This is a genomic window from Thiospirochaeta perfilievii (assembly GCF_008329945.1).
Classification (GTDB): domain Bacteria; phylum Spirochaetota; class Spirochaetia; order DSM-2461; family DSM-2461; genus Thiospirochaeta; species Thiospirochaeta perfilievii.
Window position 1 is genome coordinate 1,903,156 of record NZ_CP035807.1, and the last position, 57,671, is coordinate 1,960,826.

The window sequence follows — 57,671 nt, forward strand, 5'->3', positions numbered from 1 at the left end:
CAACTGTATTTAGAAATGTTGCTTCTGAACCCCACGTTCAAGATCTATGTAATATGATAAATCTTATGGGTGGAGAAATTACAGGAATTGGATCAAATACTCTAACAATTGTTGGTAAAAAGAAGTTAAAAGGGTGTGAATTTGAAATTTGTGCCGATTTTATGGAAGTAGGATCATTTATTGGTTTAGCAGCTGTTACCCATGGAGAGTTAGAAATAACTCATGCAGATCCTCAAAATATGAGGAATGCTAAAATAGCCTTTAATAAGCTAGGTGTTCATTGGGAACAAGATGAAAATAATATATATGTACCTGCCAATCAACCACTTAAAATAATTAGAGATATGGGTAATAAAATTCCAATTATTTCTAATGGTCCATGGCCAAACTTTCCACCGGATTTAATGAGCATAATGGTGGTAGTTGCAACCCAGGCAGAAGGAACTGTGTTGATACACGATAAAATGTTTGATTCTAGAATGTTTTTTGTGGATAAACTAAACTCCATGGGGGCAGGAATAATTCTATGTGATCCTCATAGAGCTGTTGTAAACGGTCCTGGAAAATTAAATGGGGCTGATTTAGTCTCCCCAGATGTAAGAGCTGGTATGACAATGGTTATAGCTGCCCTATGTGCCCAAGGTAAGAGTACTATTCAAAACGTTTATCAAATTGAGAGAGGTTATGAAAACATAGCTGAAAGACTAACAAATCTTGGAGCTAAGATAGAACGTGTTTTGGATTAAATTTTTTAATTAAAACTGCTAGTATTAATATATAAAATATACTTATTATAATTAAAGATAGGCCTAATCCTGAATCAATAAGGATTAGGCCTATCCTTTTTATAAACCATCTAATACTTAATATAGAGATTGAATACGCAAAAAAATAGTCTACAAATCCCCTATTATCTATAAAAACAAAAGACATAAAAAACAGTATCAATATTGATAAGTATGATACAAACCTAGTTAATAATAAGTTATTCAGTTTGCTCTCTTTAAAATATTTAGTAGATTGTAAGGAGAGAACCTTTATATTAAAGTGAAGGGAAGAAGTTGATAGTTCTAGTAGTTCCTTTGAAAAAAGTTTCAAGTCTTCTGGTTTAATTGGTAGGTTAGGTTTATCAAAATTATATACAAATTCATAGTCCTCTTTAAAGCCCGATGAATAAATTTTACTAGATTTATCAATATATAAAAATGGGTAGAACTTACTATTTATTTTTACATTCTGTAAAAAGAACTCACCATCATCTTCTACTAATTTTTCTATTGTAAATAGTTTTACACCATCCTCTATAGAGTAGAACCTAATATCACTATAACCTGAACTATTTAACTTATCTAGAACCCTATCTATGGAGTAATAATCATCAATCAAAATAGTATAACAACTCTGTAATTTTATTTCAAAATCTTGATCAACAATGGAGTTATTCAATTTTTCTAGACAAAAGTAGTATGCCTCCAAAATTTTATTTTGATTAATTAAGTTTTTATATCTTATGGTCTCTATGTATTTCTTATCATCTACGTCGAAACCTAATGTTAACATACCTTTTATTGCTTCTTTTTTTATTAACTCTATATCCCGTTGTAATTCCTTGTTATATGATTCTAAATCTGCATAAATCCAAGCACTGGTATACTCTTTTTTTTCTAAATAATCTCTAGCCTTTTCCAAATTATTTTTAAGTATTTGATCAGAAGTACTTACAACTTTACTAATTTTAAAATTATTATCAAATTCAGTTATATAGTTTGGTAGAGAAATATTTTTTTTTAAAATATTTGGATAAATAACTTCACACATAATAAGTGTGAAAACAAGAGATAAACAAGAGACAATTAGAATAGAAATCCTATTAGAGTCTCTATTAAAATAAAAATAAAAGGTTGAAAAAACAAGGTTAAAATATAAATAAAGAGAGCTAAAATAACTTAATGATTTTGATAAAGACCCTAGTGAAATAGTAAAAAGAAATAGAAAAAAAAGACCAAAAAATAAAAGATAAAATAGAATAATCTTTAGATATTTATTCATCTTATCTCCGATTTTTTTAATAGATACAGACTCATCAATAAAATGGTAGAGTTCAAATAAAAATCCCATATATAGATAAAAAAGAATAAAAAACAAAACATAGTTAAAGTTAATATTATTAAACTCTGTTTAAATACTCTATCAATATATAAGAGAAGGGAGTTATTAAAAAAAAGTATAACAAATGATGTAGGTATAATATATTTTGTTAAATCCCACTTTTGAAAATCTAAAAGGACATCTTTAACAAAGGACAAATTTAAAAAACTAAATTGTTTTATATTAAATTCACCTCTATCTATGAACAATTCAGGTTTTATACTAAGAGTAATTCTAAATGCATCATTATCAACAAAAAATTTTGATAACAAAAGATACAATATCCAATTTACAAGTGTATTTATGATAATATCTGTTGTGGATTTATTCTTAGTTACTAAAATGAAGATAAATTGGCTAAATATAAAAAATAGTCCCTTTGTTTCATATATTAAATATTTAGATATATATAAAAATTGATAACTGGAATATATATTTCCATTAAGAAAGAATATAAAAATTGTTAAGAAGAAAGTAATAAATATTAAGATAATACTTCTAAAAATGATATTATCCATAAATTTATATATTAACCTAAGAAAACCTGACCTGTCTTATCTATAGCTAAAATAGTTTTACATTCACTACATCTAAATCGACCAGATTTACTTGCTTTTAATTTCTTTGAACATATAGGACATTTGAAAATTTTAGGAAATATTGTTTTTTCAGCTGCTGATGATCCAGTATTTGAGAAAAACTCTATAGCCTCATCTAAGTTTCTCTTAATATTAAAGAATTTAGAAAAACCTAATAGTTGAAATACTTCAAATACTTTTGGTTGAACATCAATTAAGACTAAATCTCCATTTTTTCCTTTAACTAGCTTTAAAAAAGCAGTAAATGAACCAATACCAGTACTAGAAACATAATTTAAACCACCGCATTGAAAAATTAATTTATTAAATCCAGCATTTACAGCTTTTACAATACGTTTTTGAAATAAGTTTGAGTTATAAGTATCAATATACCCAGTAAGATATAGAACTAGCGCCTCATCTCTTACATGAAGATTTATTTTTAAACTGTCATCTTTCTCAAGATCGAAACCTTGAACTATGCTATCATTGCTCATAAAACCTCTTATTTAAAACTTTTATATTACTAATTTATTTAATTATATACTAATAATATTGAATTAATCTATATATTCATATTTTATACTAAATGTTAATAAATAATTTACTTAATTTTAACACATACCTTTATAACTTTCAAACAATTCATTTTTTATTTAATCCAATAAAATATGTTTCGAAAGATTCGCTTCTAACTGATTTAGGTTTAAATGTCTTAACATCATTAAATAGCAACTTCATTCTATCTAGTATAAGTTTTGAATCCTCACCCTGGAATATCTTAAATACAGCACTTCCACCAGGTTTTAATATATTATCGGCTAAATTTAAAATTTCTAAAACAAGATCATAACTTCTAGAAGTATCTGTTAATCTATTTCCTGTTGTAGATGGTGCTGCATCACTTAAAACAACATCAAATGGTCCTTTTTCACAAAGAAAATTGACTGTTTCTTCTTTAAAAACATCACCTTGCATAAAAAAAAGATTTGGATATGTTTTTTTTAGATTAAGTGGTTTTAGATCGGCTCCAACAACAAGACCCTTTCCCTGAGTAATTTTTAACGCATACATAGTCCAACTGCCTGGAGCAGCACCAACATCAATTATTTTTTGACCAGGTTTTAATATTTTAAATTTATTCTGTATCTCCTCTAATTTATATACAGATCTTGCAGGATATCCCTCTTTTTGAGCTTTTAAACTATAGTGATCCAATTTATCTCGTCTTCCCATTCTACCAACTCCTAACTATTTATAATACAATAATATTATGAATAAACAATATAACATATTATTAGAAAAAATAGAAAATGAGATGTTATCCGTTTTACCATTGAAATGTGATAAAAACTGGATATATAAGGCAGTAGGAAACTTAAATACTAATATTAGTATAGAGTCATCAGATATTATAAACAAACCCGCTAATGAGCTTATATATCGTGGAGGAAAGAGATGGAGACCTATGGTTCTTTTATTAACATCTTTATGCCTAGATGGAGATAAGACTGTGTCATTAATATTAACACCTATAGTTGAGTTAATTCATAATGGAACACTTCTAATTGACGATATTGAAGATAAAGCTACCCAAAGAAGAGGAAAAAAAGCTGTTCATTTAATTTATGGAGATGATATGGCTATAAATAGTGGAAATCATCTATATTTTATTCCAACAACAATAATCGATGATTTAAATATTTCTGATAGTTTAAAATTAAGAATATATGAAAGTTATACCCAAAATATGAGACGTCTTCATTTTGGTCAGGGTATGGATATTCAATGGCATAATGATCTATACAAGATACCTACTGTTGAAGAGTATATTCAGATGTGCAAGTTTAAAACAGGCTGTCTAGCTTCAATGTCAGGGGAATTAGGAGCAATAGCAGCTGGTGTAGATACTGCTTTAACTGAAAAGATTAGAATAATATGGGAAGAAATAGGTGTAGGTTTTCAAATATTAGACGATATAAAAAACATAACTACTGGTAATCCTGGAAAACTTAGAGGAGATGATATTGTAGAAGGGAAAAAAAGTTTACCAGTAATTCTCTACTGTAATAAACATGATAATACTAAACTTCTAAACAATATTGACAAAGCAAAGAAAAAAGGAATAAAAAGAGGAAGAAAATTTGTAGAAAAATCTATCTCAATTTTAGAAAAAAGTGGAGTAATTGAAGAAGCTAATAATATTGCTTTAAAAATGCTTAATGATAATATTGAAAATCTTAATACCTTATTACCCAATAATAACGAAAAAGAAATTCTAGTGAATATTGTAAAGAGTTTTGTAAATAGTATAATTTCTAAAGAATAAACAAGTTATCCACAATCTATATTAAAATTTTCTGTGAATTTGTTATATTTATTAACAAGTTATCCACATTTCCCTATTTATTAGTAATGAATTTAAATTCATTAAAATATATAGGGGAATTCATTTTAATGCATAAAAATAGCTAAAATACATAATATATGAATATTTATACTGTTTTTTCATATGTAAGTAGTGAATTTCCACATATTAACATATATTTAATTGAAAAATATACATTTCTTATCATTTTTATTAACATGTTATCCACAAGCAAAAAAAACCACCCTAAGGTGGTTTTTATCTATCTAGTTCCTTTATATATAACTCTAATCCGTTTAAAGGTTCCCTCACCTTCACTTTGAGTAATAACATCATCAACTTCATTTAAAGCAGAGTGTACTAACCTTCGTTCAAATGGGTTTAAAGGTTCTAATAGTCTCGAACTTTTAGTACTGCATACAATATCTGCTGTTTTTAAAGCAGATCTTACAATATTGTCTTCTCTTCTAGTTCTATAGTTTTCAACATCTAAAATAATTCTTAAAGAAGATTCATCTTTATTTATAAATTTTCCTGCATATACATTAACTAGTAACTGTATCGCATCTAAATTTTTTCCTCTTTTTCCAATAATAATAGCAGAATCATCTGTTATTATATCCAACATTAGTCTTGTCTCTGAACGTTCAAGAATAACAACATTACTATTGTATCCCATTTTTGAAATAATTTGATTTGTAAAATCAATTATACTTTTTTCAAAATCATTTTCTGCCACTGAATTATTATCATTATTATAATGTATTCTAATTTTAACAGAGGATTTTTTAAATAAAAAACCCTTACTCTCTGTCTCCATTATTTCAACATCAAACTCGTCTCTTTTTAGACCTAATTCATTTACAGCTTTTTCAATAGCTTCTTTTTCAGTTTTTCCTGCGAATTCTCTTATCATAATTTTAACACTCCTGGTTAAAGTAAATTTTATTGAGTAATTACGCTATTTTTTTCTGCCTTTCTTTTTATTTTTCTTCTCTAATTTTTCTTTTAAAATTAAATCATGTTCTTTATCAGATTTCTTTTTACTCTGAATTTGTTGTGCAGAACTAATAACATTTTGTGTAATCCAATATAATAGTAAACCAGAACTTTGATTATACATAATAAAGAAAAACATTATTGGCATACCTAGCGTCATCATTTTAGTCTGCATAGCAGATGCACCACCAGCAGGACTACCTTTTTGATTATTTTGAGTAAACTTCATTGATATTAGTTGAGTTGCAACATAAATTATTGGTAATAATCTTAAGGCATCCCACCCTAGTATTGGAAGTTCAAAACCAAATTGGAATATATATTCAGGTTTAGAAAGGTCAATAATCCATCCTGGAATAAATGTAGAACCACGTAATCCTATGTATTCATTAAATAGAGAGTAAAATGTTATAAAAATTGGCATTTGTAATAACATTGGTAGACACCCACCTAATGGATTTACTCCCTCTTTTTTATATAATTCAGCAGTAGCAGCATTTAATTTTGCCGGATCATCCTTATATTTATCCTGTAAAAGTTTAATTTCTGGTTGAATAGTTTGCATTTTCCCCATAGATTCAAAACTTTTTTTAGTAAATGGGTATAAAATAATCTTAATTAAAATAGTTAATACAATAATAGATATACCAAAGTTATTGATAAGTGCGTTTATTAATTCTAAAACCCACATAAAAAACATACCTAAAAACCAAAAGTTTATAATCTTGTTAATATTAGTATCTTTTAAATTCCAACCATTTTTATCAGATCTATTATATTTTTCTAAAATAGATTTATCTTTAGGTCCTAAATAAATTTTGTATGTATCTTCAATGTAAGAATTATTTAAATTTGATCTATTTAAGTTAAGCTCACTTGAAATTTTACCTTCAATATTAGTAGTTGAATAGTCAATAGTAGGATTATTATTATCAGGAATAATTGCTAATGTAAAAAACTTACCCTCTATAGCAGCCCATTCATACTTTTCATCAAAAGTTAAAAAATCTCTTTTAACCTTTAGTTCATCCCTTTTTCCATCTGTAAAAACTGAAAATTTTCTATAATCTTCTCTTCGATCCAATTTCTCAAAATTTGGGCCAATCTGTTTAGTAACATTTAAAGAGTATAAGGATCCATCACTATTTAATGGAATAATAGTATCTTCACTATTTTTTATTGTAACTTTGAGTTCAAACATATATTCATCTGGTAAAAATTTATATGTCTTAATTAAAGTTATAGGAGATGATTGATTTCCATTGTTTTTATTAAGAGTAAATGTTCTTTTAAATTGAAATGTATAATCGTCTAATTTTTCATAAGAAAAAACCTTATTAAAAACTGTATCACTTAATGTTATATCAAGGAGTGAATTATTATCAATTTCTTGTAAAACTAAATCAACTTCTTCGTCTCTATCAACATCAACTTTATAATTTTTTAATTTTAAGCTACTAATATTAGCACCTTTTGTATTAAAAGTTACATTAAAAACATCAGTATCTAGATTTATTAACTCTTCTTTATAGTTTGATTCATCTTCTATAGAGATAATTGTATTGTTTACAATTTTATCTTCTTCTATAGTTATTTCATTTGTTTCAATTATTGCCGTATTATTTTCGGTTACAGTTTCATTTGGTGGATATAGTTTTGTATTTAAAACCTGAAACCCTAAAAATACAATTGTACTTAACACTATTGCAAGAACTGTTCTTTTTTCCATTATTATTATTTCCCCATCGATTCATCAACTTTCTTGTACAAATGTGCTTTGCTTAACAGATTATAAAATTGAGATTCTCTTTTTTTTGGTTATATAAACCAGGATATAAAATAATAATAATATCCATACCTGTCAAAATTTTATCTTTATTTAATCTGTATAATTCTCTAAAAATACGCTTTGCATGATTTCTTTCGACAGAATTGCCAAATTTTCTCACTATAGTTATTGCAAAACGACTATAGGATAAGTTGTTCTTTAAATAAACTACTTTTGCCCCTGCAGTATTACTTCTACTGCCGGTGGCAAAAACAGTTTTTAGATCAGACTGTTTACTTAGTCTTTCGTTTCTAGTAAGGGTTTTTCTCATTAGCAACTGATAATTTAGCTCTACCCTTTCTTCTTCTTCTAGCTAACACAGCTCTTCCAGCTTTTGTTGCCATTCTCGCCCGGAAACCGTGCTTTCTGTTTCTTTTTACCTTACTTGGTTGATAAGTTCGTTTCATACCTTAGAATAACTCCTTATATCTATAATCACTTCTAAAAATTCAATAAAACAAGTGACTGTAATATACTTTTATAATAAATCAAATGTCAACTATCTAATTATTACACTTCAGATCTTTTGCTCATTTTTTTCAGTAATGACAAAAAATCTTTGTCTATTTCTTCTCTTTTTCCTTGAATATTCTCATTTTCGGTATTGTTTTCCCTAAAATTAAACTTATCTTCACTTTTAGTCTTATTTCTATCCGTAAAATGAAATTTTATTTTTTTAATTTTTAATTCAGGAAAAGCCCTATTAATTTTACTAATAATCTGTTTTTCCTTAGCCAAAATTAATTGCTTCCAACCAGTATGATCAATTTCAATAATTAAATTACCATCGATTACATCTTTAATTTTACTGTTTTTTCCTATCTTTTCACCAATAATATTTTCCCACGACTTATTAAAGTCAATATACTGCTCACCTTGAGATTTTTGCAAGTCATCAAAAAAAACGTTTAGTAAATCACTAGCTTTTTTCATTAAAGATACCTCCTTCACTAACATAATATATCTTTGCTTTATGCTCTTCTAAAGCAGAACTATCAGGTAAAAATGTATAAAATGCCTGATCATACGGGGGTAGTTTTTGCATAAATTTTGTTCTTTTTTCATTATCAAGTTCTAATAATACGTCATCTAACAGAAGTATTGGTTTTCTTCCAGTTTTTGTATAATAAAAATTTCCCTGGGAAGCTCTTAATATTAGCGATGCTAGTCTAAGTTGGCCTGTTGATGCAAAATTATTAAAGTTTTTATCATCAAAAATAAATTTAAAATTGTCTCTATGAGGACCATAACAACTAGTTTTCATTTTTACTTCATAGTCCAGTTTGTTCTTCATATATTCACAAATTTCACCTCGATCATAACTTTTCCAAGATGGAGAATATTCAACACTTAATTTCCCATTTAAATCAGAAATATCCTGAAATAAGCTACTAATTATCCCATTAAAATCATCAACTAGTTCTTCTCTTTTTTAGTTATAATTAAACCATATTCAATAAGCTGTTCAGTATAGATGGAAATTAAATTTTTATCTTTGGATGTTTTCAGAAGTTTATTTCTATTTTTAAGAATATTTTTATATTTTCTAAGTAATGAGACATATTCTGAATCCAGAAGTGAAATAGTCTGATCAAAAAAAAGTCGTTTTTTATCAGGCGAACCTGTAACAAACTCTAAATCTCCATGACAAAAAATAATACATGGCATGTTAAAAATAATATCCCTTCTATCTACAATATTATTTTCATTTAGTTCAATTTTTTTTATACCATTAACAAATTGAATTCTAATTTTATTTAGACTATTGTCATTTTTCGAAAATTTAGCTGCTGCTGCCATCTGTTTTTCATTATGCTTCAAAATGATGTTGTCATTTTTTGTTCTAAAAGATGAACCATAACAGAGATAATAGAGAGATTCTAAAATATTTGTTTTTCCCTGACCATTTTTACCAACAAAAAAAACTTCAGGATACTCTAAATTTATTTTTAAATTATCGTAATTCCTGAAGTTATATAGGTAAAGTTCTTTAAAACCCAATTATATTTAATCGACCTGCATTGGTTGTATCATATGTAAAAAATTACTTTTTGGAGAAGAATAAATCATAACTGGCCTTGCTTCATCAGTAAAACAAAACTCTATGTTTTCATCTTCAATTGATTTTAAAGGTTCCAATAAGTATAAATAATTAAGTGCTATTACAGTTTTAGGACCTTCATATTCACAGTCAAACTCTTCCTTAGCATTTCCAATATCACTCTCTTCGGACAATAAAGTAACTTTATTATCTTCTAAAGTTACAAAAATTCTTCTAGATCTACTTTCAGCTAATAATGAAACACGTTTAATAGCAGTCATAAATTTATTTCTATCAATAATGGCCTTTTTTTCTGGAACTTCAGTAGTAATTCTAGAGTACTGTGGAAATTGTCCTTCAATTAAACTTGAAGATATTTTTTGATTATCAAGTTTAACATGAATAGTTTTATCAACAATAGCTATAGAAATATTTCCTTCACCATTTGACAATTTTTTAATCAAATTTAAAATTTTAATAGGTATTATAACACCTTCAAAATCATTTATTTCATAGGGAATTGCACTATCAATATATGATAATCTTCTACCATCTGTAGCAACCATTAAAGGTTTATCACCACTCTTTTCAAAAAATACTCCATTTAAAAAGTATCTAGTTTCATCGTCAGAAACAGCAAAAATAGTATGATTTATCATTTGGTTATATTCAAAAAGTGGAAGTTCAAAATAGTTATCATTTGAAACATTTACTATTTCAGGAAAATTATCTGATGGAATACATCTTAATTTAAAATCAATATGTTGTCCTATAGGTTTTATAGTAAGTATATTATCATCATTTTTTTCAAATTCAACTTCTGATTCAGGTAAGTTTCTAATAATGTTTAAAAATTTATCACAAAATACTGTTGTTTTACCTGATTCTATTACTTGAACTGGAATTTTAGTTTCAAAGTTTACTTTTAAGTCAGTTGCTTTAATAGTTAATTTATTGTGACCTACTTCTAATAAAACATTGGATAAAATAGACAATGCATTTCTTCCAGAAATAATATCTTGTGCAATCAAAATTTCTTTTAATAATATACTCTTATTACAAGTGAATTTCATTAGTTCTCCTTTTATTATTAATTTATAAAAATTTAGTAGTAATAGTAGTAGGGTCCCTTAATAAGTGTATAACCCTTCTAACTTCTTATATAATATATAATTAAAGCTGTTAATATAGTGTTAACAAAATAACCTCGTTTTACACATATTAACACCTTAAATATTTTGTTAACAATTTAGCTTAGTTTATACACCTAGTTTCCACCACTTTCTTTTACAGTTCTAATTAAATTGTTTATTGTTGGTTCTAACGTTGAGTTAGTTGTTGTCATATCTTCAATCTTCTGACATGCATGCATTACAGTTGTATGATCCCTACCTCCAAACTCTAAACCAATCTCAGTTGTAGAAAAATCAGTGATTTCTCTAATAATATACATAGCAACCTGTCTAGGAAATGTTACAACCTTTGTTCTTTTTTTACTTTTTAGATCTATAGTAGTAACATTAAAATACTCAGCAACTACTTTTTGAACCTTATCTATTGTAATATTTAACTGTAGAGGTTTTTGAAAAACATGTTTTAGTTGTGTCTTTGCTACTTCCATAGTAATTTTTTTTCCAACTAAATCAGCATAAGCAATTAATTTTGTTAAAGCAGCTTCTAAATCCCTAATATTAGTTGTTATATTTTTTGCCATATAGCTTAAAATATCATCTGAAATTTCAATTTTTTTTGAAACAGCCTTATTTCTTAAAATTGCAACTCTGGTTTCAAAATCAGGAGGTAATAAATCAACGTTTAATCCCCTCTCAAATCTACTTCTTAATCTGTCAGAAAAATCTTTTAACTCACTAGGAGGTCTATCGCATGTAAATACAAGTTGTTTATTAGAGTCATAAAGGGCATTAAATGTGTGGAAAAGCTCTTCTTGTGTTGATTTTTTACCAACAAAATCATGGATATCATCAACCAATAAAACATCTACTTTTCTGTATTTATTTTTAAATTGAGATGTTCCTGTTCCTTTACCCTTTGTAGTTCCAATTGCATCAATGAACTCGTTTATAAAAGTTTCTGCAGGGATATAAACAATTTTCATATCTGGATGTTTTTGATGTATACCATTACCAATTGCTTGCATCAAGTGGGTTTTTCCTAAACCAACTCCTCCGTAAATAAGACATGGGTTATAATCTTTTCCTGGGTTATTAACAATTGCTTTACCAGCATTTGTTGGTAGAGAGTTATTATCACCAATAACATAATTTTCAAAAGTATACTCTTTTTTAAGCTGATGATGTTGTCTATCTTCATCTACAACTTTATATTCTTTTTCTTGAACCTCTTCTTCTTCATAATCATCACTTGATTCCGATGATTCTTCTTCAATAACTTTAACTTTAGGTTTAGGACTATTTACTGTTTTAGTAGTTGCAGTATTACTCTTTTGTACAATATCGAACTGTAAATTTATAGGAGTACCAGATAATTCTAAAATCTTTTTTTCTAAAATAGCACTATACCTAATTTTAATTTGATCTTTATAAAAGTTTGATGGAACACTTAATATTATTGAATTTTCACTTGAGGATGAATATTTCATATTATTAAACCACATACTACACTCTTGATCACTTAATATGTTTTCTTCTCTTAGCTGTTTTATAGCTTCATACCAGAATATATCATATTCAATCGAAGACATTATTCCTCCAACTTGTTAATAAATTATCCACATATAAAATTTATTTATATATAAATCTTAATAACTTATTTAACTGTTTACTATACATGCATTTATATATTCTATGAGTATAGTTGTTTATATATGTTTTTCTCTTTGATAAGAATGTATTATACACAATTTATTAACAGGATCAAATAATATGTAAGTTTTCTTTGATTATTTTTTCTAAAAAAGTGTTTCTATTTACTTTTTTGATATCTGGGGCTATAATATTTGAATCCAATCAAATATTAGGTAGAAAACATGCAAAATGATAATTACGACGCTCAAAATATTCAAATTTTGAAGGGTCTAGAAGCTGTACGTAAAAGACCAGGTATGTATATAGGATCTACTGATGCTACAGGACTCCACCATCTAGTTTATGAAATTGTAGATAATAGTATTGACGAAGCATTAGCTGGTTACTGTGATACAATTAAAGTAGAGATCTTAGAAGATAATATTATTAGAGTTACTGATGACGGACGTGGTATACCTGTTGATTACCATGAAGCAGAGGGTATGAGTGCTCTTGAAGTTATTATGACAAAGTTACACGCAGGTGGTAAATTTGATAATAGTACATACAAAGTTTCCGGTGGTTTACATGGGGTTGGTGCCTCAGTTGTAAATGCTCTATCTACTTATTGTACTGTCGATGTTCATAAAGATGGGAAAAAATACACTCAAACTTTTAATAAAGGTATAACAAAGGGACCTATAGAGATTGTTGGTGAAACATCTTTTAGAGGAACTGTAACCACTTTTAAACCAGATGATACTATATTCACAGATTTAGAATATAGTTTTGATATTTTAGCCAATAGATTAAGAGAACAAGCTTTTCTAAATAAAGGTATAAATATTGAATTAGTAGATACAAGGTTAGAAGTACCTAGAGAATCAAAATTTTATTTTGAAGGTGGAGTAAAATCCTTTGTAGAGTATTTAAATAAATCTAAAACAGTTATAAATCCAGAACCGGTTTATGTTGAGTTTGAAAAAGATCAAGTAATCTTACAATTAGCAATGCAGTATAATGATGGTTATTCAGAAAACATTTATACTTTTGTTAACAATATAAATACTAGGGATGGAGGAACCCATTTATCTGGTTTTAAATCAGCATTAACTAGAACTTTAAATGATTTTTTAAAAAAATCAAAATTAAATAAGAAGGTTGATTCTAGTTTATCTGGTGATGATACAAGAGAGGGGTTAACTGCAGTAATTTCTATTAAAATTCCTAATCCTCAATTTGTTGGACAGACTAAGGATAAATTAGGAAATGCTGAAGTGCGTGGAATAGTTGATTCCATAGTTTTTGAAAGATTAACCACTTATTTTGAAGAGTTTCCAGAAGTTGTAGATAGAATAATTGAAAAAAGTATTTTAGCAGCGAAGGCTAGGGCTGCAGCTAAAAGAGCTAGAGAGTTAACTAGAAGAAAAGATGTTTTTGAAACTGGTGGTCTACCAGGAAAATTAGCTGACTGTGCAAATAGAGATCCTTCTAAATGTGAAGTTTATATAGTGGAGGGAGACTCTGCCGGTGGTTCTGCTAAAATGGGTAGAGATCGGGAGTTCCAAGCTATATTACCTCTTTGGGGAAAAATGCTAAATGTTGAAAAAACTAGAATTGATAAAGTTTTAGGTAATGAAAAACTTACACCAATTATACAGGCTTTAGGTGCAAATGTTGGTACTAGTTTTGATGTTGAAAAACTAAGATATCATAAAATTATTATTATGGCCGATGCAGATGTTGATGGATCACATATTAGAACTTTATTATTAACATTCTTTTTTAGATATATGACACCACTTTTAGAAAAAGGGTTTATTTATTTAGCAATGCCACCTCTTTATAAAATTCAACACGGTAAGCATATTGAGTATGTTTATGATGATAAAGAGAAGGATATATATCTTAAAAATTGTGGTATAGATGAAGATAAGCTTAATATTCAACGTTATAAAGGTCTAGGTGAGATGAATCCAGATCAACTTTGGGAAACAACAATGGACCCTTCTAGAAGAAATATTAAAAGAATTAAAATGGAAGATGCTATAGCGGCAGATGAAATTTTTGTAACTTTAATGGGTGAAGAAGTTCCACCAAGAAGAAAATTTATAGAAGATAATGCACTTTCTGTTGCAAATCTAGATATTTAGGTAAAGGAGTTGTAGTGTCAGAAAATACCGGAAGAGTAATTCCAATAGCTATTGAAGATGAGGTCAAAGAGTCATACTTAACTTATGCCATGTCTGTAATAGTAAGTAGAGCTTTACCAGATGCAAGAGATGGATTAAAACCAGTACATAGACGTATTTTATACTCAATGAATGAGATGGGTCTAAGAAATAATACTCCATATAAAAAGTGTGCTCGTATAGTAGGTGATGTACTAGGTAAGTTCCATCCCCATGGAGATGCATCAATATATGATGCTTTAGTTCGTTTAGCTCAAGACTTTTCTTTAAGAATACCAGTAGTTCAAGGACATGGAAACTTTGGATCTGTAGATGGAGATCCACCAGCAGCAATGAGATATACTGAGGCTAGATTAGCTAAAGTGTCTGAAGCAATATTAAGAGATATTAAAAAAGAGACTGTAAATTTTAATAATAACTATGATGATTCAATGGTTGAACCAGAAGTTTTACCTACAGCTTTTCCATTTCTATTAGTAAATGGTTCTAGTGGTATAGCAGTTGGAATGGCTACTAATATGGCTCCCCATAATTTAGGAGAGTGTTGTGATGCTATAAATGCTGCTATTGATAATCCAGAAATAACTGCTTTAGAATTAACAGAGTATGTAAAAGGACCAGACTTTCCTACAGGTGGAATTATATTTGGTAAAAAAGGTTATATAGATGCCGCTACTACAGGAAGAGGTAAAATAACTGTTAGATCAAAAACTGAACTAGAAGAGTTACGTGGTGATAGAGAAGCTATTATAGTAACTGAAATACCATATATGATAAATAAAGCTAACTTAGTAATTAAAATTGCAGAATTAGTAAGGGATAAAAAAATTGATGGTATTTCTGATTTAAGAGATGAATCAGATAGAAATGGAATGAGAATTGTTATAGTTATAAAAAAAGGATTCTCTCCTAAAGTAGTTCTTAATCAGTTATATGCCCATACTTCTCTACAACAAAACTTTAATGTAAATAATTTAGCTATACATAATGGGCTTCCAAAAATGTGTAATCTTAAGGATCTAATACAGATTTTTATAGAGCATAGACAGGATGTAATTACAAGACGAACTATATTTGATCTTAGAAAAGCAAAAGATAGAGCTCATATATTAGAAGGTTTACAAATTGCTTTAGAAAATGTAGATGAAGTTGTAGCAATAATAAAAGCTTCAACTAGTGTTGTTAATGCAAGAGTAGCCTTAATGACTAGATTTGAATTAAGTGAAATTCAAGCACAAGCTATTTTAGATATGAGACTTCAAAAGATAACTAGTTTAGAAACTCAAAAAATTCTAGATGAATTAAAAGAGATAATGGAATTAATAAATTATCTTCAAGGTTTATTGGATTTTCCAGAGAGAATCTTAACAGTTATTAAAGAAGAAACTTTAGAAATAAAAGAGAAGTATAGTAACGATAGAATAACCGAAATTAATCCTCAAGAAGTAAGTGGTATAACTATAGAAGATTTAATTGAACAAGAAGATATGGTTGTTCTTATTTCAAATAAAGGATTTATTAAACGTGTTTCCCTATCTGAATATAAGGAACAAGGGCGTGGAGGTAAAGGTTCAAACTCTACTAAGTTAAAAGATGGTGATTTTGTTGAGCATATTTTTATTGCTAATACACATGATATAATTATGTTTGTTACTTCAGAAGGAAAGGCTTACTGGTTAAAAGTTCACGAAATACCAGAGGCCTCAAGACAAGCAAGAGGAAGTCATTTAAAAACTATTTTCGAATTTGAAGAAGAAGAGGAAATTACTACAATAGTTTCTCTTAATGATTTTAATGAAGATACATTCTTATTTATGGCAACAAATCATGCTACTGTAAAAAGAGTTACTACATATAACTTTAGAAATGCTAAAACCCGTGGTATAAAGGCTATTAAGTTAGATGATGGTGAAAAATTAATATCTGCAAAACTTACAGATGGTAATCAAGATATAGTTCTTATCTCTCAAAAAGGTAAAGGTTTAAGATTCCCTGAAGATGCTGTAAGAGTTATGGGTAGAGATACTCATGGAGTAAGAGGTATTAAACTATCATCGGATGATAAACTTGTTGGTGTTTGTGTAGGGTCAGAACATGAGCAAATGTTACTTTTATCTGAAAAAGGATATGGAAAGAGAACATTAATGGGTAATCTTTCTTATCATAATAGAGCTACACAGGGTCAAATAATATATAAAGTTAATGAAAAAACTGGAAAACTTATTGGATCAATGGCTGTAACTGAAGAAGATCATATAGTTTGTATTACACAACAGGGAAAAACTCTAAAAGTACGAACTAGTTTAGTTAGTCTTCTAGGTAAAAATGCTTTTGGTGTAAAAATTCTTAATATTGATAAATATGATGAGTTAGTTGGTTTAGCAAAAGCGGTTAATACCGATCCTGAACCTGAACAAAAAGATTTATTAGATATAGATGAAGATAATACAGAAAATATGGATAAATCAGAAGAAAATAACAATTATGAAGAGTAGTGTTCCACGTGAAACACTATAAAATATAAAAAAAGGAGAGTTAAAACTCTCCTTTTTTATTGATAATTTGTGGTCAATTATTATCTAACTAATGTTCCACGTGAAACATCTAGATAGATTCTACACTTTTTACTTCTGGAATTTCTTTCTTTAAAAAAGCTTCAACACCTTGTTTTAGAGTAATTTGTGACATTGGACACCCATTACAAGCTCCTTGTAACTCTACCATAACAGTACCATCTTCTTTTACTTCTACTAGTCTAATATCACCACCATCAGCTTGCAGAGAAGGTCTTACCTGCTCAATAGCCTTTGCAACCTTTTCGTTTAACATATAAATCTCCTTATGATTAATATATAATAATCTATTTAATGACAAATGAAAATATATTATATATACTCAAATAAAACATAACAAGGAAATTATATGGGAAAAGTAATAGTTTTTGCTAATCAAAAGGGTGGAGTTGGTAAAACAACCACGGCTGTAAATATAGGAGCTTATTTAGCTGAAGAAGGTAAAAAAACTCTTTTAGTTGACTTTGATCCTCAAGGAAACCTGTCAAGCTCTCTAGGTTCTGATACAAAAAAACCAGGTATATATGAAGTTATCATGGGTAAAATTAATATTAAAGATGCTATTCAGGATACGGTTAATGATAAATTATATATCTTAACTTCCAATATTAATCTTTCAGGAGCATCTGTGGAGCTTGTAAATGTTGATAAGCGAGAGTTTTATTTAAAAAATTGTCTTGATCAAGTTAAAGACTATTATGATTATATACTTATTGATTGCCCACCTTCATTGGGTATAATAACCTTAAATGGTTTTGCAGCAGCAGATAAAGTTATAGTACCTCTACAATGTGAATTCTTTGCTTTGGAAGGATTTTTTAAAATGTTATTTGAAACAATTAAAAGAATACAAAAAACATTAAATCCATCATTAACAATTGCAGGGATTGTTTTTACTATGTATGATTCCCGAACAAGATTAGGTAACGATGTTATTTCTAAAGTTAAAACAGTGTTCGCTAAACACCCTGAACTTCTATTTCATTCAGTAATACCTAGAAACATTAAACTATCGGAAGCTCCTTCCCATGGAAAAACAATAAATATTTATGCTCCAAATTCAAGTGGTGCAATTAGCTATAAAAAATTAGCCCAGGAGGTAATAAAACGTGTCTAAAGTAAATGCACTAGGGTCAGGTCTAGACTCTTTAATTGTTAACATTGAAAGTAAAGATAATGGTGTAATGGATATTGATATATCATTAATACAGGCAAACCCTTTTCAACCACGTAAATTCTTTAATGAAGACGCTATATTAGAACTAAGTGAATCAATTAAAAGTTGTGGTGTTATACAACCTATATTAGTTGAAGAAAATTTAAATGGTGGATATATCATTATTGCTGGAGAGAGACGTTATAGAGCTTCAAAATTAGCAGGTTTAGAAAAGGTTCCAGTAATTATTAAAAACTACACAGAGGAAGAGAAATTAGAAATATCCCTTGTAGAAAATATACAAAGAGAGGATCTTACTCCTATTGAAGAAGCAAAAGCATATAAAAAACTTATGGACTCTATGGGTTTAAATCAAGAAAATGTAGCTCAAAAAGTTGGAAAAAAAAGATCAACTATAAGTAATTCTATTAGATTATTAAACCTACCAGAAGATATACAACAATCAGTTGATGACGGTATAATTTCTGCAGGTCACGCCAGAGCTCTACTACCTTTAGAAAATATTAATAAACAGAGATCAATATTTAACAAAATAAAAGATAGTAATATATCTGTGCGAGCTACTGAAAAATTGGTTAATGATTATAAAAAAAATAACGATGTTAAAGCTTCAAATAGTAAAAATAATATAGACCCAGATATACAAAATATAGAACAACAATTTATAGATGCTTTTGGTACAAAAGTTAAATTAATTGGTGATATGGATAAAGGGAAAATAGAAATTACATATTTTTCCGGTGATGATTTAAATAGAATTATTGAGTTATTGGCTAAGTAAATGTATAAGTCTATTTAATTCTCTTTTTTCAAAATTATCTATTTTTTTATTATTATAAACTATTTCCAGTATAAGCTTTCTATTCCGACTATCAATTTTTAATAAATTGCACCATTTTACCCATCCAATTATATTAGGATGGGTAATAGATTTTTTCATACCTTGCTTTATTAACCTATATAAATATCTTTTAAAGTATAATTTTATGTATAAAACAAATGATATAACTAAAAGTAGTAAAGGAAATATAATATAGAAATAATTAAAAGCTCTTTCCTTCTCTTGTTTTATAGGTTTTACATCAGTTTTATTATTCGTTATAGATGTTAAAGATTTTTTTCTTTGAATACGGATGGTGTAACTTCAAATGTAATCCATCTGTTTTCTAAATATACTTCAGGCCATAAATGGGCATCCTCTCCAGTTACAATAGCTTTATTCCCTCCATAAACTTGATATGAAGTGTTATAATCATTTATTGGTATATCAACAACATATCCTGAAACTTCTCTTGATATAATATTATTTAGAGAGGCTAGAAGTATAAAAGATCTAGTAAAATGTATACAAAACCCCTTCTTTGTCTCTAAAATAAATTTTTCTATATAATTAATACTCTCTTCAGTTTCTAAGCTATAGCTATAATTTTCTAATAGATAATATCTAATATTATTTATAGTTTCTAAGTCATTTTTACCTTTTAAACTATTTGAAAGTTCATTTATTTTATTACTACTATTAAACTCTTTTGCTTCATAAATCTCATTAACTACAGATGGGGTACCCCTTTTTATATAGATAATTTCACCTTTTAAAAGTGGTTTATCAGGTTCTAATGTATTATTAAGGTTATTAACAATTTTACCATTAACAGTAGTAGTATCTAATGTAGTAGGGATAATAGGTAAAAAGTCAGATAAAACTTCTATTTTTATACTACCACTATTTGATTTTGAATGTTTTACATCCATTTTACTATTTTTATTAGAGTCAATTTTAAATCTAAGATAGTATCTGTCCCCAGGATTTCCTACTACAGTAAATAGAGGTTGTTTTCCTAAAATTGGAGGTCTTCCACTATAAGAAGAGAAGTAATTATCTAATCCTGGAATAGTTGTTAATAGGTTTATTGTTGGAAAGTATTTATTTAATACTTTTCTAACCTGATAGGAGGTCTTATTTAGAAATATGGAACCTTCAGTTTTACTGCCTTTATAAGAAATAAAGCTTATAATTAAAATAAGTAAAGTAGATACTATTATAGTTACATATTTTTCTTTATATATAACTATATTTAAATTAAAAATAACTATTAGTAAAATAAATATTAAAAGTATAATCCAGCTATATTTAACTATTAAAGAAGTAAATAACAGTATTAATAGTAAGAGTTGTAATATAAAGTTAATTGTTATTTTTTTTGTAAATACACCTAAATAATAAACCCAGATATATGTTAATAAATACTTTAAAATATCTGTTATGGTACTATTTGGAATTACAAATGTATCACTATTAAACCAAGCAATATAAAAAGAAAATGGAATAATAATTAGTCTAATAATAAAAAATAGGTAAAATAATATGGTTAATATAAATATAACTTTTCTACTTTGAATAAGATTATATAAAGTAAAAACTACAATGGAAAATAGTAATAAAAAACTATCATAATTTTGTTTTAAAATATAAAAATTTAGAATTTGTGGAATAATTATAGATATAAGTAGAAGAATTATTTTTCTATACATATTATATTTGCTTTATCTCCAAAATTATTAATATATTTTGAAAGAAGTCTATATTTTTTTCTGTTAAATTTTGATGTTATAATATAAATTGTTATGTTTATATATTTTTCTAGAAATTCAAAATCAAAGAAAAAAGTAGACTCTAAAGTTGTTATTATAGTTATATTACTAATACAGTCATAATTTTGTTTTCTAAAATCGACTAATGTACTATTTTCTTGCTGATCAAAACTTATATATATTGACTCCTTATATATACTTTTAAAAGATTCTTTTTTTATTTTTAAGTTAGGCCAATAGTTTGTTTTTACAACCTCATTATTTTCAATATTTAATTTTATTAATGAGTAAAATATTTCAATTGATAAATCATCTGCTGGGCCTTTTCTATCTTCTGGTAGAATTGTTCTATCTAAGAAAATATATGAATAAGAACTCTCTTCACTACTAAATTTCTTCACATATGGCTCATTATATGTTGCAAAATGCTTCCAAGAAATTAAATTCACTTTGCTGTTAATAGTATAATCTTCTACTGTTTCTAAGAACTCTGTGGAATTATTTTTTGATCTTAAGTTTTGACTAATATTTTCTCCAAAACCTCTCTTAATTCGTTTTATATCTCTGTTTATTTTTGGGTAAACATAAAATGTTCTAGGCCAAAAACTAATACTATAAGTAAATATATTAAAAAGATCAGTACAGAGAATCTTTTTTATTCCAACTCTGTAAATTCCCCTATATGGTAGTGCAAAACTATTTTTAATTTTTAAACTACTTAGAGCCTTAAGATTTAGATTTACATCATCAAGATTAAGAGCAGAATTAAATTTTATTTGTACTATACTAGGAATTAAAAAAAATCTATTTTCAACTGTTAGCGTATACTCTATATTTTGCCCCTTTATTGGGTGTTCAATTGAGAATTGTTGATAGTAGTATAAATTGTTAATAGTTATAATAAAGTGTAAAAAATTAAAAATTAGTGATAATGTTAAGAAAATATATAAAAAACTATAAAGTCCTCCAATATAGTTCCCAAGTAAAAAAAGTATAAACCATAAAATAAAATAAAACATAATATTAAAAATATTTATTTTTAGTTTCATTTTAACCCTACAGGTATCTTAATATCTCTAACCAACTGTTTTACAACTTTTTCAGCTTCTATATTATCAATTATTGATTCATTATTTAACCTAATCTTGTGTGGTATTACTTTCTTTGAGCTATAAATTACATCTTCAGGTATTAAATAGTCTCTATTATCGTAAAAAGCTACACATTGAGAAAATCTTAATAAGTGTTGCAGTCCTCTAGTACTTAGACCATATTTAATATTATTACTATTTCTTGTTCTATCTGCAATTTCAACTAAGAATTCTAATACTGTTTTGTTTACATTTACCGAACTAACTGTATTTTTTAGATCAATTATAGATTTTTTATTTGTTACAGTTTTAACATTATCCAATGGATTTATTACTCTATAATTATATAGAATATCTTCCTCTACTAATTTACTTGGATAACCTGGTGTTAATTTTACTCCAAATCTATCTAATTGAGATTCGGGCATTTCAAATGTTCCAATATAGTAAGATGGATTTTTAGTAGCTACAACAATAAATGGGTTAGGTAATAATGTTGTTATACCATCTATTGTAACAGAATTCTCCTCCATAGCTTCCAAAAGAGCTGACTGAGTTCTAGGGGATGCTCTATTTATCTCATCACCAAGTATAAATTCATTAAATATTGATCCTTTTTTTAATACAAATTCTCTTTTTATAGGATCCCAAATTGATAGACCTGTAATATCACCAGGTAGAAGATCAGGTGTAAATTGAATTCTTCCTAAACTCAAGCCAGATGCTTTAGCTAGACTTTTTACAAGTGTTGTTTTTCCAACACCAGAAATATCTTCAACTAATACATGTAATCCAGATACAAATGCAAAAACAAAATCTTTAACTAATGTTTCATTACCAAGAAAACCTTGGGAAGTCTCATTTATAAGCTTATCAAGTAACTCTATTTTCATAAAAAAATAGCCCCCATGTAATAATTTTATGGTTGATAATAAAATTTAGATACAATTTTTTTAGATATGTTGACAAAAATCTTCAATTCTTGTACATTAACCGTGCAATTTAATGGAGAGGTGTCCGAGTGGTCGATGGTGACGGTCTTGAAAACCGTTGTGTGTAATAGCACCGAGGGTTCGAATCCCTCCTTCTCCGAATATTTAATTTTTTAATGGAAAGGTGCGAGAGTGGCTGAACCGGGCTCCCTGCTAAGGAGTTGTATCCGTGAGGGTACCGGGGGTTCGAATCCCCCCCTTTCCGTTTTTTTTTATAAACATTATTGTTTGTATTAAAGGGACAGGTGTCCGAGTGGTCGAAGGAGCACGCCTGGAAAGTGTGTGTATCGCAAGGTACCGGGGGTTCGAATCCCCCCCTGTCCGTATAAGCCTCTTTAACTACATCCAGGAGCTTTAATAATGGGTTTCGCCCAACCCCGCCAGGACCGGAAGGTAGCAACGGTAAGTGAAATGTTATTGTTTAAAGTAAGCCTGGGTGTAGCTAAAGAGGTTTTTTTTTAGTAGGATAATAATATGGCATATGAAGTAACAGCTAATAGAAGAAGACCTCAAGTATTTCAAGATCTTGCTGGACAAGAATTTGTAGTTTCAACGCTAACTAGCGCAATCAAATCTAAAAGAATAGCTCATGCATATCTATTTTCAGGGCCTAGAGGTGTAGGTAAAACATCTTCAGCACGAATTTTAGCTAAATCTCTTAATTGTAAAGAGGGTCCTACAGACTTACCGTGTGGTAAATGTAATAACTGTCGAGAAATAACAACCGGTAGCTCTATGGACGTTATAGAGATAGATGGAGCCTCTAATACTAGTGTTAATGATATAAGAGAGATTAAAGATGAAGTACTATTTGCTCCTAACGGTTCTAAATATAAAATATATATAATCGATGAAGTTCATATGTTATCTAATAGTGCATTTAATGCCCTATTAAAAACTATTGAAGAGCCACCAGAGTATATTATATTCATCTTTGCAACAACTGAGATTCATAAGGTTCCTGCTACTATAAGAAGTAGATGTCAACAATTTAACTTTAGATTAATACCTACAGAGACTTTAAAGGAACTGTTAGTAGAAGCATGTACAGATATGAATATCAAATATAATGATGATGCTCTATTCTGGATTGCAAAAGAGGGAAATGGTTCATCAAGGGATGCATATACTCTTTATGATCAAATTGTCTCTTTTAGTGAAAATGATATAACTCTAGAGAAAATTAGAGAAAAATTAGGCCTAGTTGGATTAGATAATATGAATGATCTCGTTGAATCTATGGCAAAAAAAGACCCTACAGAAGTACTAAACAAGTGTGACTATATACTAAAGTCAGGTGTTGCTGTTGAGCAGTTTATCGTTGATTTAGCAGAGTATTTTAGAAATTTACTATTTTTAAATTATGGAATAAATAAAGAGTCTCTATTAGGCTGTTCTAGTGATCGATTTTCAAAAATATCTGTTGATAGCTTCAGTGTAATTCAATTAGAACACGCAGTAGATTTAATTTTAAAACTTTATAAGGATATTCGTTACTCAGTCAATCCCAGGTTTGAATTAGAACTACTTCTAAGTAGATTATCAACTTTGACTGATTATATCTCTAATGATGAAATATTAGATAAAATAAAAATTTTAAAAGAGTCTATTTCTGGAGGATCATTTACAACTGAACAGAAAGTGAAACCAAAAATAGATAATTTAGAAAAAAAAAAAACTATAAATATTGATCCACAACAAATAGAAACTTCAAATCCAGCAGAACAGTTCTTTAATAAGTTCAAAACTGGTCATAAAAAGAGTCAAAGTGGAAAACAAGATAGAGTAGAGAGTCCTAGAGTAGAGAGTCCTAGAGTAGAGAGCCCTAGAGTAGAGAGTGAAGATAGTTTTAATATTTCCAAGGGTGAAAAAGTATCAATAGAAACTATTAAAAAAAGTGTATTCAGAAAGTTAAGAGGAAGTAGTATTACCCTTGCATCTACACTTGAAAAAGCTGAAAGATGGGAATTGGTAGATAGTAATATATATTTAACATATAAAAACCCTTTTGAAGCTGCACTAGTTGAAAAAGAAAAAAGTAAAGTTTTAAGTTATATAAAAGAGATAGATAACACAATTAAGAGTATAAGCATAAATAAATCAGAAATAAAAGATATTAATATTAACATACACGAAAACGATGAACAAATTGATAAAATTCTTACTATGTTTCGTGGTTCAATAGTTTAGGAGGATATAATGGATTTTAACCCAGCAGAATTAATGAAAAACATCAGTAATATGAAGTCTCAGATGAAAGATGTTCAAGAGAAATTAAAAAACATTAAAGCTACAGGTTCATCTGGAGGCGGTTTAGTAAAAATTGAGATGAATGGGGAGATGGTAATTGAAAAAATAACATTGGACCCTATAGCTGTAGATCCTAGGGATATAGATATGCTACAGGACCTAATTATAGCAGCTATAAATAATGCCCAAGCGAATGCTAAGGATAAAATTCAACAGGAGATTGGTTCTGCAGCTAATTTAGATCTACCCTTCGATTTTGGTGGTTTAAAATAATGGAATCCCTTGATAATCTAATTAGTTCATTCTCATCTCTACCTTCTATTGGTAAAAAAAGTGCAACTAGATTAGCTTATTTTATATTAAAAAGTGATAAAAGAATTGCAGAGAAATTAGCCCATGATCTATTAAATATTAAAGTTATGGTCAAAAATTGTTCTCAATGTGGAACATATACAGAGGGAGATATTTGTAACATATGTTCTAGCCTTAACAGGGATAAAATTATCTGTGTTGTAGAGCAGTCTCAGGATGTATATTTTATAGATTCTACAGGGGAATATAGCGGGTATTTTCATGTTTTAAATGGCGTTTTATCTCCACTAAATGGAGTGGGTCCAAAAGAGTTAAAATTAGATAAATTAGTAAATCGTATTAAGGAAGAGGGTTTTAAAGAGGTTATAATAGCTACAAACCCAACTTTGGAAGGAGATACTACAGCACTTTATATTCTTAAGCTACTAGAGGGCATAGATGTAAAAGTCTCAAGGATTGCTTCAGGAATGCCTGTAGGAGGAGATATGGAGTATATAGATAAACAGACCCTAAGTAGATCACTTAAAGGTCGTATAAGCTATTAATTAGAAATCTTATCTAGTATATAACTAACTTTATCTTCAATATCTATTTTACTATTCCAGAACTGGGGGAAAAGAATACCATTTCCACCAGCATCATTAAACTTCTTAATATTGTTGGGACAGTCATCAACTAAATAACTATTTTTATTAGCTAATAACTCTTTATGTGGTGTAAAGATATAATCTTTGAAATTTTTATCAAATCTTTTTTGTAGCCACTTTATTTTACCAGAGTGAGATAGGGGAGAATTTGAGGGTTTGGTTAAGAATATAACTCTTCCTACCTTAGAAAGTTCATTATATAGTTCATAAAACCATGAATAAACTTCCATATCAGACCAAAATTCTTCACCTTGAGACTCAATATTTTTCCAAAATAGACTATTATCAATTCCAAAGACTTCAAAAGCTGAAAATACGCCTTTGAAGTCCTTTTCCCATCTATAAATGGTATCATAATAATCTAAATTATTTGCAACTATACAAGACTTTATAAAGTTTGAACAAACTCCATCTAAATCTAAATAAACTATTTTCATAACTTATCAATTAACATTGAACATTTACCAGATGGAATAGGAAGTGTTTTTTTCTTTTCTCCAATTAAATCAAATGTAAAGTAATAAAGTTTTTCTGATTCTAACCTAATTTCCCATCCTCTGTTGGTTTTATTGGTTAATATTGTAATCATATTTCTTTTTAAGGATAAATCACTAATTCCCATAAGTTCTAATGTTGGTACAATCCAATCTACAGTTTTTCTAGGTAGACTTATGCATAAACCTACAATATTCTCTATCATTAAAGCTATTGTAGAAATCCCTGTTGCAGGAATATAAAGAGGAAGATATGGTTTTTCATCCCAAGTAGCAGGCCCCTCCTTTAATGGTTTATATGCTTCCCATAAGGATCCTTTTTGACCATTTTCAGGGTGAAATGTATCTAATATAAAGTATAAATGTTTTATAGCACTTTCCCTTGCAAGTTCATACTTATTATACTTTTCTAAACCCTTTATTACCATAAAAGTAAAATATGGATAGACTGAACCACAATACCCATTACCATTTTCGTTAAAGTCTTGAGAGCTAACAGCTAGAGTAGGAAATGGATTATCAGTTCCAAATTCATTTGGATCATTTAAGTGATTAATTAGAACTTCTAATTTCTCTTCGTTTGGAAGTTCTGCTAAAAGTGTCCAATAGGCTGCGATAGTTTTTACTTTTATCTGATTTTCATTTTTATCAAGATCATAATAAAAACCATCCTCTTCGTTCCACATTTTTGTAGATATTCTTGTTTTCAGTGAGAAATATCTCTTTTTATATCTAAAACTAATCTCTTTATCATTTAAAACATCTCCAAGAGCAGACATATATAGACATGATAGAGCTATTTGACTATTAAAATCTATTTGATAATAGGAGTCTTTCCTTGGGGAATTATCCATTGTTGTAGCACTTAATGGCACAGAATATAGTCCATTTTCCATTCTAAAGTTATCATCTAACCAGGAGTAGTACTTTTCAAGATAAGGCATTATCTCTTTTATTCTTTTTTTTGCCCCAACCTTATGGTAAAGATTATACTCTATCCATGCAAAAATTGGTGGGTTTAACCCATCGGGATTTTCATCAGTGAAAACTGGCTTTCCATCTTCTAAGCTATAATCTGACCTAATAGCTCCACAACTTTCTTGTTTTTTATAGAAGTTGTCTAAATAGACAGCCATATCATAATTTTTATTTGAATATACCAAAAAAAATGATGACATACATGTTTCAAACATATTTATTGTATTTTTGTCGGGGTGCGTGAAGTATTCACCTATACCATTAGTTGCATTTCCCTTATTTTCAAAATCATTTGACCAAGCCCAAGTTCTATCATAAATATCAACAAAATCTTGATCATAATAGTTTACGCTTGGAAATTCTTCCTTTAAAGCCATAGATATCCTCAGTAATTATTCGTTATTTTATAAGCAATTGTTTTTCAGTATAGCACGAGACTATCACAAAAGTCTAACGATTCTAAGATTTATTTTTGATAGATGGGAAAATTATAGCTTAGCTGTCCATTTTTTATCTCTACATAACCTAAAAAGGATGAATCTAGGTTTTCATTTAATAATCTATATTTAAAACTACTATTATTATTTAAAGTGAATAGACGCTTATATGGAATAATAGGTTGTATAAAATTACCCTTAGAAGTTTTTATCTTTGGAAGTTTTATTTTATCTAAATATATATTTTGATAGTTTTGAAAACCATAATTTAAAAGGGTAATACTATCATAAAAACGTTTCTTTGCTGCTATGTCTTTTTTAGGATCCTTTACACCTGCAATAACACCAACTATTTTTCTATCGTTATTTTCAGCATAAAGAGATATATTCATTCCAGATTTATTAATAAACCCTGTTTTTAAACCCTTTACACCAGGATAAATGGATACTAAAGGGTTATGATTTAACTGTTTTATACTTCCAATAGTTGAATATCCGTTAACTTTTTTAGGATATGTAAAGTTATCAAGCATAAATAATTCATCTGTTATCTCAGGATATCTCTCCAATAGAATTAGACAAAACTCTACAAATTGGGAAACAGTAATAGAGTTGAAGTCATCAAACCCTGATGAATCAACAAATTTCAATTTATCTAAACCTAGTTTCGAAAACTCACTATTTAAATGATATAAATATTTATCTACACTACCAAAAAGGTGCTCTGCTATAGCAATTGCAGCATCATTTCCTGAGGGTATTGCTAAACCCTTCATTAATTCTAAAAGTGTAACCCTCTGACCCTGCTCTATAAACATTAAAGAGGAGTCTCTAGGTAAATTCCTATAGTCAGCATTTGATGAGATAGTTACTAAATCATCTTTTAAAGCATTCCCCTTGGCTATCTCTTCATAAACAATAAATAGAGTAACAAGTTTTGTCATAGATGCCGGTGGTATCTCTAAGTCCTTATTTTTTTGGTATAATATCTGTTTAGTATTATAATCAATTAAAATTGCAGTTTCAGCCCATAATTCTAAATTTTCCCCAAATAACAAGGTGGATAAATAAAGTGATAAAAATAGAAATAAATATAATCGCATAATATATAATATATATTTTGTCTGTTTTTGTATGCAAAATCTAATTATTTGATTATAGTTTTTTTTATGGCACACGAAATAATTTTAGTAATTGATGATGATGATGATTTAAGAGAGTTTACTGTTACTTCCTTAAAAACGGAAGGTTTTAAAACTATTGAAGCTCGAAACGGTAATGAGGCTATTTTCAAAGCAAAGAATCAAGAAATTGATTTAGTTTTATTGGATCTAAATCTTCCTGATATTGATGGTGAAGATGTTTTACAAGATTTAAAGTCGCTTAATAAGTTACTTCCTATAATTGTTTTATCAGGAAAACAATCTGTGTCCTCAAAAGTTTTAACTCTAGGTTTTGGGGCAGATGATTATGTTACGAAACCATTTAGTGAAGATGAGTTAATTGCAAGAATCAAGGCTAATATTAAAAAATATTCAATGTTCAATGAAATTTCTGAAAGTAAAAAATCAGATTTTTTAAACCTAGGGAATATATCCTTAGATCAGAGAAATTTTATAGTTAAAATTGAAGATAGGGAAGAGAAGTTATCACCAAGACTTTTTAGCCTTCTTAGATTTTTTATGGAAAATCCAGATGTAGTTTTTAATAAAAGAGATATATATTCAAAAGTCTGGGATGATAACCTTTTTGATGATAATACTGTTACAGTTTTTATAAGAAAATTACGTAGAATCATAGAGTTAGATCCTGGAAAGCCTAAACATCTTTTAACAATTTGGGGTGAAGGATATAAGTTTATTCCTTCGGAAAAGTAAGGATAAATTCACTACCATTTCCTATTTTTGATTTTAAATCAATCTTTCCATTATTTTTTTTAACCATATCATATATTATATATAAACCTAATCCAGTGGAATTTTCACCCTGGGTTGGTTTATTTTTAAATGGAAAGAATTTAGTAAATAGATTTTCAATCTCTTTTTCAGTAAAACCATCACCACTATCTTTAATTGATATTTTTACACTTACTCCATTATCTTCTAAGTTTATATTTATATGACTATTAGTTGGAGAGTATTTAATTGCATTCGTTAATAAGTTGTCCAACACAGTACATATAGATACTTTATCAACATTTATAAAGATCTCTGGAGAGTAGTAGTAGAAATTAATTTTCTGCTTCTTGTTTTGTGCCATATCTGAATAGAATTTAATAGTACAATTAATTAGATCTACAATATTTAATTTTTCATAGTTTAGAATTTGATTTTCATATTTTGAGTTATTTAAAAGTTTATTTATTATTGATAACATCTTATTAGATGAATTTACTATCTTATCAGCATTGGTTCTTTCTAAACTATCCTCTGGGGTATTTTTAACTATTCTATTAGCGTAACCTGAAATTAGTGTTAGTGGAGACTTTAAATCGTGGGCTGCCATATCTACAATGTCTGATTTTAGCTTGTTAATTTTTTTAAAGAGCTATTATCTTCATAGATATGTTTTAAAGATAAGGAAGAGTTTATTCGTGCAATTAATTCGTAAATATTATAAGGCTTTGTTACAAAGTCATTTGCCCCTACACTAAAACCTTCAACTAAATCCTTGATATAGTTTTTTGATGTAACCATAATTACAGGCTTTTCAAAAATATTAAATTTTTCACGTATACTTTTACAGACATTAAAACCTGAAATATCAGGTAAGATTAAATCTAGTAATACTACATCGATCTTTTTTTCACTAAAGATTAATTTTAAGGCGCTCTCTCCATCCTTTGCTGTTAATACACTATACTTAGCTGATGTTAGTTGAGCCTTTAATATTTTTCTATTTGCCATATCATCTTCAACGATTAACACTGTAAAATGGTGATTATTTTGAGTTATTGAGTTAATAGAAAAAAGTTCTGTTTTAGTTAGATTTTTTTTTAATATTTTACTCTCTAGATAGTTATTGTATCGTTTACTTCTATTTATTAAAAAAAAGAACAAATGTATTAGAAGTGTTAGTATTAATAGGATTATTATTAAATATATTTTCATAAATTAAATAGTATATAAAATATCATAAAAAAAGTAGGCCTAAGCCTACTTTTTTAAGTTAATGATTTTTTAATTTTATTTACAATAACTTCGGGGTTTGTCATATCAAGGGGTAATACAATATTTGTATTATTTTTACTTAATGAAGACAGAGATGTTATATAGTCTTCAGTTAATTGAAGAGTTAAAGCATCTTTTCCTCCTGGATTAGAAATTGCATCAGCAATTTTAGTTATACTTATAGCAGTAGCTTTAGAGAGGGATAAAATTTCAGCTGCTTTACCTTCAGCTTCGTTTATCATTTTCTCTTTTTGCCCTTCACTTATGTTAATAAGTTTCTGTAATTCCCCTTCCGATCGTCTAATTCTAGACATCATATCACCTTCAGAATCTAAAATCCTAGCTCGTTTATCTCTATCTGCTTGTACTTGTTTTTCCATGGTTTTTAGTACAGTTTGAGGAAAATCAATATTTTGGATCTCATATCTGGTTACAGATATACCCCAAGGAGTTGTTGCCTGATCAACATTCTGAATTATTTCAGCATTTATTCGCTCTCTCTCTTCAAATGTTGTATCTAAGTCCATTTTACCAATTACAGACCTCATCATTGTTTGGGCTAGTTGAATAGTCGCATACTCATAATCCTGTAATTTAGGAGTGTAATGTCGTTTTGTAATACCATAACTAGCTTTTACAGGGTCCGTAACCTTAAAATATAAAACACCGTCTATGTCGATTTTAACATTATCTTCAGTAAAACAAGGTTGTGGAGGTACTGGAAGAGCTTTCTCTTTTAAGCTGTGTTTATACTGTATTTTATCAATAAATGGTATAAGAATATGGAAACCTGCTAGGTAAGTAGAGTTATATTTTCCTAGTCTCTCAACTACATAGGCTGACTGGGCAGGAACAACTCTTATTGATTTAAAAAGTATAAGAATTGCTACTATAACTAAAATAATTGGTAAATTATTTATAATTGTTTCTATAAAGAACATTAGTTTTTCCCTCCTTTAATTGCTGGAAGTATTGTTTGTAAAATTGAGTTTAATTCCGCTTCTGGTAAAGGAAGAACAGTAGTTTCTGAATTAGAAATAATTGTTTCTAGTTCACCAATGTACTGTTGTACTATTCGCATTTGCATTGCTGTTTTTCCATTGGTTTTATTTATAGCTTCACCAACTATTTTTAAACCCTCGGATTGAGCCTGAGCTACTATCTCTATAGCCTTAGCCTTCCCTACAGCCCTATTTACCTTGCTTTGTTTCTCTCCAAGAGAGTAATTGATAGCCTCTTGCTTCTCTCCCATTGACTGGTTTATTTGTGCTTTTTTAATTCCATCACTCTCTAAAATATCAGCTCTTTTCTCTCTTTCAGCTGTCATTTGTTGCTCCATAGCATTTTGTATAGTTATAGGAGGATCAATATCTTTTATTTCATATCGAGTAACTTTAATACCCCATGGATCAGAAGCTATATCTACACTTTTAACTACAGCAGCATTAATATCTTCTCTTTCACTAAACGTTTTATCTAAGGAAATTTTTCCAATTTCACTTCTTAGTGTCGTCTGTGCTAGTTGTGCTGTTGCGAACCTATAATTATCTATTCCATAGGATGCTTTATTTGGGTCCATAACTTTTAAATATAAAATACCATCAATTTTTAGTTGAACATTATCCTTTGTTATACAAATTTGGGGAGGTACATCAATAACCTCCTCTTTTAATGTATGTTTATAAGCTACTTTTTGAATTACAGGTATAACAATGTGTAATCCAGGACCTAAAGTTTTCTTATATTTACCTAGATTTTCAATTACCCAAGCATTTTCTTGGGGTACAATAACAAAAGTTTTTATTAAAATATAAATAACAACTATTGCCAATAAAAATGATAAGAACATTTTTTCTCCTTTATTAATTATTTTTGTATAATAAAAACCAATGGATTACCATCTTTTTTACCAAGAATAGTAGCCTTTTGATTTTTTTTAACCGTTTTGTCTAAACTAATAGCACTCCAAGTGGTTCCGTTAAACTTTATTCTACCCTGTTTCTCTTTTGTTACACTCTCAATTACAAGGCACTCTTTTCCAGTATAATCATCTTTTTCCTTAAAGAGTTCTCCTTTTAAGGTTTTTTTAAACTTACGTCTTAAAGTAATGAATAGAGTTATAGATGTTCCTAAGAAAAATATAACCTGTACCCAGAGAAAATTGTCTAAGGGAGAGATAATAACAAGTAAAATAGATGTTAATATAGCACCTAAGCCAAAGAAGAATATTGTAAAACCTGGAATTAAAAACTCAGATAATAACAATAAAATTCCTAGAATAAACCAAAAAGTTATACTATTAATCATATATTCAATCTATATTATTATAAACTTATAAGCAAACAAATAATTAGGAATATTTATGGTTCAAATACCGACAGAAGAGTATATAACTCAAATTGAAATTAAGAAATCTAAATTTATCGGAATAGGGGTACCAATTGAGAGTGTTGATGATGCCCGAAGTAAACTCTCTAATTTAAAAAAAGAGTATATGGATGCTAGACATATCTGTTATGGTTTTGTCTGGGGTGAGAAATCAACCCATATGGGGATGAGTGATGATGGAGAACCCCATGGTACAGCTGGAATGCCAATATTAGAAGTTGTTAAGGGTTCTGGGTATGAGAATTTCCTTGTAGCAGTTGTTAGGTACTTTGGTGGGACTAAATTAGGTACAGGTGGTTTAGTTAAAGCGTATACCGAGATTACTCAAGAAGTAGTTAAAGGAATACCTGTTGAGGTATATATAGAAAAAATCTCACTTTCTATGACAATTCCATACACCTTATACAATCAAGTTAAAATACTTTTTGATGAGTATAAATGCCAAATAATAAATGAGAACTTTGATACAGACATTACAGTAAATTTCTCTATACCCCTTGAAAATATGAGAGTATTTGAAGATAAAATAAAAAATTTATCTAAGGGTTGTGTCACTCTAACTAAGGGATAACTCTTCTGTAATATGTGATATTTTATTTAGTAAAACATTAGATGTCATATTTTTAGGCATAAAGCTTGTAAGATTTTTTATATAACTCATTGTTTCTGTCAAGTCATCTACACTTATATCTTTATCAGGTATAGATGAGTCAATATTTTTTAAACCTAATCTACCATCTAACTTAGAAATTATTGTCCCAAGCTTTAAATTTACATTTTCTTTTATCATATAGTCTGTCTGTTTAACTGGTAGATATTCTGACAAGTTATTAATATATTCCAACATATTTTTAACTTGGTCTAATTCTAAAAGGTTATCATCTTCCTCTTGGGAAGGATGCATATCTCTAAGTTCGCTATTCTCTTGGTTTTCCTCTTGGAAATTTTCATCAACAAGGTCTTCATCTTCCCAATCCTCATCTTCTATCTGATTAAGATTCTCATCTTCTTCTTCGATCTCAACATCAAAATCTTCCTCTTCACTAAGTAGTAAAGAGTCATCTAAGTCATCTAAGTCATCTCCGACTTCTATAATGTCTGTTAAATCTTCATTGACCTTAACTCCTGAGTTTATATTTCCGAAGTTTAATATATTTGTAAAATCCTCTTCTTCTCTCTGGTCATATTTTGCCTTATTCGAGTTTAAACGATCATTTATTAAAACTAAATTTTTAACATTCTCAGCAATTTTATCATTTATTTTGAGACTTTTCATTCTCTTTTCATAGGTTTGTAATGTTTGCAATAAGGTATCTAGGCTCTGTGGGTCATTGCTGTTAGATTGAATTTCCATTATGTCATTTGTTATTATTATAGAGTCCTCTTCTCTACCTGTTCCCATATATATGTCTGAAAGTAGTTCTAAATCTTCTGTACTCTTTGGAGAATCTTTTAAGATATCCTTTACTATTTCTTCTGCTTCCTCAAGCTTATCTAATTTTATTAAACTCTTGGATAGATTTCTCTTTGCGGATATGCTCCCTGGTTCAATATTTACTAATTTGGAATAGAGTTTTTCAGCTTGAATATAGTTTTCTTTTAATAAGTTAATTTTTGCAACTTTTTTTAGTGTAGAGCTATCGTTAGGATTCATTTCTAATGTTTTATCAAGATACTTTCTTGATTCAGAGAAGTTTTCTTGTTGAGCATAAACAATTGCTAAATTTTTAGGAATAGACGGGTTATCTATCTCTTCAATATTTTTTAAAACCTTCTCTGCACTGGAGTAGTCCTCATTTTTTATATAAGCCTCCCCTAACTCAACTACAGATTCATAGTCAGAAGGGAAAAGAGTAGTATGTCTTTTTAACTCTTCAGCTAAAATAATTGACTCTTCATTTTTGTCATATATATTGCATAGGTTTTTTGACGACTTATAATGGCTTGGATCTAAGGAGAGAGTTTTTTTTAAAAACTTTTTAGCTTCGTCTTTCTCTCCAATTTTTGCATATACAAAACCTATATTATTTGTAGCTTGAATATTTTGTGGGTCGAGACTTAGAATCTTCTCAAACATTTGTAGTGCTTCATTGTTTAACCCTTTTTGTTCTTTAATAATTGCAAGATTATTTAAACAGGGAACCCAATTAGGCTGGTATTTTAAGACTTCAGAAAACTCTTTTTCCGCTTCATCTAAAGATCCGTTTTTTTCTAAATATAGACCATAATTAAATCTAAGCTTGTAGTTATTTGGATCTAATTTTAGCCCTTCTGAAAAAATTTCCTCTAGCTCGTTATACCTATGGGCTAACTCTAATGTTGTTGATAGGTTTGTATAGCTTTGGTGAAAGTGAGGATCAATTTCAATAGCTTTTTTATACTCATCTATAGCCTCATCATACTCCTTTTCATGTTTAAGTAAGTTTCCTACATTGAAATGAATATCAGCCCTTTGAGGAGCTAATGATAAGGCTTTATTAAAAGCTCTAGAGGCCTTTCCAAAGTTATTTGCCTTTCTATGAATTATACCAAGGTTATTATATATTTCAGGGGAGTTGGGGTTTAGTTCTATTGCCTTTTCAAAGCACTCTATGGAACTTTCAACCTTATTTAGCTGGAATCTAATGTTTCCAAGTAAAATATATAATTGATCATTTCCACTCTCTTCTAATAAAAACTCATCTATTATTTTTTCAGCTTTGGTAAATTGATTGAGTCTATAATAATCAAATGCTAAGTTGTATACGTCTATCACTTTAATACCTATTTGGGTCTGTTAAATTTTTCAATAGAATAATCACTTTTTGTATTTTTGTAGTATGATCTTAATGAAAAGTAATATATCTTTTTTGAAATTAAGTTTTCTATAGTGTAAGATGTATTTTTCCCTACATCAATAATTTCTGTATAATTATTTTTTTCATTTCCAATATAAATAAAATAACCATCAATATTATAGTGTTTTACAGGGTTCCAAGTTATTGTTAAACTTTTTTCTCCAACTTTAGAAGTAATTAAACTAGGGGCTGGGGGTTTTGGAATATCATCCCAATATAGCTCTATGCTTTCAAAAGATGGTGTTAGTTTATTATCTCCATTACTATACATCTCACCCTTAATTTGTAAATACTTTCCCTCTAGATCTCCATCAAAAGTCTTAATGTCCTGCCACTTTAAAAGTTTATTATCACTTGTAAAGGGATCATTTGATACTCTAAAACTATATACTAACTCGGTTTCTGGACTTTTATTATCATTTATTAATATGTTCTTTAAGATAACTGACTCCTGACTTAATTTGTATATAGGAGAGTAAAATTTTCCACTATTTTTGTACTTTGAGAGTATAGGTTTTTTTATATATGATTCTGATATACGTAACTCATCAATAAAGCCTCTATATCTCTCTCCAATACTTAAATTTGTTTTAGAGAAACTACCTATATATGGAGAGTAGATGACCTTTTCTTCTTTAAAAGTTTTTGTAGAGTATTGTATATCTTCTGGAATTCCATTTATTAGAAACTCAATTAATCCACTTTCATAATTATACCTTATTAAATAGTGATTCCATTGATTAGGTAATATTTTAGATATGCTTTTTAACTTTAACTTATATTTATGAAAGTCTACTGGAACAAATAGATTCTCAAAAATCCAAACAGCTTTTCTATCCTCAAAGTAGAATTTTATTTTTTGCTGAATAAACTCTTCATCTACCTTATTAACACCTTTCCATGAGAAAACTGTTGTATCTTCACTTATTATTGTTGGATATAACCAAAACTCTATTGAAAAATCACTAAGTAATCTTCCTGGGCTAAATAGTGACTCATCCTTAGAGGTAAAAGTTATACCTCTATTTTTTAGAAAAAACGCACTAGCAGAACCTAGTTTTTTTTCAATATTACTAATGTTGTTGTAATGCTCTGTAACAATATAGTTTCCTGCCTGGTCGGTAAAGTCCCTATTATTAAAATGAATTAGTAAGTCTGTATCCAAAGTTGGAGAATACTCATTCTCACTTAGTTTAATGTAGTCCCTGTTCTCTTCACCTAATACAATGGATGTATCTTCAAGTGTAAAATTTTCAAATGAATCATCAGCTCCAATAATTAAATTATTTTGAGAGAATAAATTTTGTATTAAAAAATAGCATAAAAGTAATAAAGTAAGTTTTTTTTTCATAATTTCTAAGTTATTATCGGAGGTAGATGAAAAATAATCAAGAAATCATTAACAAACTAAAGAATTTAGTTAAAGAATTCCCACTAAATCCTGGTATTTACATAATGAGGGACAATGAAAACCAAGTAATTTATGTTGGAAAGGCTAAAAAACTACAAAATAGAGTTTTATCATATTTTAACAGTGGGAAGGATATAAAAACCACTATGTTGATGAAACATGTTTTTTCGTTAGAATACACCGTTACAGATACAGAGTATGAAGCTCTTTTATTGGAAAATAACCTAATTAAAAAATGGAACCCTAAATATAATATTAGTTTAAAAGATGGAAAGTCATATGGCGTTATTGCTATTACTAAAGACGAGTACCCCTTAGTTTATAAAACTAGAAATACATCAAATAAAAATTGTAACTATTATGGACCCTTTCCTGATACTAGAGATATATATAACTACTTAGAGATAATTAATAGGCTTTATCCCCTAAGGACTTGCAAGGGAAAGCTAAAAGCCCGTAAGAAGCCGTGTTTAATGTATCATATTAAAAAATGTGATGGACCATGTATAAATATGGAGAGTAAAGATGAATACAATGAAAAAATTAAGTCAATAAAAAAGATTCTATCTGGAAATATTAACGAAGTTGTTACAAACCTAAATAGAGAGATGGCTGAACTAAGTAGCAATTTAGAGTTTGAAAAGGCCGCAGAACTAAGAGACCTAATAACATCTCTTGTAAAGCTTAAGGATAAGCAGAAAATAGTTGATTTTAATAGTGAATTTAAAGACTTTATAGGTCTCTATAATAGTGGAGATAAGTATACTTTTGTTGTTTTAAAGATGCGAGAAGGTTTTATGGTTGATAAAGCCCATTATTATACAAGTTATATAGGAACAACTGGAGAGGGGCTATTACAGTTTTTAATACAATATTACTCAAAAAATAGCATTTACCCTGGAACTATTTATCTTCCTATGGAGTGTGATATTGATTTCCTAGAGAAGTTTTTTATTGAAAACTCAAATAAAAGGGTTTATATAAAAGTTCCAGAAAAAGGAAAGAATTTAAACTCAGTATTATTGGCTAATGAAAATGCTAAAATGAATTTTGAAAAGAGAATTCGAAGGGATGGTGATTTTGATGGATTATATGCCCTTAAAGAGGCTTTAAATCTTCCTGAATTACCCCAAAGAATTGAGGGTTTTGATATTGCTCAACTCGATGGACACTTTACTGTTTCATCTCTAGTATCATTTTATAATGGTGTTCCAGATAAAAAAAATTATAAAAGGTTCAAAATGAAAAGTCTAAATGGAAAGATTGATGACTTTAAATCAATTAGTGAAGCTGTAGCAAGAAGGTATACCAGGGTCATTAATGAAAATTTAGAAAAACCTGATCTAATTTTAATTGATGGAGGAAAGGGGCAAGTCTCATCTGCAAAAGATATTCTTGATACACTAGGTCTTGAAATTCCATTAGCTGGTCTTGCAAAGAAATATGAGCATGTTTTTCTACCTGGTAGATCTGAACCAATAATATTGAAGGAGGGGAGTCCTGGTCTAAGGATTCTACAAGCTGTTAGGGATGAAACCCATAGATTTGCAACAGATTATAATAAGCTTCTTAGAAAGAAAAAACTAAAACTATCCTCATTGGAGAGTGTTCCAGGAATAGGTCCAAAAAGAGCTAAAAAAATTCTACTCACATTTGGTGATCTAGATAAAATAAAAGAGTCTAATCCCAAGGATATTTCAACTAGGGCAGAAATTAACTTAGAATTAGCCGAAACTATTTATGAGTATTTAAATAAGAAGTAATTAGGAAACTTTAACTAAACACTTATAGATTAGAATCTCAATAATTACCTTTTGCATCTCTGTTTTAGCATTTCTGAGCAGAAAATCATGGTCACTTAATATTAAAATTATTTTTTGAAGCTCATGAAGAGAGTAGTTTCCTAAAGCGGCCTGGTAACTTTGTTGGTTTTTTTTACCTCTTATTCCTTGCTTTAACATCGCCTCTTGCATTGGAACACGTCTACTAATACTTATTTTTAGATTTAGTAGTCTTTTAAACTGCCACAATAGACCACTAACAATAGCTATAGGTGTGTTATCTGAGGATAGGGCGAGTTTATTATTTATTTCAAGGGAAGAGAGCAGGTCTTTAAAACACATTTTTTCAAAAAGTGTAAATACATTCTCTTCTCTACTATGATATAAAAAGGTATCAATATCATCTTCAGTTATTATTTTTCCTTTATCAAAAAAAAATGAAATTTTCTCACATGCTATTTTTAACTCTTGAGTATTATTTTCTACCATCTCTAAGAGGTGATCTACCGCGTTTGGATTAATTTTTTGCTCATAAGAGTTAAAATAACTTGAAATCCAACTTTTCTTTTGATTTTCAAACATCTCCCAGAAAATAATTTTATTAGCCTTTGGTATTACCTTCTCTATCTTCTTATCTATGCTAGAATTAGAAGACTTTAAAATAAGAGTATTTCCTTTTATAGGTTTTTTACAAATTTCAATAATTAGATCAACATCAGATTTTTTCTTAATCTCTTCCGCATTGTTTATGATAATGAATTTATGGGATGAAAAAAGCGATCCGTTTTTCATTAAAGATATTATTTCAGATACCTTTTTCTCAAAAGGGTAAAATTGGTGTTTTTCAGGTTCAGATCCTAACTGTTTTGATACATATTTCTCGATCTTACTGATCTCTGCCTTCTTTTTTCCCTCTTCAGGACCTAGAAATAGGTATACTAAATCAATCATAAGTTCTAACTATTGTTACTAGTTTTCCTAGTATTGATACATTTTGTGTATATATAGGGGAGTAACTTTCGTTTTCTGCTTTTAATTTCACCCTATTACTCTCTTTATAAAATCTTTTTAAAGTAACTGAATCTTCTAACATGGCGGCAACTATTGTTCCGTTATTAGCTGTAGATTGTTGTTTGAAAACAGCTATATCTCCAGGTAGTATACCTGCATTTATCATGCTGTCTCCAACAACATTTAGTGCAAAATGATCCCCTGTTTTTAATAAATCCTTTGATATGGTTACAAAACCTTCAAAATTCTCTTCAATAAGTATAGGTCCTCCAGCTGCAATTTTACCTAGTATTGGTACCTGTGATGAGCTATCTTCATTATTGTTAACAATCCCAATTGATCTTGATGTATTATTATTACAAGTTATAGCATTTTTTTTCTCCAGAGCCTTTATGTGGTCATAAGCCCCTTTAACTGAAATTTTAAAATGAGAAGCTACATCTCTAATTGCAGGTGGGTATTTATTATCACTAATAAAGATTTTTAAATACTCTAAAATTTCTTCTTGCCGTTTGGTTAAACCCTTCATTTCTCTATAATAATCCCATGTTTCTTTATTTTATTGTGTAGATTGCTTGGATAAATACCTAATGCATCTGCAGTTTTGGTAATATTTCCATTCATCTCAATTAACTTACTATATATTATCTTTTTTTCAAACTCATCTTTAGCTTCGATAAGGGATAAATTCATAAAACTTTCAATATAGATACTTTCATCATCATTATCTAACTCAAAATCGATAAAATCGTGTAAATCAATAGAGTCATCATTACAGATTATACATATCTTCTCAATAAAATTTTTTAGTTCTCTAACATTTCCAGGCCAACTATGTTTCTCTAGTAAATTCATAGAAGATGATATAATTGATTTATTACAACTATTGTCCTTATTATATCTCTGTAAAAAATAATTGGCCAGTAGTCCTATATCAGCACCTCTATCCTTTAAGGGAGGTACGTTTATTGGTATTACATTTAACCTGAAAAAGAGATCTTCCCGAAAACTCCCTTTTTTTATCTCTGTGTGTATATTTTTGTTTGTTGCAGATATAATTCTTATATCTACATCAATTAGTTTGTCACTACCTACTCTATGGAATTTTTGCTCCTGGATAGCTCTTAATACCTTTGCTTGAGCTGACGAACTCATATCTGCTATTTCATCTAAAAATAGAGTTCCTCCGTGGGCTGCTTCAAACTTTCCTATTCGGGTATCTATTGCTCCTGTAAAAGCTCCTTTTTCATGACCAAAAAGTTCTGATTCAATTAAATTTTCAGGTATAGCAGCACAGTTTACTTCAACAAAAGGTTTATCTTTTCTATTACTGTTTAAGTAAATCTCCCTTGCTACTACCTCTTTACCTGTTCCGTTTTCACCAAGTATCATCACCCTGGAGTCTGAGGTTGAAATTTGATCTATTAATTTTTTAATTTCCAATATTTTGTCACACTCTCCAATTAACTGACTTTTATTCACTGAAGTTGGTACACCAATATTGTTTTTATGTAGAGTGTTAAATTGGGTGATTGCGCTACTGGTTAAACTTAATATTCTATTTAGATCTAAGGGTTTTTCTATGCAGTCAAAAGCTCCAATTTTAATAGCTTGGACAGCAATATCTACATTTGCATGACCAGAAATAACTATAATTTCAGGGGTATTTATCTCCTTTTGCAGAAGTTTTAAAAGTTCTAAACCGTCCATACCAGGAAGCCATAAGTCTAAAAATACTAAAGCTATATGGTTTCGTTCCAAAACACTTATACCATCCTCTGCAGATGCTGCTGTATAAGTTGTATATCCCTCGTCCTCTAATATAGATGATAAAATGTTTCTTATTGGTTCTTCATCATCTATTATTAGTATATTTTTGTTCATATAGCGTCCTTTGGAAATTCAAAATAAAAAGTTGTTCCAACATTTAGTGCACTTTCTATCCAAATTTTCCCTTTATGGTCCAATATAATTTTATTAACAATAGCAAGCCCAATACCCGAACCATTATATTTTGTCGTAAAATAGGGTTTAAAAATATTAGGTAGGTTTTCACTTGAGATACCTTTTCCATTATCCTTTATTGTAACACGACAATAGTCTACACTCTTCATCTGTACTACTTCAGAAATGTATTTTACAACGCCTTCTTTCTCCATAGCGTGAATTCCGTTGATTGTTAAATTTGATATGACCTGTATTAGTTGGTTTTTATCAATATCTACTTGGAAATCTTCAACTGCAGATGTATCAAATAGTATATTTGGATATATTGTATTATAGGGTGCTAATGACTCCTCAATAGTCTCTTTTATTGATACCCTTTCAATATTTAATTTAGGAAAACGGGCAAAATCCCTAAACTCATTTAGTAACTTCTCCATTCTAGTTACTTCGGTAATTATTGTTTCCATATGTTTAGTTGTTATTACATTGTTATCACTTTTTAATAAAACTCTTTGCGCTGAAAGTTTTATAGGTGTAAGGGGGTTTCTTATTTCATGGGCTAGTCTTGTTGCTATATCCTGCCATGTTGAGATTTGCTCTGTATGTTTTAACTTATTTCTAGATTTCTCAATCTCTTTAATCATATTATTAAAGGCCCTTATTAAACTATTAAACTCATTTTTTTTCTTAGAGAGAATTCTATATGAATAATTACCATGGGCAACTTTTTTAATAGCCTCTTCGATATCTGCTAAGGGTTTTACTATTTCATCAGAAAAAATAAAGCTTCCAAGTATAGCTAATAGAACCATCGGTATAGAGAAGAGTAGGTAGTATATAAAAATACCAAAGGATATATCCTCTCCAATAGGTGTTGTAAACTCTAAGGACTTTTTAACAGAGGTTAATAAAACACCATTACTACTGAAGTTATCTGGTAATAGATATCCTAACACAATAAAAATTTCTGAATTATTGTAGATAGAAGAGAACTGATAATATATTAACTCCTTATCTATGATTTTAAATTTAGGATAGAAAAAATTCTTTGAGCTAGTATCAGCTTTGTTTATATAGAATCTACTATCTCCTAATTGTTTTAATATATTCCCACTGTTATCAAAGTACTCGACTGTAAATATTAGTGAATTTAGATTGCTTATCTCATTTATTGATACAGAATTCGTTAAATAAGCCTCTTTAATAATATCATTAAAAAACCTACTTTTACTTATTGATACAATTTCTGTTCTACTGTTATTTTCCCTATCCAATGCCATATTAAAACCGATATCTACAGCTTGTTTTACTCTTTTATTAAGCCAATTATCTGTGGAAACATTTATAAAATTAATGGAAATAAAAGCTTGGGGAATTACTACTAAAAATAGTGTAACAATGAAGTAGATTACAATTTTTTTTTTGAAACTGTTACCTGGAGTAAATTTATTTCTAAATAAATTTAAAGATTGAATAATTATTAGTATTAAAAGAGTTCCTGGAATTGCTATTGCAAAACTAGAAATTACAATTGTTGATAAATTTGTAGAGTCTTGAAAGTCTTTAAGAATTAGGCCAGAAAAAAAAGAAAAAGTGACATTAAAATTAAATCCAGAATAATAATACTTATAATTGTCGTTCTAGAATTTTTATATCCTTTTTTGCTTTTCATTTTACTCTTCGAACTTATTGTCTATTAAATTAATAAGTGCTTCAACAGCTTCTAATTCATCATCTCCCTCTGCAATAACCTTTATTTCTGAGTTGTAGGTACCACCTAAAGTAAGAATATTTAAAATAGATTTTGCATTAATCTTTTCCGAATTCTTTTCAATATATACATTGGACTTGAATTTTGAGGCTTCTTTTACAATTAATGTTGCAGGTCTTGCATGTATTCCAGCTCTATTTTTTATTGTAGTTGATTTTTCAGTCATCTCTTAATTAAACCTATTTTCCATATATTTTGTACGAGCATTTTCATGCTCCAACCACTTAATGATGTTTTTATTAAACTCACCAGAACTATTGTGTCCACTTCTTTTTAATCTTTCATTTAAAGCTGCAGTTTCAATAATTGTAGGTATATTTCTTCCTGGTTTCACTGGTATCTCAAGTATTGGTACGTGAACTCCAAGAATTTCATATTTTTCATCCTTTCCAATTCTATCATAGTTTTTAGAAGAATTCCACTCTTCTAATTTTACGACAAGTTGAACTCTTTTACTCTTCATTATAGCACGAATTCCAAAAATTTCCTTAATATTAATTATTCCTAGTCCACGAATCTCCATATGGTGATTTAAAATCTCTGTAGAGCTCTTTCCCATTAAGATATTTCCATTACTACATGTTATTTCTACAGAGTCATCCACTATAAGCTTATGACCTTTTTCTATTAAAGCTAAAGCTGTTTCACTCTTTCCTACTCCACTGTCACCTAGAAGTAGGACTCCAAGACCAGAAACCTCTACTAAAACACCATGAATTATAACTTGGGGAGAGAACATTTCAAGCATAGCTCTAACTAATCTAGGCATAAAGTCTGCAGAACTTAATGTTGTCTGAAGGATAGGGCAATTACACTCTTTGGCAATTTTTAAAAAAGGTTCAGGGGGTACAATCCCATGGGTAATAACGCAACATGGTATGTTGTATTCAAAAAATTTTCTTATATTTTCTAATTTATTCTCTTTACAGAGTTTTTTTAAATAAGCATTTTCACTTTTACCTAAAAGTTGAACTCTCTTACCCTCAAACATCTCTGTAAATCCTGTTAAAGCTAATCCAGGTCTACTTATATCTGATGTTACAATTTTTCTACCAAGACCACTCCTTCCTGATAAGCATTTCAGATAGAGTCTATTTTGATCTTTAAGGTCTAAATCTAGTAGGTCTAATATTGTAAACTGTTTCATTTCTCAACCTTTAAAAAAAAAGGAGAGCATTAGCTCTCCTAATACTAATCAATTATATTAGTGAGACTGGATTTTATCCTTCTCTTTAGTCGCTTTTACTTCTAATTTATCGAAAAGATCATCAATTCCTTGATATAAATTATCATCATGTACTTCTACGTGTGAAGTTTTTCCCCAGTTAAAATGAACATCAGCTTCAATTTTATAATCTTTGGAATCCTTCACTATTGTAAAATAAAAATGTACAATATGATCCTTTACATAATCAAGACGAGATAATTTCTTCTCAATGTTTTCTCTTAAAGTGCTACTTATGCTGTAATGAACTCCTTTAATCTGTACTTCCATACAACACCTCCATGCGTTTGAATTTTTTGTTACTTAATTACAGTTTACTGTCTTTCGTAAGAAGATAAAAGGTTTAATTCTTTTCTATACTTAGAAACAGTTCTTCTTGCGAGGTTTATACCCCTCTCCTTAAGTATATTAGATATTTGCTGATCTGACAGTTTTTTTTCAGATTTATTTTCAATAATTATATTTTTTACTATTTCCTTAACACTTTCCTTAGAGTGATCCCTTCCAGATTGGGAACTTACTATAGCATTAGAGAAAAAGTATTTAAGATTATAAATACCCCAATCTGTTTGAATATACTTATCACTTGATATTCTAGATATTGTACTCTCGGATAATTCAGTTTCAAGTGCAATCTCTTTTCTTGTTAATGGTTTAATATTTCCAGGTCCAAAAAGAAAAAACTCTTTTTGATTTTTTACGATAGAATTTATTGTTTTTAAAAGAGTTGAGTTTCTCATATTTATAGCTTGTATAAAACTATTAGCACTATTAATGCTTTTTTTTGCAAATCTGTTTACATCTTTATTATCTGTTTCTTTATACTCTTCAAACTCTTTGTTTATTGTTAAAGATGGTATATTTTCCTCTTTTAAATATACATTAATGCTTTTCCCTTCCTTTGTTACATGGGCTTCAGGGATTATATAGTTAGAGTAGCCAGTTGTAAATTCAGCTGTAGGATGGGGGTTTAAAGTTTTTAAGTAATCATAAATGTCCTCGATATCCTCTATAGAGAGGTCATATTTTTCCATGATTAACTTTTTTTTACCTTTGGTTATAAGGTCCATACTCTCACTTAATATTTCAATTGTACCATATGGGTACCGACCTAAAATCTTAGCCTGTACAATTAGGGATTCGTATATATCATTTACACAAACACCTATTGGGTCTAATTGGTGAATTATGTCGATTACTTTATTTACAATTTTCATTTGTGAGTCTAAAAATAGATCATCAATTTTTGTTATATGAAAGCCGTTAGAGTCTAGGTTGTTTATTAACAACTCTCCTATTAGAGTCTCTTCCTCTGTTAACTTACATAGGCGCAACTGATTTATTAGGTGGTCAATTAAGCTCTCTTTATTTGTTTGGGTTCCTTCAATAAACTCACTAACAGACTTGTCTGAGTTGGAATGGGTATAACCTGGATCAGAATCTTCTTCTAAATAGTTTATATCTGCACCATCAAGGTCTTTAGTCTGTAAATTGTCAGGAGTATCATCCCTTTCTACTAACTCTAGGGCAGGATTTGCTTCAATCTCAGCACTTATAGCTGCTTGTAAATCTAGTAGTGGTAAAGCCATAAGTTTTACAGTTTGTAACATTTGTGGACTGAGCTTTTGAGATTGTGTCTGTATTAGTGATGGTCCCTGATGTAGCAATTTTATACCTCTAAATATCCTATGAATATTATTACATAGAAAATGAATTTCCTAAATAGATATTTCGAGCTAATTCACTATTAAGAAGTTCATCCTTTGAGCCACTTATTAAAACTTCTCCAAGGTTCATTATGTATGATCTATCTGTTATCTCTAGAGTATCTCTAACGTTGTGGTCGGTAATTAGTATTCCAATACCTCTTTTTGAAAGATCTTTAATAATCTGTTTAATCTCTTGTACTGCTATAGGATCTATACCAGCAAATGGTTCATCTAATAATAGAAACTTAGGATCAATAGCCAGGGAGCGGGCTATCTCTGTTCTTCTACGTTCTCCTCCAGATAGTGTATAAGCTTGCTGTTTTCTTACCTTATTAAGTCCCAAGTCATCAATTAAGTTATTAAGGATTTCCATTTTCTTTGACTTTGATATATCATTTCTTGTTTCTAAAATTCCTAAAATATTATGCTCAACACTTAACTTTCTAAAAACTGATGCCTCCTGAGGAAGGTATGAAACACCTATCTGTGCTCTCTTATACATAGGTAATTTTGTTATGTTGTGATCATTTATGTAGACTCTCCCATTTGTAGGGTGAATAAAGCCAGCTATCATGTAGAAACTTGTTGTTTTTCCAGCTCCATTTGGGCCTAGCAATCCAACTATTTCCCCTGATTTCATAGAAAAACTAATATCCCTTACAGCATGTGTCTTCCCGTATCTCTTTTCTAAACCTTCTACACTTAGTCTAGCCTCTCCAGATAGATGGGAAACACTATCCTTTTCTCTATTCTTTTTAAAAAAATCGAAATTAATCTTCATCTTTTTCCTCTGAAATATTTCCCTTAACCTTACCTTCCATAATTATATCGTTTGTATCTAGGTTTATAGTTATTTTACTAGCTCTAAAAACATCATCACCTTTGAATACCACAGGATCTCCTGTTAATACTAATCTGTTTATTTCACTGTTATACTCTGCAAACTCGCTACGACAAACAAGATCTTCGTTAATAATTCTAACTTTTATTTGTATAAGGGTTATAGATGTTTTTTCAAAGGATTTTATATATTCTCCCTTAATTATCATCTCATTATCTATATCTTTCATAATAGCATTACCTGTTACGGTTGCTTCTTTTTTTTCATTATCGTAAAGCAGTTTCTCACTATTTATGTAGAAGTTCTCTTTGATATTATGAATTAGAACACTGCCAGTACAACTAGCGAATCTATAATCCTCTCCATATAACTCTATTCTATCTGAATTTATATTAAGGGTATCAGTTTTAATATATGCATTACCAATAAGAGTACTTCTTTTATTATGTTCAGCAAATGAGGATTCAGACTGATCACAGCCAAATATAAGAGCTTCTGAGGAGTTTATGTTACTAATGCAGTATATTAGCATAAATAGGTAAAATAGACCTCTTTTCATGGAGTTACTCCTCTTACACTCTTCTTAAATGAAAATGTACTATTTTTAAGGTTTGCAGTGAAGCCTTCACCTTCTATTTTAGATCCATCATCCTTATTAATATATATTTTAGAGTCAATATCACTGCTTATTATTTTAGATTCACTATTCCAGAATAGAGACTCTCCTGTAATTTCAATCTCATCTTTTTGTGAGTAAAATTTTAAATTACCCTTTAAAACAGCATCTTCTGAATCATTATAATACTCAACTTTATCTGCACTCCCCTTGGTTGAAATACTGTTTTTTGTAGAATTGAATTCGGTAAACTTTACATCAAACATTACCGTTTTATTCTCTCTATTATATATCTCTGCTAGGGAGGATGTTACCTGGGTATATGGTTTATTATTTTTAATTTGAACTAGGTTAAAATTCCTCATTTGAGAGTCTGGAATTGCTGTAGATTTTTCAATATTACTATTTTGATCATTATAATCAATTGTACAACCTGCAAGTAGCATGCAGGTTGTAAAGATTAAAAAAGATATTTTACTTGATTTTTTTACCATGCCGTAAACTTTCTTCTATAAATTTTTTGAATAGAGAACCAGCTTTTATTGGCTGTGAAGTGAATTCTGGGTGTGCTTGAACACCTACACCCCATGGATGATTAGGCCATTCAACAGACTCTACAAGATTACCATCAGAAGTTACTCCGCTTAATATTAAACCGGACTTTTCTAAACTCTCTTTATACTCATTAGAAACTTCAAGTCTATGTCTATGTCTCTCCCATATACTTAATTTCCCATAAGCTTCTGCAATCTTTGTATTTGGTTTTAGAACCGACTCACTTAAACCTAATCGCATTGTACCGCCGTAATCAGTTACATCAACTTGATCTTCAAGTAAAGCAATTACGTTAGTATTTCCTTCAGGTCTAAACTCTGCACTATCAGCATCTTGTAGTTTTAGAATATTACGAGCCCACTCTATTACTTGCACTTGCATTCCTAAACAAATTCCAAGAAATGGTATATTGTTCTCCCTTGCAAACTGAGTCGCAAGGATCATACCTAAAACACCTCGTTCTCCAAAACCTCCAGGAACAATAATACCGTCTACACTACCTAGAACCTTAGAGATATCCTTCTCTTTTTCTAGATTTTCTGAATCTATTTTTATAATGTTGACCTTGGCATGATTAAATATACCACCATGAACAAGAGCTTCATCAACTGACTTATATGCATCTGACAATTCAATATATTTACCAACAAATGCAATATTTGCTGTAACTTTAGCTCCCTCGTAAGAAGTTCTAACTTTTTTCCACTCTTTAAGGTTTGGACTCTTTGTTTCAAGTTGTAATTTTTTACATACAACCTCATCTAAACCCTGTTGACTATAAATCTCAGGGATAGCATAAAGAGTTGAGTCAATATTGTGAGCAGAAATAACTGCATCATAATCAATATTAGTAAACTGTGAAATTTTCTTTTTCATATCAGCAGGTACAGGTTCATCAGCTCTACAAAGAAGAACATCTGGTTGAATACCTATCTCTCTCATTGACTTAACTGAGTGCTGAGTAGGTTTTGTTTTAGCCTCTCCACCTGAAACAGTTGGAATTAAAGTTAAGTGAACAGATAGAGCGTTATTGTGACCAAGGTCATGAATAAGCTGTCTAACTGCTTCTAGATATGGTATAGACTCAATATCCCCAACTGTTCCACCAATTTCAACTATAGTTACATCAACTTCTGGATTATTTCCAATAGCTCTAATTCTTCTTTTTATTTCATCTGTAATATGTGGTACAACTTGAACACATTTACCTAGATATCGACCTTCACGTTCTTTTTTATAACAGCTTCATATATTTGACCTGTTGTAATTGAGTGCTCTTTACTAAGGGGAGATGAAGTAAATCTTGCATAATTTCCTAAATCAAGATCTGTTTCTGCACCATCGTCTGTAACATAAACCTCTCCGTGTTGGTATGGACTCATTGTACCTGCGTCAACATTAATATAAGGGTCTACTTTTATCATACGAACTTTTAGACTTCTGCTTTCTAAAATACTACCTAATGAGGACGCGGCTATTCCTTTTCCTAAACTGGAGCAAACACCACCTGTAACAAAAATATATTTCTTCATGTAGTGGAATTATTATTTTATTGGATAAAATTGTCAATTGTTTAACACTTTAAAAGTAAATCTCTATGAAAAAAGATTCATAATTTTTAAAAAAAACTAGCATTTTTTAAGTAACTATATAATAGTATAATAAGGTGGAAATTATATAATATGTCAGTTTTAACAGATATCGAGTTTGGAAAATTCAAAGATCTCATATATAAGGCTAGTGGTATTCATTTTACAGAATCCAATAGAACTATACTTGAAAGTCGTATTAGAGAGAAATTAAGAAAATCTTCCTTTGAAAATGTTAATGAGTTTTATGACTTAATTAATAGGGATGAAGGAGAGCTAAAACTATTTCTTGACTCTATTACAACAAATTTAACTCGTTTTTTTAGAAATAATGCTCATTATAGTGCATTTGAACACCATGTGATTCCTGACTTAATAGAATATAAGAGAAAAACAGGAAATAAGGTTATTAGGTGTTGGAGTGCTGGTTGTTCAACAGGTGAAGAACCTTATACCAACGCTATGGTACTAAAGGAGTTTTTACCTCCTGATTTTAAAATTGAAGTAGTTGCATCAGATCTGAGCTTAAAATCATTAATGACAGCTCAAGAGGGTTTTTACTCAGATTTAAAAGTAAAAGGAATTCCCCCTGAGTACTTAGCTAAATATTTTATTAAGGCTACCGGTGGTTACAAAGTAAAGGATGAGATAAAAAAGTTAATAGCATTTGATTATCATAATCTTAAGTTTGATAGTGGTAAAAGAAATCTTGATATTGTATTTTGTCGAAATGTTTTAATATATTTTGATGAAGCAGCACAAAAAAATGTAATAGATCGTTTTTGGGATGCTATGAGCAACCACTCCTATCTCTTTATTGGTCATTCCGAATCTCTTTTTGGGATGAAGACCTCTTTTGAGTTTATACGGACTGAGTGGGCATGTTTATATGGCAAAAACTTGTAAGGATAAGTAGATGAATAAGATTTCTGTAATGGTTGTTGATGACTCAGTTTTAATGAGAAAGCTCATTGGGAAAATATTGGAGGATGATCTTGATATAGAAGTTGTAGCAAAGGCGATGAATGGAAAATTTGCTCTATCCAAAATGAAAACCCATGAGCCAGACATAATAATATTAGATTTAGAAATGCCAGAAATGGATGGAATAACATTTTTAAAAGAGAAACATAAGTTAAATAATAATATTCCTGTTATCATTTTGTCCTCAATAGCGACTAAGGGTGCGGCTATAACAATGGAAGCGTTAAGTTTAGGAGCTTCTGATTTTGTTACTAAGCCTTCTGGATCAGTCTCTTTAGATATATCGGATATTGGGGAAAAGCTAAAATCTTTAGTAAAGGCATATGGTCGTGACTACGTTAGAAGGCATAAAACGACTAGGGCAACAGCTGTAGAGAATATTAGACCTTCATTTAGTTCGAGTAGTGAGCCAAAGGCAAGTATTTCTACTAGTAGTGATGATTGGGAAAAAATTACTCCAATCTCAAAGCCCGGTAAGTTTGAGTTGTTGGCGATAGGAATTTCAACTGGGGGACCAAATGCTTTACGTAAAGTTTTTGCAATGATACCAGAAGACTTTCCTCTTCCTATAGTTGTTGTTCAGCATATGCCTGCAGGTTTTACAAAAGAGTTTGCAAAGGGTTTAGATCGAATATCTTCTTTAGAGGTTAAAGAGGCTGAAGATGGAGATTTAATTAAAAAAGGTAGAATTCTAATAGCACCTGGTGACAGACATATTAAAGTTGAAAAGAAGTCTCTTGGTGGAGTAATTCGCTTAGATGACTCAGCTCTTGTTAGTGGTCATAAACCCTCAGCGGATGTTCTTTTTGAATCAGTTGCAGCAAATTATGGCAAAAATGCTATTGCTGTAATTATGACTGGAATGGGTAAGGATGGAGCAAAAAAAATTGGTGAGGTTTATAGAGCTGGAGGCTACACTTTAGGGCAAAATCAAGAGTCTTGTGTTGTATATGGTATGCCCAAAGTTGCCTTTGAGCATGGTTATATTCATGAGCAATTTTCTCTTATAGACCTGCCTAGTAAACTAGAAGCTTTAGTTACAAGCGGTGCATGATCCACAATCTTTGCATTCGCTTTGAATAACTTTTAAGTTATCTTTAGTTATTTTCTTTGTAATTACAGGTAAGGTCTCTTTTATGCCTATCTTTTTTAATAGTTTATTAAAAGAAAAACTAGCGAGCATTAATGATATAGAAATAAGAGAGATTAATTTCTCAGACTCTAGACCTATAAGTTTTAAAATACCAAAGGAGAGAAGAAATGTTATTAGCGGCAATATTAATATTGTAAAACTAGCAACAATAGTCTTTCCTTCTGGTATATAATACTCTACAGCTTCCCCTTCTAATAGATTTAAATTTTCTGGGTTTAAACTTTGAAACTCTTGGTTCTTAATCTTCCAAAAATCCCTTTCAGTCTTCTCTTTTTTATCATAATCTTTTATATGAACTAAAAAAAAATTGTTACCTTCTACTCTATTAACTATTGCTATATTATGCATTTTCTTCCCTTTTTATTGGTAGTCTAACCAACTCATTTGATATAGGTTCATTCTTATCATTAAAGGTAATGATCACACCCTGTAACTCAAGGTCTTTATTAATATCCTTTGATCTTTTAGGTATTCCTGTTATTAGTTTTTCTATCTCTATATCCCCAGAAAGTCCACCAGGAGCTGTAGAACTACCCGTCCTTCCTGTGTCAGTTATATAAGCTGTCTTTTTGTCTGATACCTTAACATCAGAGGTAATTGATTTAGACCCAGAACCTATTAAGGCTTGGCACTTACCATCTACAATGTGATACATTAGCTGCTTTTCTGCAGTAGTTTTTGAGTGAAAATTAATAATAACTATGTCACTCATTGATTTAACTTTTTCTATTAAACTCTCAACATAGGTAAATGGATTACTAGGATGGTTCCTGTTTATGCCTGATGGTCCTAGCAGGTTTATCACTCCAATTTTTTTATCATTGAATTTATATATACCCCAACCTTTTCCTGGAGTTTTAGGAGTATAGTTAGCAGGTCGTAATACAAAAGATGTCTTTGGAAGGAAATCTACAAGGTCTTTTTTGAAAAAGGTATAATCTCCTCCTGTTAATACGTCTACACCTGCATTCTTAAGGGCAATAGCATGGTTTTTACCCATTCCAAAGCCACCTGTGGCCCCATTTGCATTTGCAATAACAAACTCAATACCGTGTTTCTCTTTAAGTTGTTTTATGCCTTTTCTAACAGCATAAACACCAAATTTACCTACGATTTCACCGATAAATAATATTTTATAGCTCATTAAATATAGAATATGTTATTATATCCTTTTTGAATAGAGGAAATTATGTTAATGATATAATATAGTTATAATGAGGAATTAATATGAAGGAAAAGAAAAATTTTGATTTTAATAAACTAGTTGATGGTGTTATTGATACAGCAAAAAGTATTACTGAGACGGTAATTGAAAAGAGTGGAAATTTTGCAAAAGATTCAGGAATAAAAGATCTTAAGGATTATTATCCCTTTTATTCATGGCCTCCATTAAATCTATATACCTGCGATGATAACTCCTTAATATACGAATTTGGTCTTCCTGGGTTTGTAAAAGATGATATTTCAATACTCTTTGAAGATGACTATATGATTTTTTCTGCAACGTTATCACACATCTATAGTACAGGGGATGAGACCCGGTCTTTTAAATCTAAGTTAAAACTAGGTGATATTAAGCCTCAAAAGTACTACCTACCTGATGATGTGTATGATAGAAAAAACTTTTCTATGAGTATGAAAAATGGCCTTTTAAGATTGGTTTTTAAAGCAATAGAGAGATGACATGGGCCTCGATAGCTCTATTTTCTCCAGTTGCATCTACACCTTCTTTTGTTTTACCCTTAATAGATAGTTTGGAAAGTGGAATGTTCAAGGCTTTAGAAATATTTTCTCTAATTTCTAAAACATAGGGTTTTATTTTAGGTCTCTCAAGTATTATTGTACAATCAATATTTCCTATTTTGTAACCTGTAGCTACTACTTTTTTATAACACTCTTCAAGGAGTATCATACTGGAGATATTTTTCCATTTATTGTCTGATGGGGGGAAGTGTGTTCCTATATCTCCAAGTGCCAATGCTCCAAACAGTGAGTCAATAATAGCATGAATTAAAACATCGCCGTCGGAGTGAGCCTCTTCACCTAAATGATAGGGAAGAGTCACTCCTCCAATAACTAGGTCTCTTTCGGGTACAAGTTTATGTAAGTCATAACCTAGTCCTACCCTCATCACTTTTCCATTGTACTAAAAATAATTTGGTCTGTATCGTCTTTAGAGAGTTCTAGAGATATTGAAAGTTCGTTACGTAGTAATGAAAGTGCATTATCATATAGTTTTCTTTCTAGTATAGGAAGTTCTTTTAATTTACTTCTTCTATAAAGCATTCTAACCACTTTAGCAATGTTTAATGTATCACCAGTTTTTAATAGGTCTATATTGGTTTGATATCTTAGTTTCCAATCTGTAATCACAGCATCATCATCTTCTGATAATGTTTTTAATGCTTTATTTGCATTGTTTTTTGATATTACAGGTCTTATTCCAAGTTCCTCAGCCTTGTCTACTGGTACCATTATTGTCATTTCTGATTCTTCAAGATATATTACATAATAGAGTGTATTCTCACCCTTAAATAATCTTTCTTGTAGTGCTTCTATTTTACCAACACCTTGTAGGGGATAAACAATGTATTGATTTTCTGTAAATGCATTTTTAGTCTTTTTAGCCATAATGCATATATTAACTAAAAAAGAACTAGTAGTCAAATAAACTCCAAGGTAATATAATGTTCTTTATGAAGAAATACTCTTTTTATGTAACTTTAATTTTTTATTACTAACTTGCTCATCTAAGGAGAAGATTCCTCTGTATGACTATTATAAAAACATTCCAATAATTAGGGGATGGACAAGTGATATAGAGCAGAAGAACTTTATTATTGAAGTAGTTCTTGTATATAGAGAAAATAATAGTGATCTACAAAATAGGATTAATCAGCTAAAACCCTCTTTAATAGATGCTTTACGAGGCTATTTCTCCTCTCTTAAGGAAGAGGATTATGTTATTGATAATCAGTCTACAATAAAAAAAGAGGCGGTAAATATACTTAATGAGATTATTTTAGAGTCAATGGTTCCTAAAAAGGCCGATAAGCTTCGGAAGATAAAGAATCTTGAAGAGTTAGACCTATTACTAGATATAAATATTTTGCAGTTACAAATTTTTAATTTAAATTAAACCATATATTATATGTTTATCTACAACTCTTAAGTATTTAAAAGGGTGTATATCTAATGTATTTGTATACCAGCCATTAATGTATCTTGTATCTATTACATTTATTCCAGGAGAGTGATTTATAGGAAGTACAATACTGTTCTCTAGTAGAAGTTTTTCTCCTTGGGATAGTTGTTCATAACGCTCATCTTGGGTTAGGTTTGATGAATTTTCAATAAGTTCATCAAACTCTATACTTCTAAAGTTTGAGTCATTTAGGTTGCTATTACTTGTCCACATTTCAAGAAATGTTAGAGGGTCTGCAAAATCTCCAATCCAAGAGAGTGTACTTATTGTAAACTCTTCGCTTCTATTTATAGTAAAAAAATCAGGATAGGATGTCTCTTTTATTATCACTTTGATACTACTGTATTTCTCTATGTTTTCTTTTATAACACTGCTTATATATGAGTCGGAATAGGTGTTTTTAGGTATAGAAAGAATAATATCCGATAGACCTTTTCCATTTTTATATCCCTCATCTGCAAGAATTTTTAGTGCTTCTTCTATGTTTTGCTCACTATTTATAATGTTTTTTGGAAAATTTGATAGGGATGGGATTAAAGAATTTGCGGGTATATACTGTTTTTCTCTAATTTTGTTCCAAGGTATTAGTAATGAGATCGCCTTTCGTATTTTTGCAGACTTATACTCCTTGTAGCTAGAGTTGAAGTAGTAAAATGTTGTGGCAAAAAGTGGGTTTACTTTTAGTGTCTCTAGGTCTGATACGCTATTTAGATCAATAGCGTTATCGGTTAACCAGTCAATATCCCCTCTGTTATAGTCTGCGGTGGCATCCGTGCTACTGGTGTAACTCTTTATGTTAATCTTATCAAAGTATACATTCTCTTTATCCCAATATTTAGGGTTCTTTAGCAGCGTTATTTGAGATTCATTTTTCTTTATTAGGTATGGTCCTGATGAGACAACTTGATCTATTGACCACACCTTTTGATTGAGAAGAGAGGTTGGTATTGGGGTGAAAGTATGGTGACATAGAATTTTTGTGAAGTATGGAGCTCTTTTTTCAAGTGTAAATATTA

Annotated in this window: 58 protein-coding genes, 3 tRNA genes, 1 other RNA gene and 1 pseudogene (2 of these 63 only partly in view); 20 read left to right on the plus strand and 43 right to left on the minus strand. The window is 29.5% G+C overall.

Annotated elements, in window-relative coordinates; genetic code table 11:
- Positions 1-746 carry the 3' portion of a UDP-N-acetylglucosamine 1-carboxyvinyltransferase gene (gene murA / locus EW093_RS08645; RefSeq protein WP_149568009.1) on the plus strand. 535 nt of this gene lie to the left of the window's left edge, so 746 of the gene's 1,281 nt are visible here — the last part of the coding sequence; the start codon falls outside the window, past its left edge; the stop codon is at positions 744-746.
- Here the strand turns inward: murA and EW093_RS08650 are convergent.
- The gene (locus EW093_RS08650) at positions 721-2,118 is read right to left on the minus strand and encodes a hypothetical protein (RefSeq protein ID WP_149568010.1); all 1,398 of its coding nucleotides are present in this window, start codon (positions 2,116-2,118) and stop codon (positions 721-723) included. The genes murA and EW093_RS08650 overlap by 26 nt on opposite strands.
- Positions 2,119-2,349: 231 nt before the next feature.
- Here EW093_RS08650 and EW093_RS08655 point away from each other — a divergent pair, with 231 nt between their 5' ends.
- The gene (locus EW093_RS08655) at positions 2,350-2,568 is read left to right on the plus strand and encodes a hypothetical protein (protein WP_149568011.1); all 219 of its coding nucleotides are present in this window, start codon (positions 2,350-2,352) and stop codon (positions 2,566-2,568) included.
- Between the two features lie 109 nt (positions 2,569-2,677).
- Here EW093_RS08655 and EW093_RS08660 read toward each other — a convergent pair whose 3' ends face one another.
- Positions 2,678-3,223: an STAS domain-containing protein gene (locus tag EW093_RS08660; RefSeq protein ID WP_149568012.1), complete on the minus strand. Its 546-nt coding sequence runs from the start codon at positions 3,221-3,223 to the stop codon at positions 2,678-2,680.
- 148 nt (positions 3,224-3,371) lie between these two features.
- A complete protein-coding gene (locus EW093_RS08665) occupies positions 3,372-3,962 on the minus strand; it encodes an RlmE family RNA methyltransferase (RefSeq protein ID WP_149568013.1) in 591 nt (196 codons plus the stop codon).
- A gap of 37 nt (positions 3,963-3,999) precedes the next feature.
- Between EW093_RS08665 and EW093_RS08670 the strand changes: the two genes are divergently transcribed.
- Positions 4,000-5,055: a polyprenyl synthetase family protein gene (locus tag EW093_RS08670; protein ID WP_149568014.1), complete on the plus strand. Its 1,056-nt coding sequence runs from the start codon at positions 4,000-4,002 to the stop codon at positions 5,053-5,055.
- 301 nt (positions 5,056-5,356) lie between these two features.
- Here EW093_RS08670 and jag read toward each other — a convergent pair whose 3' ends face one another.
- The 9 genes from jag to dnaA form a co-directional block, all read right to left on the minus strand.
- A complete protein-coding gene (gene jag, locus EW093_RS08675) occupies positions 5,357-6,010 on the minus strand; it encodes an RNA-binding cell elongation regulator Jag/EloR (RefSeq protein ID WP_149568015.1) in 654 nt (217 codons plus the stop codon).
- Positions 6,011-6,055: 45 nt separating this feature from the next.
- A complete protein-coding gene (gene yidC, locus EW093_RS08680; RefSeq protein WP_149568016.1) occupies positions 6,056-7,822 on the minus strand; it encodes a membrane protein insertase YidC in 1,767 nt (588 codons plus the stop codon).
- Between the two features lie 52 nt (positions 7,823-7,874).
- Entirely contained in the window at positions 7,875-8,192 is a 318-nt protein-coding gene (rnpA, locus tag EW093_RS08685) for a ribonuclease P protein component (protein WP_149568017.1), read from the minus strand.
- Positions 8,173-8,328 carry a 50S ribosomal protein L34 gene (rpmH, locus tag EW093_RS08690; RefSeq protein WP_149568018.1) on the minus strand — a complete coding sequence of 52 codons (156 nt, stop codon included), beginning with the start codon at positions 8,326-8,328 and terminating at the stop codon, positions 8,173-8,175. Before rpmH ends, rnpA begins: the two co-directional genes overlap by 20 nt.
- Positions 8,329-8,431: 103 nt before the next feature.
- Complete coding sequence (locus EW093_RS08695; protein ID WP_187759651.1) at positions 8,432-8,854, minus strand: DciA family protein; 423 nt, start codon at positions 8,852-8,854, stop codon at positions 8,432-8,434.
- Positions 8,841-9,215 (minus strand): P-loop NTPase family protein, encoded by a 375-nt coding sequence (locus EW093_RS08700; RefSeq protein WP_149568020.1) that lies wholly within the window; start codon positions 9,213-9,215, stop codon positions 8,841-8,843. The genes EW093_RS08695 and EW093_RS08700 overlap by 14 nt, the downstream gene beginning before the upstream one ends.
- 122 nt (positions 9,216-9,337) lie before the next feature.
- Positions 9,338-9,922: a DNA replication/repair protein RecF gene (gene recF, locus EW093_RS08705; protein WP_149568021.1), complete on the minus strand. Its 585-nt coding sequence runs from the start codon at positions 9,920-9,922 to the stop codon at positions 9,338-9,340.
- 6 nt (positions 9,923-9,928) lie between these two features.
- A complete protein-coding gene (gene dnaN, locus EW093_RS08710; RefSeq protein ID WP_149568022.1) occupies positions 9,929-11,035 on the minus strand; it encodes a DNA polymerase III subunit beta in 1,107 nt (368 codons plus the stop codon).
- Between the two features lie 194 nt (positions 11,036-11,229).
- The gene (gene dnaA / locus EW093_RS08715; RefSeq protein WP_149568023.1) at positions 11,230-12,684 is read right to left on the minus strand and encodes a chromosomal replication initiator protein DnaA; all 1,455 of its coding nucleotides are present in this window, start codon (positions 12,682-12,684) and stop codon (positions 11,230-11,232) included.
- A gap of 285 nt (positions 12,685-12,969) precedes the next feature.
- Here dnaA and gyrB point away from each other — a divergent pair, with 285 nt between their 5' ends.
- Both gyrB and gyrA read left to right on the plus strand, forming a co-directional pair.
- A complete protein-coding gene (gyrB, locus tag EW093_RS08720; RefSeq protein WP_149568024.1) occupies positions 12,970-14,880 on the plus strand; it encodes a DNA topoisomerase (ATP-hydrolyzing) subunit B in 1,911 nt (636 codons plus the stop codon).
- 14 nt (positions 14,881-14,894) lie between these two features.
- Positions 14,895-17,414, plus strand: coding sequence for a DNA topoisomerase (ATP-hydrolyzing) subunit A (gene gyrA, locus EW093_RS08725; protein WP_149568025.1), 2,520 nt, complete (start codon positions 14,895-14,897; stop codon positions 17,412-17,414).
- Positions 17,415-17,523: 109 nt separating this feature from the next.
- On the opposite strand, the gene EW093_RS08730 is transcribed toward gyrA, so the two are convergent.
- Positions 17,524-17,748, minus strand: a complete 225-nt coding sequence (locus tag EW093_RS08730) for a NifU family protein (protein ID WP_149568026.1) — start codon at positions 17,746-17,748, stop codon at positions 17,524-17,526.
- A gap of 93 nt (positions 17,749-17,841) precedes the next feature.
- On the opposite strand from EW093_RS08730, the gene EW093_RS08735 reads away from it, so the two are divergent.
- Together EW093_RS08735 and EW093_RS08740 are read left to right on the plus strand one after the other, a co-directional pair.
- Positions 17,842-18,609 (plus strand): ParA family protein, encoded by a 768-nt coding sequence (locus tag EW093_RS08735; protein ID WP_149568027.1) that lies wholly within the window; start codon positions 17,842-17,844, stop codon positions 18,607-18,609.
- Positions 18,602-19,450: a ParB/RepB/Spo0J family partition protein gene (locus EW093_RS08740; protein ID WP_149568028.1), complete on the plus strand. Its 849-nt coding sequence runs from the start codon at positions 18,602-18,604 to the stop codon at positions 19,448-19,450. Before EW093_RS08735 ends, EW093_RS08740 begins: the two co-directional genes overlap by 8 nt.
- Positions 19,451-19,776: 326 nt before the next feature.
- Here the strand turns inward: EW093_RS08740 and EW093_RS08745 are convergent, their stop codons facing one another.
- The 3 genes from EW093_RS08745 to EW093_RS08755 are packed head-to-tail and all read right to left on the minus strand — an operon-like array spanning position 19,777 to position 23,245.
- Entirely contained in the window at positions 19,777-21,201 is a 1,425-nt protein-coding gene (locus EW093_RS08745; RefSeq protein ID WP_149568029.1) for a transglutaminase-like domain-containing protein, read from the minus strand.
- Positions 21,186-22,310, minus strand: a complete 1,125-nt coding sequence (locus tag EW093_RS08750; protein WP_149568030.1) for a DUF58 domain-containing protein — start codon at positions 22,308-22,310, stop codon at positions 21,186-21,188. The genes EW093_RS08745 and EW093_RS08750 overlap by 16 nt, the downstream gene beginning before the upstream one ends.
- Positions 22,307-23,245, minus strand: coding sequence for an AAA family ATPase (locus EW093_RS08755; RefSeq protein WP_149568031.1), 939 nt, complete (start codon positions 23,243-23,245; stop codon positions 22,307-22,309). Before EW093_RS08755 ends, EW093_RS08750 begins: the two co-directional genes overlap by 4 nt.
- Before the next feature lie 114 nt (positions 23,246-23,359).
- Between EW093_RS08755 and EW093_RS08760 the strand changes: the two genes are divergently transcribed.
- From EW093_RS08760 to recR, 7 genes are all read left to right on the plus strand, one after another.
- Positions 23,360-23,444 (plus strand) — tRNA-Ser (locus EW093_RS08760).
- Between the two features lie 18 nt (positions 23,445-23,462).
- Positions 23,463-23,549, plus strand: a tRNA-Ser gene (locus tag EW093_RS08765).
- 34 nt (positions 23,550-23,583) lie between these two features.
- A tRNA-Ser gene (locus EW093_RS08770) sits at positions 23,584-23,668 on the plus strand.
- A gap of 20 nt (positions 23,669-23,688) precedes the next feature.
- Positions 23,689-23,784, plus strand: an RNA gene (gene ffs / locus EW093_RS08775) — signal recognition particle sRNA small type.
- A 34-nt stretch (positions 23,785-23,818) separates the two neighbouring features.
- Positions 23,819-25,534 (plus strand): DNA polymerase III subunit gamma/tau, encoded by a 1,716-nt coding sequence (gene dnaX, locus EW093_RS08780; protein ID WP_149568032.1) that lies wholly within the window; start codon positions 23,819-23,821, stop codon positions 25,532-25,534.
- Between the two features lie 9 nt (positions 25,535-25,543).
- The gene (locus EW093_RS08785) at positions 25,544-25,867 is read left to right on the plus strand and encodes a YbaB/EbfC family nucleoid-associated protein (RefSeq protein WP_149568033.1); all 324 of its coding nucleotides are present in this window, start codon (positions 25,544-25,546) and stop codon (positions 25,865-25,867) included.
- A complete protein-coding gene (gene recR, locus EW093_RS08790) occupies positions 25,867-26,451 on the plus strand; it encodes a recombination mediator RecR (RefSeq protein WP_149568034.1) in 585 nt (194 codons plus the stop codon). The genes EW093_RS08785 and recR overlap by 1 nt, the downstream gene beginning before the upstream one ends.
- Here recR and EW093_RS08795 read toward each other — a convergent pair.
- From EW093_RS08795 to EW093_RS08805, 3 genes are all read right to left on the minus strand, one after another.
- Complete coding sequence (locus tag EW093_RS08795; protein ID WP_149568035.1) at positions 26,448-26,990, minus strand: 5' nucleotidase, NT5C type; 543 nt, start codon at positions 26,988-26,990, stop codon at positions 26,448-26,450. The two genes, recR and EW093_RS08795, sit on opposite strands and share 4 nt — an antisense overlap.
- Positions 26,987-28,402, minus strand: a complete 1,416-nt coding sequence (locus EW093_RS08800) for an MGH1-like glycoside hydrolase domain-containing protein (protein WP_149568036.1) — start codon at positions 28,400-28,402, stop codon at positions 26,987-26,989. Before EW093_RS08800 ends, EW093_RS08795 begins: the two co-directional genes overlap by 4 nt.
- Positions 28,403-28,491: 89 nt before the next feature.
- A complete protein-coding gene (locus tag EW093_RS08805) occupies positions 28,492-29,565 on the minus strand; it encodes a D-alanyl-D-alanine carboxypeptidase family protein (protein WP_149568037.1) in 1,074 nt (357 codons plus the stop codon).
- Positions 29,566-29,631: 66 nt separating this feature from the next.
- Between EW093_RS08805 and EW093_RS08810 the strand changes: the two genes are divergently transcribed.
- Positions 29,632-30,339: a response regulator transcription factor gene (locus tag EW093_RS08810; RefSeq protein WP_149568038.1), complete on the plus strand. Its 708-nt coding sequence runs from the start codon at positions 29,632-29,634 to the stop codon at positions 30,337-30,339.
- On the opposite strand, the gene EW093_RS08815 is transcribed toward EW093_RS08810, so the two are convergent.
- The 5 genes from EW093_RS08815 to EW093_RS08835 are packed head-to-tail and all read right to left on the minus strand — an operon-like array spanning position 30,320 to position 33,939.
- Positions 30,320-30,997, minus strand: coding sequence for a sensor histidine kinase (locus EW093_RS08815; RefSeq protein WP_342781934.1), 678 nt, complete (start codon positions 30,995-30,997; stop codon positions 30,320-30,322). The genes EW093_RS08810 and EW093_RS08815 overlap by 20 nt on opposite strands.
- Positions 30,985-31,572, minus strand: a complete 588-nt coding sequence (locus EW093_RS08820; RefSeq protein WP_149568040.1) for a response regulator transcription factor — start codon at positions 31,570-31,572, stop codon at positions 30,985-30,987. The genes EW093_RS08815 and EW093_RS08820 overlap by 13 nt, the downstream gene beginning before the upstream one ends.
- A gap of 53 nt (positions 31,573-31,625) precedes the next feature.
- Positions 31,626-32,573, minus strand: coding sequence for an SPFH domain-containing protein (locus EW093_RS08825; RefSeq protein ID WP_149568041.1), 948 nt, complete (start codon positions 32,571-32,573; stop codon positions 31,626-31,628).
- Complete coding sequence (locus EW093_RS08830) at positions 32,573-33,481, minus strand: SPFH domain-containing protein (protein ID WP_149568042.1); 909 nt, start codon at positions 33,479-33,481, stop codon at positions 32,573-32,575. Before EW093_RS08830 ends, EW093_RS08825 begins: the two co-directional genes overlap by 1 nt.
- Before the next feature lie 17 nt (positions 33,482-33,498).
- Entirely contained in the window at positions 33,499-33,939 is a 441-nt protein-coding gene (locus EW093_RS08835; RefSeq protein WP_149568043.1) for an NfeD family protein, read from the minus strand.
- A gap of 55 nt (positions 33,940-33,994) precedes the next feature.
- Between EW093_RS08835 and EW093_RS08840 the strand changes: the two genes are divergently transcribed.
- Complete coding sequence (locus tag EW093_RS08840; RefSeq protein ID WP_149568044.1) at positions 33,995-34,591, plus strand: YigZ family protein; 597 nt, start codon at positions 33,995-33,997, stop codon at positions 34,589-34,591.
- On the opposite strand, the gene EW093_RS08845 is transcribed toward EW093_RS08840, so the two are convergent.
- Both EW093_RS08845 and EW093_RS08850 read right to left on the minus strand, forming a co-directional pair.
- Complete coding sequence (locus EW093_RS08845; RefSeq protein WP_149568045.1) at positions 34,577-36,775, minus strand: tetratricopeptide repeat protein; 2,199 nt, start codon at positions 36,773-36,775, stop codon at positions 34,577-34,579. The genes EW093_RS08840 and EW093_RS08845 overlap by 15 nt on opposite strands.
- Positions 36,776-36,783: 8 nt before the next feature.
- Positions 36,784-38,208 (minus strand): fibronectin type III domain-containing protein, encoded by a 1,425-nt coding sequence (locus tag EW093_RS08850; RefSeq protein WP_149568046.1) that lies wholly within the window; start codon positions 38,206-38,208, stop codon positions 36,784-36,786.
- Between the two features lie 26 nt (positions 38,209-38,234).
- Between EW093_RS08850 and uvrC the strand changes: the two genes are divergently transcribed.
- Positions 38,235-40,031 (plus strand): excinuclease ABC subunit UvrC, encoded by a 1,797-nt coding sequence (gene uvrC / locus EW093_RS08855; protein ID WP_149568047.1) that lies wholly within the window; start codon positions 38,235-38,237, stop codon positions 40,029-40,031.
- Here the strand turns inward: uvrC and holA are convergent, their stop codons facing one another.
- The 12 genes and pseudogenes from holA to EW093_RS08915 form a co-directional block, all read right to left on the minus strand.
- Entirely contained in the window at positions 40,032-41,000 is a 969-nt protein-coding gene (gene holA / locus EW093_RS08860) for a DNA polymerase III subunit delta (RefSeq protein ID WP_149568048.1), read from the minus strand. It lies immediately after the preceding gene.
- The gene (lexA, locus tag EW093_RS08865) at positions 40,993-41,589 is read right to left on the minus strand and encodes a transcriptional repressor LexA (RefSeq protein ID WP_149568049.1); all 597 of its coding nucleotides are present in this window, start codon (positions 41,587-41,589) and stop codon (positions 40,993-40,995) included. Before lexA ends, holA begins: the two co-directional genes overlap by 8 nt.
- Positions 41,586-42,944 carry a sigma-54-dependent transcriptional regulator gene (locus EW093_RS08870; protein ID WP_149568050.1) on the minus strand — a complete coding sequence of 453 codons (1,359 nt, stop codon included), beginning with the start codon at positions 42,942-42,944 and terminating at the stop codon, positions 41,586-41,588. Before EW093_RS08870 ends, lexA begins: the two co-directional genes overlap by 4 nt.
- The gene (locus EW093_RS08875) at positions 42,941-44,281 is read right to left on the minus strand and encodes a sensor histidine kinase (RefSeq protein WP_187759652.1); all 1,341 of its coding nucleotides are present in this window, start codon (positions 44,279-44,281) and stop codon (positions 42,941-42,943) included. Before EW093_RS08875 ends, EW093_RS08870 begins: the two co-directional genes overlap by 4 nt.
- A 399-nt stretch (positions 44,282-44,680) precedes the next feature.
- Positions 44,681-44,944 carry an HPr family phosphocarrier protein gene (locus EW093_RS08880; RefSeq protein ID WP_149568052.1) on the minus strand — a complete coding sequence of 88 codons (264 nt, stop codon included), beginning with the start codon at positions 44,942-44,944 and terminating at the stop codon, positions 44,681-44,683.
- Positions 44,945-44,947: 3 nt separating this feature from the next.
- On the minus strand, positions 44,948-45,925 hold the full coding sequence (gene hprK / locus EW093_RS08885; protein WP_149568053.1) for an HPr(Ser) kinase/phosphatase: 978 nt from the start codon (positions 45,923-45,925) through the stop codon (positions 44,948-44,950).
- Positions 45,926-45,982: 57 nt separating this feature from the next.
- Positions 45,983-46,273 (minus strand): ribosome hibernation-promoting factor, HPF/YfiA family, encoded by a 291-nt coding sequence (gene hpf / locus EW093_RS08890; RefSeq protein WP_149568054.1) that lies wholly within the window; start codon positions 46,271-46,273, stop codon positions 45,983-45,985.
- Between the two features lie 44 nt (positions 46,274-46,317).
- Positions 46,318-47,670, minus strand: a complete 1,353-nt coding sequence (gene rpoN / locus EW093_RS08895) for an RNA polymerase factor sigma-54 (protein WP_281283414.1) — start codon at positions 47,668-47,670, stop codon at positions 46,318-46,320.
- A 31-nt stretch (positions 47,671-47,701) separates the two neighbouring features.
- Positions 47,702-48,511: an LPS export ABC transporter ATP-binding protein gene (lptB, locus tag EW093_RS08900; RefSeq protein WP_425473402.1), complete on the minus strand. Its 810-nt coding sequence runs from the start codon at positions 48,509-48,511 to the stop codon at positions 47,702-47,704.
- Entirely contained in the window at positions 48,483-49,112 is a 630-nt protein-coding gene (locus EW093_RS08905; RefSeq protein WP_149568057.1) for an LptA/OstA family protein, read from the minus strand. The genes lptB and EW093_RS08905 overlap by 29 nt, the downstream gene beginning before the upstream one ends.
- The gene (gene lptC, locus EW093_RS08910) at positions 49,109-49,663 is read right to left on the minus strand and encodes an LPS export ABC transporter periplasmic protein LptC (RefSeq protein ID WP_149568058.1); all 555 of its coding nucleotides are present in this window, start codon (positions 49,661-49,663) and stop codon (positions 49,109-49,111) included. Before lptC ends, EW093_RS08905 begins: the two co-directional genes overlap by 4 nt.
- Positions 49,644-51,256: pseudogene (locus EW093_RS08915) on the minus strand (CTP synthase). The gene lptC and the pseudogene EW093_RS08915 overlap by 20 nt, the downstream one beginning before the upstream one ends.
- Before the next feature lie 150 nt (positions 51,257-51,406).
- Between EW093_RS08915 and EW093_RS08920 the strand changes: the two are divergent.
- On the plus strand, positions 51,407-52,219 hold the full coding sequence (locus EW093_RS08920) for a CheR family methyltransferase (protein ID WP_149568059.1): 813 nt from the start codon (positions 51,407-51,409) through the stop codon (positions 52,217-52,219).
- A 10-nt stretch (positions 52,220-52,229) separates the two neighbouring features.
- Positions 52,230-53,351 carry a protein-glutamate methylesterase/protein-glutamine glutaminase gene (locus tag EW093_RS08925; protein WP_149568060.1) on the plus strand — a complete coding sequence of 374 codons (1,122 nt, stop codon included), beginning with the start codon at positions 52,230-52,232 and terminating at the stop codon, positions 53,349-53,351.
- Here the strand turns inward: EW093_RS08925 and EW093_RS08930 are convergent.
- Both EW093_RS08930 and EW093_RS08935 read right to left on the minus strand, forming a co-directional pair.
- Entirely contained in the window at positions 53,331-53,798 is a 468-nt protein-coding gene (locus tag EW093_RS08930; RefSeq protein ID WP_149568061.1) for a SoxR reducing system RseC family protein, read from the minus strand. The two genes, EW093_RS08925 and EW093_RS08930, sit on opposite strands and share 21 nt — an antisense overlap.
- Entirely contained in the window at positions 53,791-54,594 is an 804-nt protein-coding gene (locus EW093_RS08935; RefSeq protein WP_149568062.1) for a TIGR00282 family metallophosphoesterase, read from the minus strand. The genes EW093_RS08930 and EW093_RS08935 overlap by 8 nt, the downstream gene beginning before the upstream one ends.
- Before the next feature lie 83 nt (positions 54,595-54,677).
- Between EW093_RS08935 and EW093_RS08940 the strand changes: the two genes are divergently transcribed.
- Positions 54,678-55,133: an Hsp20/alpha crystallin family protein gene (locus EW093_RS08940; RefSeq protein WP_149568063.1), complete on the plus strand. Its 456-nt coding sequence runs from the start codon at positions 54,678-54,680 to the stop codon at positions 55,131-55,133.
- Here EW093_RS08940 and ispF read toward each other — a convergent pair.
- From ispF to EW093_RS08955, 3 genes are all read right to left on the minus strand, one after another.
- Positions 55,114-55,581: a 2-C-methyl-D-erythritol 2,4-cyclodiphosphate synthase gene (ispF, locus tag EW093_RS08945; protein ID WP_149569601.1), complete on the minus strand. Its 468-nt coding sequence runs from the start codon at positions 55,579-55,581 to the stop codon at positions 55,114-55,116. The two genes, EW093_RS08940 and ispF, sit on opposite strands and share 20 nt — an antisense overlap.
- Entirely contained in the window at positions 55,581-56,081 is a 501-nt protein-coding gene (locus EW093_RS08950; protein WP_149568064.1) for a CarD family transcriptional regulator, read from the minus strand. The genes ispF and EW093_RS08950 overlap by 1 nt, the downstream gene beginning before the upstream one ends.
- A 499-nt stretch (positions 56,082-56,580) precedes the next feature.
- Positions 56,581-57,671 carry the 3' portion of a peptide ABC transporter substrate-binding protein gene (locus EW093_RS08955; RefSeq protein ID WP_149568065.1) on the minus strand. It continues 463 nt past the right edge of the window, so 1,091 of the gene's 1,554 nt are visible here — the last part of the coding sequence; the start codon falls outside the window, past its right edge; the stop codon is at positions 56,581-56,583.

Coding starts and splice junctions, on each gene's coding strand:
- EW093_RS08650 (WP_149568010.1), bottom strand. CDS start 2,118: ATGGGATTTTTATTTGAACTCTACCATTTTATTGATGAGTCTGTATCT.
- EW093_RS08655 (WP_149568011.1), top strand. CDS start 2,350: ATGAACAATTCAGGTTTTATACTAAGAGTAATTCTAAATGCATCATTA.
- EW093_RS08660 (WP_149568012.1), bottom strand. CDS start 3,223: ATGAGCAATGATAGCATAGTTCAAGGTTTCGATCTTGAGAAAGATGAC.
- EW093_RS08665 (WP_149568013.1), bottom strand. CDS start 3,962: ATGGGAAGACGAGATAAATTGGATCACTATAGTTTAAAAGCTCAAAAA.
- EW093_RS08670 (WP_149568014.1), top strand. CDS start 4,000: ATGAATAAACAATATAACATATTATTAGAAAAAATAGAAAATGAGATG.
- jag (WP_149568015.1), bottom strand. CDS start 6,010: ATGATAAGAGAATTCGCAGGAAAAACTGAAAAAGAAGCTATTGAAAAA.
- yidC (WP_149568016.1), bottom strand. CDS start 7,822: ATGGAAAAAAGAACAGTTCTTGCAATAGTGTTAAGTACAATTGTATTT.
- rnpA (WP_149568017.1), bottom strand. CDS start 8,192: ATGAGAAAAACCCTTACTAGAAACGAAAGACTAAGTAAACAGTCTGAT.
- rpmH (WP_149568018.1), bottom strand. CDS start 8,328: ATGAAACGAACTTATCAACCAAGTAAGGTAAAAAGAAACAGAAAGCAC.
- EW093_RS08695 (WP_187759651.1), bottom strand. CDS start 8,854: ATGAAAAAAGCTAGTGATTTACTAAACGTTTTTTTTGATGACTTGCAA.
- EW093_RS08700 (WP_149568020.1), bottom strand. CDS start 9,215: ATGAAGAACAAACTGGACTATGAAGTAAAAATGAAAACTAGTTGTTAT.
- dnaN (WP_149568022.1), bottom strand. CDS start 11,035: ATGAAATTCACTTGTAATAAGAGTATATTATTAAAAGAAATTTTGATT.
- dnaA (WP_149568023.1), bottom strand. CDS start 12,684: ATGTCTTCGATTGAATATGATATATTCTGGTATGAAGCTATAAAACAG.
- gyrB (WP_149568024.1), top strand. CDS start 12,970: ATGCAAAATGATAATTACGACGCTCAAAATATTCAAATTTTGAAGGGT.
- EW093_RS08730 (WP_149568026.1), bottom strand. CDS start 17,748: ATGTTAAACGAAAAGGTTGCAAAGGCTATTGAGCAGGTAAGACCTTCT.
- EW093_RS08735 (WP_149568027.1), top strand. CDS start 17,842: ATGGGAAAAGTAATAGTTTTTGCTAATCAAAAGGGTGGAGTTGGTAAA.
- EW093_RS08745 (WP_149568029.1), bottom strand. CDS start 21,201: ATGTATAGAAAAATAATTCTTCTACTTATATCTATAATTATTCCACAA.
- EW093_RS08750 (WP_149568030.1), bottom strand. CDS start 22,310: ATGAAACTAAAAATAAATATTTTTAATATTATGTTTTATTTTATTTTA.
- EW093_RS08755 (WP_149568031.1), bottom strand. CDS start 23,245: ATGAAAATAGAGTTACTTGATAAGCTTATAAATGAGACTTCCCAAGGT.
- dnaX (WP_149568032.1), top strand. CDS start 23,819: ATGGCATATGAAGTAACAGCTAATAGAAGAAGACCTCAAGTATTTCAA.
- EW093_RS08785 (WP_149568033.1), top strand. CDS start 25,544: ATGGATTTTAACCCAGCAGAATTAATGAAAAACATCAGTAATATGAAG.
- recR (WP_149568034.1), top strand. CDS start 25,867: ATGGAATCCCTTGATAATCTAATTAGTTCATTCTCATCTCTACCTTCT.
- EW093_RS08795 (WP_149568035.1), bottom strand. CDS start 26,990: ATGAAAATAGTTTATTTAGATTTAGATGGAGTTTGTTCAAACTTTATA.
- EW093_RS08800 (WP_149568036.1), bottom strand. CDS start 28,402: ATGGCTTTAAAGGAAGAATTTCCAAGCGTAAACTATTATGATCAAGAT.
- EW093_RS08805 (WP_149568037.1), bottom strand. CDS start 29,565: ATGCGATTATATTTATTTCTATTTTTATCACTTTATTTATCCACCTTG.
- EW093_RS08810 (WP_149568038.1), top strand. CDS start 29,632: ATGGCACACGAAATAATTTTAGTAATTGATGATGATGATGATTTAAGA.
- EW093_RS08820 (WP_149568040.1), bottom strand. CDS start 31,572: ATGAAAATATATTTAATAATAATCCTATTAATACTAACACTTCTAATA.
- EW093_RS08825 (WP_149568041.1), bottom strand. CDS start 32,573: ATGTTCTTTATAGAAACAATTATAAATAATTTACCAATTATTTTAGTT.
- EW093_RS08830 (WP_149568042.1), bottom strand. CDS start 33,481: ATGTTCTTATCATTTTTATTGGCAATAGTTGTTATTTATATTTTAATA.
- EW093_RS08835 (WP_149568043.1), bottom strand. CDS start 33,939: ATGATTAATAGTATAACTTTTTGGTTTATTCTAGGAATTTTATTGTTA.
- EW093_RS08840 (WP_149568044.1), top strand. CDS start 33,995: ATGGTTCAAATACCGACAGAAGAGTATATAACTCAAATTGAAATTAAG.
- EW093_RS08850 (WP_149568046.1), bottom strand. CDS start 38,208: ATGAAAAAAAAACTTACTTTATTACTTTTATGCTATTTTTTAATACAA.
- uvrC (WP_149568047.1), top strand. CDS start 38,235: ATGAAAAATAATCAAGAAATCATTAACAAACTAAAGAATTTAGTTAAA.
- holA (WP_149568048.1), bottom strand. CDS start 41,000: ATGATTGATTTAGTATACCTATTTCTAGGTCCTGAAGAGGGAAAAAAG.
- lexA (WP_149568049.1), bottom strand. CDS start 41,589: ATGAAGGGTTTAACCAAACGGCAAGAAGAAATTTTAGAGTATTTAAAA.
- EW093_RS08870 (WP_149568050.1), bottom strand. CDS start 42,944: ATGAACAAAAATATACTAATAATAGATGATGAAGAACCAATAAGAAAC.
- EW093_RS08880 (WP_149568052.1), bottom strand. CDS start 44,944: ATGACTGAAAAATCAACTACAATAAAAAATAGAGCTGGAATACATGCA.
- hprK (WP_149568053.1), bottom strand. CDS start 45,925: ATGAAACAGTTTACAATATTAGACCTACTAGATTTAGACCTTAAAGAT.
- hpf (WP_149568054.1), bottom strand. CDS start 46,273: ATGGAAGTACAGATTAAAGGAGTTCATTACAGCATAAGTAGCACTTTA.
- EW093_RS08905 (WP_149568057.1), bottom strand. CDS start 49,112: ATGAAAAGAGGTCTATTTTACCTATTTATGCTAATATACTGCATTAGT.
- lptC (WP_149568058.1), bottom strand. CDS start 49,663: ATGGTAAAAAAATCAAGTAAAATATCTTTTTTAATCTTTACAACCTGC.
- EW093_RS08920 (WP_149568059.1), top strand. CDS start 51,407: ATGTCAGTTTTAACAGATATCGAGTTTGGAAAATTCAAAGATCTCATA.
- EW093_RS08925 (WP_149568060.1), top strand. CDS start 52,230: ATGAATAAGATTTCTGTAATGGTTGTTGATGACTCAGTTTTAATGAGA.
- EW093_RS08930 (WP_149568061.1), bottom strand. CDS start 53,798: ATGCATAATATAGCAATAGTTAATAGAGTAGAAGGTAACAATTTTTTT.
- EW093_RS08935 (WP_149568062.1), bottom strand. CDS start 54,594: ATGAGCTATAAAATATTATTTATCGGTGAAATCGTAGGTAAATTTGGT.
- EW093_RS08940 (WP_149568063.1), top strand. CDS start 54,678: ATGAAGGAAAAGAAAAATTTTGATTTTAATAAACTAGTTGATGGTGTT.
- ispF (WP_149569601.1), bottom strand. CDS start 55,581: ATGAGGGTAGGACTAGGTTATGACTTACATAAACTTGTACCCGAAAGA.
- EW093_RS08950 (WP_149568064.1), bottom strand. CDS start 56,081: ATGGCTAAAAAGACTAAAAATGCATTTACAGAAAATCAATACATTGTT.